At 57.3% G+C, this 57,097-nt stretch carries 57 protein-coding genes (2 of these 57 only partly in view); 22 read left to right on the top strand and 35 right to left on the bottom strand.

Annotated features, from left to right (window positions below; genetic code table 11):
- Positions 1-265: the 5' portion of a GntR family transcriptional regulator gene (locus L0664_RS12885; RefSeq protein WP_235226295.1), read on the bottom strand. The gene continues 389 nt to the left of window position 1, outside the view; only the first 265 of its 654 coding nucleotides appear in the window; its start codon is at positions 263-265; its stop codon lies beyond the left edge, outside the window.
- 91 nt (positions 266-356) lie between these two features.
- Between L0664_RS12885 and L0664_RS12880 the strand changes: the two genes are divergently transcribed.
- The 4 genes from L0664_RS12880 to L0664_RS12865 all read left to right on the top strand — a co-directional run bounded on the left by L0664_RS12880 (position 357) and on the right by L0664_RS12865 (position 5,171).
- Positions 357-1,001, top strand: a complete 645-nt coding sequence (locus L0664_RS12880; protein ID WP_235226627.1) for a pyrimidine 5'-nucleotidase — start codon at positions 357-359, stop codon at positions 999-1,001.
- Positions 1,002-1,041: 40 nt separating this feature from the next.
- The gene (locus L0664_RS12875) at positions 1,042-2,238 is read left to right on the top strand and encodes a UbiH/UbiF family hydroxylase (RefSeq protein WP_235226294.1); all 1,197 of its coding nucleotides are present in this window, start codon (positions 1,042-1,044) and stop codon (positions 2,236-2,238) included.
- Between the two features lie 102 nt (positions 2,239-2,340).
- Positions 2,341-4,299 (top strand): DNA gyrase/topoisomerase IV subunit B, encoded by a 1,959-nt coding sequence (locus tag L0664_RS12870; RefSeq protein ID WP_235226293.1) that lies wholly within the window; start codon positions 2,341-2,343, stop codon positions 4,297-4,299.
- Between the two features lie 77 nt (positions 4,300-4,376).
- Complete coding sequence (locus L0664_RS12865; protein ID WP_235226292.1) at positions 4,377-5,171, top strand: hypothetical protein; 795 nt, start codon at positions 4,377-4,379, stop codon at positions 5,169-5,171.
- A gap of 238 nt (positions 5,172-5,409) precedes the next feature.
- Here L0664_RS12865 and L0664_RS12860 read toward each other — a convergent pair whose 3' ends face one another.
- Positions 5,410-5,820, bottom strand: a complete 411-nt coding sequence (locus L0664_RS12860; RefSeq protein ID WP_235226291.1) for a c-type cytochrome — start codon at positions 5,818-5,820, stop codon at positions 5,410-5,412.
- A gap of 111 nt (positions 5,821-5,931) precedes the next feature.
- Between L0664_RS12860 and L0664_RS12855 the strand changes: the two genes are divergently transcribed.
- Complete coding sequence (locus L0664_RS12855) at positions 5,932-6,609, top strand: hypothetical protein (protein ID WP_235226290.1); 678 nt, start codon at positions 5,932-5,934, stop codon at positions 6,607-6,609.
- 1 nt (position 6,610) lies between these two features.
- Here L0664_RS12855 and L0664_RS12850 read toward each other — a convergent pair whose 3' ends face one another.
- From L0664_RS12850 to proS, 6 genes are all read right to left on the bottom strand, one after another.
- Positions 6,611-7,267, bottom strand: a complete 657-nt coding sequence (locus L0664_RS12850) for a DUF3047 domain-containing protein (RefSeq protein ID WP_336247107.1) — start codon at positions 7,265-7,267, stop codon at positions 6,611-6,613.
- Between the two features lie 69 nt (positions 7,268-7,336).
- Positions 7,337-8,296 (bottom strand): Ldh family oxidoreductase, encoded by a 960-nt coding sequence (locus tag L0664_RS12845; RefSeq protein WP_235226289.1) that lies wholly within the window; start codon positions 8,294-8,296, stop codon positions 7,337-7,339.
- Positions 8,293-8,970, bottom strand: coding sequence for an ABC transporter ATP-binding protein (locus L0664_RS12840; RefSeq protein WP_235226288.1), 678 nt, complete (start codon positions 8,968-8,970; stop codon positions 8,293-8,295). Before L0664_RS12840 ends, L0664_RS12845 begins: the two co-directional genes overlap by 4 nt.
- Positions 8,963-10,279, bottom strand: coding sequence for an ABC transporter permease (locus tag L0664_RS12835; protein ID WP_235226287.1), 1,317 nt, complete (start codon positions 10,277-10,279; stop codon positions 8,963-8,965). The genes L0664_RS12840 and L0664_RS12835 overlap by 8 nt, the downstream gene beginning before the upstream one ends.
- Positions 10,280-10,306: 27 nt before the next feature.
- Positions 10,307-10,810: a hypothetical protein gene (locus L0664_RS12830; protein WP_235226286.1), complete on the bottom strand. Its 504-nt coding sequence runs from the start codon at positions 10,808-10,810 to the stop codon at positions 10,307-10,309.
- Between the two features lie 30 nt (positions 10,811-10,840).
- Positions 10,841-12,190: a proline--tRNA ligase gene (proS, locus tag L0664_RS12825; protein ID WP_235226285.1), complete on the bottom strand. Its 1,350-nt coding sequence runs from the start codon at positions 12,188-12,190 to the stop codon at positions 10,841-10,843.
- 184 nt (positions 12,191-12,374) lie between these two features.
- On the opposite strand from proS, the gene L0664_RS12820 reads away from it, so the two are divergent.
- The 5 genes from L0664_RS12820 to L0664_RS12800 all read left to right on the top strand — a co-directional run bounded on the left by L0664_RS12820 (position 12,375) and on the right by L0664_RS12800 (position 18,686).
- Complete coding sequence (locus L0664_RS12820) at positions 12,375-12,887, top strand: fasciclin domain-containing protein (protein ID WP_235226284.1); 513 nt, start codon at positions 12,375-12,377, stop codon at positions 12,885-12,887.
- A gap of 134 nt (positions 12,888-13,021) precedes the next feature.
- Positions 13,022-14,149, top strand: coding sequence for an AI-2E family transporter (locus L0664_RS12815; RefSeq protein WP_235226283.1), 1,128 nt, complete (start codon positions 13,022-13,024; stop codon positions 14,147-14,149).
- Between the two features lies 1 nt (position 14,150).
- Positions 14,151-14,831 (top strand): HdaA/DnaA family protein, encoded by a 681-nt coding sequence (locus tag L0664_RS12810; protein ID WP_235226282.1) that lies wholly within the window; start codon positions 14,151-14,153, stop codon positions 14,829-14,831.
- Positions 14,832-14,873: 42 nt separating this feature from the next.
- Complete coding sequence (locus L0664_RS12805) at positions 14,874-17,042, top strand: RNA degradosome polyphosphate kinase (RefSeq protein WP_235226281.1); 2,169 nt, start codon at positions 14,874-14,876, stop codon at positions 17,040-17,042.
- A gap of 63 nt (positions 17,043-17,105) precedes the next feature.
- Complete coding sequence (locus L0664_RS12800) at positions 17,106-18,686, top strand: Ppx/GppA family phosphatase (RefSeq protein WP_235226280.1); 1,581 nt, start codon at positions 17,106-17,108, stop codon at positions 18,684-18,686.
- On the opposite strand, the gene L0664_RS12795 is transcribed toward L0664_RS12800, so the two are convergent.
- The 7 genes from L0664_RS12795 to L0664_RS12765 are packed head-to-tail and all read right to left on the bottom strand — an operon-like array spanning position 18,683 to position 25,031.
- On the bottom strand, positions 18,683-19,048 hold the full coding sequence (locus L0664_RS12795; RefSeq protein ID WP_235226279.1) for a hypothetical protein: 366 nt from the start codon (positions 19,046-19,048) through the stop codon (positions 18,683-18,685). The genes L0664_RS12800 and L0664_RS12795 overlap by 4 nt on opposite strands.
- Positions 19,049-19,084: 36 nt before the next feature.
- The gene (locus L0664_RS12790) at positions 19,085-20,086 is read right to left on the bottom strand and encodes an endonuclease/exonuclease/phosphatase family protein (protein ID WP_235226278.1); all 1,002 of its coding nucleotides are present in this window, start codon (positions 20,084-20,086) and stop codon (positions 19,085-19,087) included.
- Entirely contained in the window at positions 20,083-20,766 is a 684-nt protein-coding gene (locus tag L0664_RS12785) for a TerB family tellurite resistance protein (RefSeq protein ID WP_235226277.1), read from the bottom strand. The genes L0664_RS12790 and L0664_RS12785 overlap by 4 nt, the downstream gene beginning before the upstream one ends.
- Before the next feature lie 31 nt (positions 20,767-20,797).
- The gene (locus L0664_RS12780) at positions 20,798-21,271 is read right to left on the bottom strand and encodes a GNAT family N-acetyltransferase (RefSeq protein ID WP_235226625.1); all 474 of its coding nucleotides are present in this window, start codon (positions 21,269-21,271) and stop codon (positions 20,798-20,800) included.
- Positions 21,271-21,864 (bottom strand): VOC family protein, encoded by a 594-nt coding sequence (locus tag L0664_RS12775; protein ID WP_235226276.1) that lies wholly within the window; start codon positions 21,862-21,864, stop codon positions 21,271-21,273. Before L0664_RS12775 ends, L0664_RS12780 begins: the two co-directional genes overlap by 1 nt.
- Before the next feature lie 4 nt (positions 21,865-21,868).
- Complete coding sequence (gene scpA / locus L0664_RS12770) at positions 21,869-24,010, bottom strand: methylmalonyl-CoA mutase (protein ID WP_235226275.1); 2,142 nt, start codon at positions 24,008-24,010, stop codon at positions 21,869-21,871.
- Positions 23,982-25,031 carry a hypothetical protein gene (locus tag L0664_RS12765; protein WP_235226274.1) on the bottom strand — a complete coding sequence of 350 codons (1,050 nt, stop codon included), beginning with the start codon at positions 25,029-25,031 and terminating at the stop codon, positions 23,982-23,984. Before L0664_RS12765 ends, scpA begins: the two co-directional genes overlap by 29 nt.
- Positions 25,032-25,209: 178 nt before the next feature.
- On the opposite strand from L0664_RS12765, the gene L0664_RS12760 reads away from it, so the two are divergent.
- The gene (locus L0664_RS12760; RefSeq protein WP_235226273.1) at positions 25,210-25,677 is read left to right on the top strand and encodes a DUF4174 domain-containing protein; all 468 of its coding nucleotides are present in this window, start codon (positions 25,210-25,212) and stop codon (positions 25,675-25,677) included.
- 4 nt (positions 25,678-25,681) lie between these two features.
- Here L0664_RS12760 and L0664_RS12755 read toward each other — a convergent pair whose 3' ends face one another.
- The 7 genes from L0664_RS12755 to L0664_RS12725 all read right to left on the bottom strand — a co-directional run bounded on the left by L0664_RS12755 (position 25,682) and on the right by L0664_RS12725 (position 31,934).
- Positions 25,682-26,443 (bottom strand): hypothetical protein, encoded by a 762-nt coding sequence (locus tag L0664_RS12755; RefSeq protein WP_235226272.1) that lies wholly within the window; start codon positions 26,441-26,443, stop codon positions 25,682-25,684.
- Positions 26,444-26,491: 48 nt separating this feature from the next.
- Positions 26,492-28,534: an acetyl-CoA carboxylase biotin carboxylase subunit gene (locus tag L0664_RS12750; protein WP_235226271.1), complete on the bottom strand. Its 2,043-nt coding sequence runs from the start codon at positions 28,532-28,534 to the stop codon at positions 26,492-26,494.
- A 10-nt stretch (positions 28,535-28,544) separates the two neighbouring features.
- Positions 28,545-28,952 (bottom strand): hypothetical protein, encoded by a 408-nt coding sequence (locus L0664_RS12745; protein ID WP_235226270.1) that lies wholly within the window; start codon positions 28,950-28,952, stop codon positions 28,545-28,547.
- A 235-nt stretch (positions 28,953-29,187) separates the two neighbouring features.
- Complete coding sequence (locus tag L0664_RS12740) at positions 29,188-29,559, bottom strand: hypothetical protein (protein ID WP_235226624.1); 372 nt, start codon at positions 29,557-29,559, stop codon at positions 29,188-29,190.
- A gap of 75 nt (positions 29,560-29,634) precedes the next feature.
- Entirely contained in the window at positions 29,635-29,784 is a 150-nt protein-coding gene (locus L0664_RS12735; protein WP_235226269.1) for a hypothetical protein, read from the bottom strand.
- A 217-nt stretch (positions 29,785-30,001) separates the two neighbouring features.
- Positions 30,002-30,343: a DUF6497 family protein gene (locus L0664_RS12730; RefSeq protein WP_235226268.1), complete on the bottom strand. Its 342-nt coding sequence runs from the start codon at positions 30,341-30,343 to the stop codon at positions 30,002-30,004.
- A gap of 58 nt (positions 30,344-30,401) precedes the next feature.
- Positions 30,402-31,934 (bottom strand): acyl-CoA carboxylase subunit beta, encoded by a 1,533-nt coding sequence (locus L0664_RS12725; protein ID WP_235226267.1) that lies wholly within the window; start codon positions 31,932-31,934, stop codon positions 30,402-30,404.
- A gap of 168 nt (positions 31,935-32,102) precedes the next feature.
- Here L0664_RS12725 and L0664_RS12720 point away from each other — a divergent pair, with 168 nt between their 5' ends.
- From L0664_RS12720 to L0664_RS12710, 3 genes are read left to right on the top strand one after another with little or no spacing between them, the layout of a single operon-like run.
- Positions 32,103-33,317, top strand: coding sequence for a multidrug effflux MFS transporter (locus L0664_RS12720; RefSeq protein WP_235226266.1), 1,215 nt, complete (start codon positions 32,103-32,105; stop codon positions 33,315-33,317).
- Positions 33,318-33,371: 54 nt separating this feature from the next.
- A complete protein-coding gene (locus L0664_RS12715) occupies positions 33,372-34,766 on the top strand; it encodes a helix-turn-helix domain-containing protein (RefSeq protein ID WP_235226265.1) in 1,395 nt (464 codons plus the stop codon).
- Between the two features lie 12 nt (positions 34,767-34,778).
- A complete protein-coding gene (locus tag L0664_RS12710) occupies positions 34,779-35,234 on the top strand; it encodes a CoxG family protein (RefSeq protein WP_235226264.1) in 456 nt (151 codons plus the stop codon).
- Here the strand turns inward: L0664_RS12710 and L0664_RS12705 are convergent.
- From L0664_RS12705 to betI, 6 genes are all read right to left on the bottom strand, one after another.
- Entirely contained in the window at positions 35,231-35,467 is a 237-nt protein-coding gene (locus tag L0664_RS12705) for a YdcH family protein (protein WP_235226263.1), read from the bottom strand. The genes L0664_RS12710 and L0664_RS12705 overlap by 4 nt on opposite strands.
- A 74-nt stretch (positions 35,468-35,541) precedes the next feature.
- Positions 35,542-36,195 (bottom strand): thermonuclease family protein, encoded by a 654-nt coding sequence (locus L0664_RS12700; protein ID WP_235226262.1) that lies wholly within the window; start codon positions 36,193-36,195, stop codon positions 35,542-35,544.
- Positions 36,196-36,249: 54 nt separating this feature from the next.
- Positions 36,250-37,893 carry a choline dehydrogenase gene (gene betA / locus L0664_RS12695; RefSeq protein WP_235226261.1) on the bottom strand — a complete coding sequence of 548 codons (1,644 nt, stop codon included), beginning with the start codon at positions 37,891-37,893 and terminating at the stop codon, positions 36,250-36,252.
- A complete protein-coding gene (gene betB / locus L0664_RS12690) occupies positions 37,894-39,351 on the bottom strand; it encodes a betaine-aldehyde dehydrogenase (RefSeq protein ID WP_235226260.1) in 1,458 nt (485 codons plus the stop codon).
- Between the two features lies 1 nt (position 39,352).
- Positions 39,353-40,861, bottom strand: coding sequence for a choline-sulfatase (gene betC, locus L0664_RS12685; protein ID WP_235226259.1), 1,509 nt, complete (start codon positions 40,859-40,861; stop codon positions 39,353-39,355).
- Positions 40,858-41,433: a choline-binding transcriptional repressor BetI gene (gene betI / locus L0664_RS12680; protein WP_235226623.1), complete on the bottom strand. Its 576-nt coding sequence runs from the start codon at positions 41,431-41,433 to the stop codon at positions 40,858-40,860. Before betI ends, betC begins: the two co-directional genes overlap by 4 nt.
- An 84-nt stretch (positions 41,434-41,517) precedes the next feature.
- Between betI and choX the strand changes: the two genes are divergently transcribed.
- The 4 genes from choX (at position 41,518) to L0664_RS12660 (ending at position 45,199) form a co-directional block, all read left to right on the top strand.
- Positions 41,518-42,453, top strand: coding sequence for a choline ABC transporter substrate-binding protein (choX, locus tag L0664_RS12675; RefSeq protein WP_235226258.1), 936 nt, complete (start codon positions 41,518-41,520; stop codon positions 42,451-42,453).
- Positions 42,454-42,521: 68 nt separating this feature from the next.
- A complete protein-coding gene (choW, locus tag L0664_RS12670) occupies positions 42,522-43,355 on the top strand; it encodes a choline ABC transporter permease subunit (protein ID WP_235226257.1) in 834 nt (277 codons plus the stop codon).
- Positions 43,355-44,404, top strand: a complete 1,050-nt coding sequence (choV, locus tag L0664_RS12665; RefSeq protein ID WP_235226256.1) for a choline ABC transporter ATP-binding protein — start codon at positions 43,355-43,357, stop codon at positions 44,402-44,404. Before choW ends, choV begins: the two co-directional genes overlap by 1 nt.
- A 66-nt stretch (positions 44,405-44,470) precedes the next feature.
- Positions 44,471-45,199 (top strand): leucine-rich repeat domain-containing protein, encoded by a 729-nt coding sequence (locus L0664_RS12660; RefSeq protein ID WP_235226255.1) that lies wholly within the window; start codon positions 44,471-44,473, stop codon positions 45,197-45,199.
- On the opposite strand, the gene L0664_RS12655 is transcribed toward L0664_RS12660, so the two are convergent.
- The 4 genes from L0664_RS12655 to L0664_RS12640 are packed head-to-tail and all read right to left on the bottom strand — an operon-like array spanning position 45,196 to position 50,196.
- Positions 45,196-45,741: a sarcosine oxidase subunit gamma gene (locus tag L0664_RS12655; RefSeq protein ID WP_235226254.1), complete on the bottom strand. Its 546-nt coding sequence runs from the start codon at positions 45,739-45,741 to the stop codon at positions 45,196-45,198. The genes L0664_RS12660 and L0664_RS12655 overlap by 4 nt on opposite strands.
- The gene (locus tag L0664_RS12650) at positions 45,734-48,673 is read right to left on the bottom strand and encodes a sarcosine oxidase subunit alpha family protein (RefSeq protein WP_235226253.1); all 2,940 of its coding nucleotides are present in this window, start codon (positions 48,671-48,673) and stop codon (positions 45,734-45,736) included. The genes L0664_RS12655 and L0664_RS12650 overlap by 8 nt, the downstream gene beginning before the upstream one ends.
- The gene (locus L0664_RS12645) at positions 48,670-48,933 is read right to left on the bottom strand and encodes a sarcosine oxidase subunit delta (RefSeq protein ID WP_235226252.1); all 264 of its coding nucleotides are present in this window, start codon (positions 48,931-48,933) and stop codon (positions 48,670-48,672) included. The genes L0664_RS12650 and L0664_RS12645 overlap by 4 nt, the downstream gene beginning before the upstream one ends.
- 9 nt (positions 48,934-48,942) lie before the next feature.
- Positions 48,943-50,196, bottom strand: a complete 1,254-nt coding sequence (locus tag L0664_RS12640; RefSeq protein WP_235226251.1) for a sarcosine oxidase subunit beta family protein — start codon at positions 50,194-50,196, stop codon at positions 48,943-48,945.
- A gap of 167 nt (positions 50,197-50,363) precedes the next feature.
- Here L0664_RS12640 and L0664_RS12635 point away from each other — a divergent pair, with 167 nt between their 5' ends.
- Positions 50,364-51,149 carry a C13 family peptidase gene (locus tag L0664_RS12635; RefSeq protein ID WP_235226250.1) on the top strand — a complete coding sequence of 262 codons (786 nt, stop codon included), beginning with the start codon at positions 50,364-50,366 and terminating at the stop codon, positions 51,147-51,149.
- 93 nt (positions 51,150-51,242) lie between these two features.
- On the opposite strand, the gene L0664_RS12630 is transcribed toward L0664_RS12635, so the two are convergent.
- A complete protein-coding gene (locus L0664_RS12630) occupies positions 51,243-52,685 on the bottom strand; it encodes a Glu/Leu/Phe/Val family dehydrogenase (protein ID WP_235226249.1) in 1,443 nt (480 codons plus the stop codon).
- A gap of 350 nt (positions 52,686-53,035) precedes the next feature.
- Here L0664_RS12630 and L0664_RS12625 point away from each other — a divergent pair, with 350 nt between their 5' ends.
- From L0664_RS12625 to L0664_RS12615, 3 genes are read left to right on the top strand one after another with little or no spacing between them, the layout of a single operon-like run.
- Complete coding sequence (locus L0664_RS12625) at positions 53,036-54,877, top strand: TadE/TadG family type IV pilus assembly protein (protein WP_235226248.1); 1,842 nt, start codon at positions 53,036-53,038, stop codon at positions 54,875-54,877.
- 11 nt (positions 54,878-54,888) lie between these two features.
- On the top strand, positions 54,889-55,455 hold the full coding sequence (locus tag L0664_RS12620; RefSeq protein WP_235226247.1) for a TadE/TadG family type IV pilus assembly protein: 567 nt from the start codon (positions 54,889-54,891) through the stop codon (positions 55,453-55,455).
- A 1-nt stretch (position 55,456) separates the two neighbouring features.
- Positions 55,457-56,053, top strand: a complete 597-nt coding sequence (locus L0664_RS12615; RefSeq protein ID WP_235226246.1) for a TadE/TadG family type IV pilus assembly protein — start codon at positions 55,457-55,459, stop codon at positions 56,051-56,053.
- Position 56,054: 1 nt separating this feature from the next.
- Here L0664_RS12615 and L0664_RS12610 read toward each other — a convergent pair whose 3' ends face one another.
- Positions 56,055-56,537, bottom strand: a complete 483-nt coding sequence (locus tag L0664_RS12610) for a hypothetical protein (protein ID WP_235226245.1) — start codon at positions 56,535-56,537, stop codon at positions 56,055-56,057.
- A gap of 57 nt (positions 56,538-56,594) precedes the next feature.
- Positions 56,595-57,097, bottom strand: partial view of an NAD(P)-dependent oxidoreductase gene (locus L0664_RS12605; RefSeq protein ID WP_235226244.1) — the 3' portion only. 442 nt of this gene lie beyond the right edge of the window; 503 of the gene's 945 nt are visible here — the last part of the coding sequence; the start codon falls outside the window, past its right edge — the gene reads right to left on this strand; the stop codon is at positions 56,595-56,597.

Raw genomic sequence — 57,097 nt, 5'->3', positions numbered from 1 at the left:
GACCCTCCAGCGCCCCGCGCACCACGTATAATTCGCTCAGCTGGCTGTGATCCAGTGACGCAACAATCAAAGACCGCCCATCACGCGTCAGCAGGCTTTGGGTTTCAAGCCGTTGTAATGCTTCACGAATTGGGGTGCGTGACACGCCAAACCTGTCCGCCAACTCACTTTCAACCAATCGGCTTCCGGGTTTGTAGGTTCCGGTATCGATGGCCTCAAGGATCATCTCGTAGGCGTCTTTATTCGGGGTTTTGGCGTCGGTCATATCGCTATCCTTTGAACACCGACTGCATACCATGGCATCCAACGGTATCAACCCTCTCGCATCTGCAACCAAACAGAACTACAACGCCGCCATGGTTAAATCATCTTTTTCTCACGTGCGCGCTTGGGTCTTTGACCTCGACAATACGTTGTATCCGCCCGCCGTGGCCTTGTTCGACCAAATCGAAATCCTGATGACAGATTATGTGTCCGAAACGCTGTCCGTCGACCGGGTTGAGGCAAACCGCCTGCGCGATCATTACTGGCGCGGCTATGGCACGACACTGGCAGGATTGATGGCCGAACATAACATCGAACCGGACCCGTTCCTGCTCGCGGTGCACGACATCGATTTTACCGTTTTGCCCCCCGCGCCCGACCTCGCCGATATGATCCGCGCGCTGCCTGGGCGCAAAATTGTCTACACAAACGGCACCGAACCTTATGCGCGCAACGTGCTGGCCGCGCGCGCCCTCGATGGGGTGTTTGATGCGGTTTACGGCGTGGAACACGCCAATTACCGCCCCAAACCAGAACAATCCGCATTCGAAGCGGTCTTTGCGCTTGATGGTTTGCCGCCCACCCAAGGCGCGATGTTCGAAGACGATATTCGCAACCTGCAAGCGCCCCACGCCATGGGGATGCGCACCGTTCACGTGGCCCCGACGGGCGAACATCACGACCATATTCACCACCACACCGACGATCTGACGGCCTTCTTGTCGCAGCTGGTCTAACGCCCTTTCCCAACCGCGCGCGCAGGCCTATGTCTAGGATATGACACAGACAGACATCTTCATTTCTGGCGGCGGCGTCGCGGGGCTGACCGCAGCGGCCGCCTTCGGAACGGCTGGTTTTTCCGTCATCATCGCCGATCCGATGCCCCCGATCACCGACAGCGCGACCGACGGCGCAGACCTGCGCACCACCGCATTCCTGCAACCCGCCCGTGATTTTCTGGACACCGCAGGACTGTGGGACAAGCTGGGCCCGCACGCGACGCCGCTCCAGATCATGCGCATCGTGGACGCTGGCGGGCCGGACGCAACCCCGCGCATGACCCGCGATTTTGATGCCGCCGATATTTCAGACCTGCCCTTTGGCTGGAACCTTCCCAATTGGGTGTTGCGCCGCGAAATGGTCGCGCGTCTGGCCGAATTGCCCAATGTCGATTTCCGCCCCGGCGTCGGGTTCGCATCAATGCTGACCCGCACATCGCAGGCCCGCGTCACCCTGACGGACGGCAGCCGCATCACCGCAAAACTGGTCATCGGCGCAGACGGGCGCAACAGCCCCGTGCGCCACGCCACAGGAATTGATGCAAAAACAACGCGCTACGGGCAAAAGGCCGTGACCTTTGCCGTCACCCACGACGCGCCCCATGACAGTGTTTCAACCGAAATTCACCGCACTGGCGGCCCGTTTACGCTGGTGCCCCTGCCCGATCATGACGGCAAACCATGTTCCGCCGTGGTCTGGATGGAAGACGGCGCAGAGGCCGTGCGCCTCGCCGCCCTCCCGCCCGAAGACTTCAACGCCGCCGCGACAACACGCTCGGCCAACACCTACGGCCCGCTGACCCTGTCCAACCGCCGCATGGTCTGGCCCATCATCAGCCAGATCGCAGATCGAATGGCAGGTGAACGCGTCGCCCTCGTGGCCGAAGCCGCCCACGTTGTGCCCCCCATCGGCGCACAGGGCTTGAACATGTCACTGGCAGATTTGTCCTGCCTCCTCGATCTCGCGCAGGCCCGCCCCGACACCTTGGGCGACGCCGACATGCTGGCCCGTTACCACACCACCCGCCACCGCGACATCACCGTGCGCGTTAAAGGCGTTGATTTGCTGAACCGCGCGTCACAGGCTGAAAACCCGCTGCTGCGCGATCTGCGCGCAAAAGGGGTTGAGGCGCTGTATGGTCTGGCGCCCGTGCGCAAGACACTGATGCGGCTGGGGCTGGGCGCAAAGGGTTAACACAAAGGTATTGCGCGAAACGGGCCGCAACCGCACTTTCCCCGCCCCATCCCCCATGGCATACTGTGCAAAACCAAAACCAAAAACAGGCGCGGTAGCACAATGGCAAACGATCTTCTTAGCGGGCAAACGCCGTCCGAATATGATGCGTCCTCGATCGAAGTCCTCGAGGATATGGAACACGTCCGCCTGCGCCCCGGCATGTATATCGGCGGCAAAGACGACCGCGCGCTGCACCACATGGTCGCCGAAATCGTCGACAACTCCATGGACGAAGCCGTCGCAGGCCACGCCACTTGGATCGAGGTCGAACTGCACGCAAACGGCCACGTCACCGTGCGTGACAACGGGCGCGGCATTCCCGTCGGCATGCACCCCAAAGTCCCCAACAAATCCGCGCTCGAGGTAATCTTTTGCACCCTGAACGCCGGCGGCAAATTCAGCGGCGACAGCTACCAGACCTCGGGCGGCTTGCACGGCGTCGGATCATCCGTGGTCAACGCCCTGTCCGATCACCTGCGGGTCGAAGTGGCGATCAACAAAGAACTCCACATGATGGAATTTTCGCGCGGCGTGCCTCAGGCCCCCCTCGCCAAAATCGGCGCGGCCCCCAACCGGCGCGGCACCGCCGTCACCTTCCACCCCGACCCTGACATCTTCGGCAGCCTTGAGCTCAAACCCGCCCGCCTGTTCAAAATGGCCCGCTCTAAGGCCTACCTGTTCAGCGGCGTCGAAATCCGCTGGAAAACCGAGATTAACGACGGCGAAACACCGCAAGACGCCACATTCAAATTCCCCGGTGGCCTTGCCGATTACCTGAATGAAACACTGGCGGGCGCCACAACCTACAGCGAAAAACCCTTCGCCGGCACCGTTGATTTCACGGACAAATTCAACGTCCCCGGCAAGGTCGAATGGGCCATCAACTGGACGCCCACCCGCGACGGTTTCATCCAGTCGTACTGTAACACCGTCCCCACGCCCGAAGGCGGAACCCACGAACAAGGCTTCTGGAATGCGGTCCTCAAGGGCATCAAATCCTACGGCGAACGCGTCAACAATAAGAAGGCCACGACAATCACCCGCGAGGATCTGACAACAGGCGCAGGCGCGCTCGTGTCCTGCTTCATCCGCGATCCTGAATTCGTCGGCCAGACCAAAGACCGCCTTGCGACGACGGACGCGCAGCGCATGGTCAACCTCGCCGTGGCCGACCACTTCGACAACTGGCTGGCCTCTGACACCAAATCCGCGGGCGCGATCCTCGATTTCCTGGTGCTACGGGCCGAAGAACGCCTGCGCCGCAAACAGGAAAAAGAAACCTCGCGCAAAACCGCCACCGCCAAACTGCGCCTGCCCGGTAAGCTCGTCGATTGCTCCTCCAAGGTGCGCGACGGGACCGAATTGTTCATCGTTGAGGGCGACTCTGCGGGCGGATCGGCCAAAATGGCGCGCAACCGCAAAACCCAAGCCCTGCTGCCCCTGCGCGGTAAAATCCTCAACGTGCTCGGCGCGGCAAGCTCGAAACTCGGCACGAACGCCGAAATCAGTGACCTCACACAAGCGCTCGGCGTGCAACTGGGCGCAAAATTCAGCGTTGACGATCTGCGCTATGACAAGGTCATCATCATGACCGACGCGGACGTGGACGGCGCGCACATCGCGGCCCTGTTGATGACATTCTTCTTCAGCCAGATGCGCCCGATGATCGATCACGGCCACCTCTACCTCGCCTGCCCGCCCCTGTTCCGCGTCACCCAAGGCGCGCGGCGCGAATATTGTCTGGACGAAGCCGAAAAGAACGCCGTGCTTGAACGCGGCCTAGGGGGCAGCGGCAAAATGGACGTCAGCCGCTTCAAGGGTCTGGGCGAAATGGACGCAAAAGACCTCAAAGAAACGACGATGGACCCAACGTCGCGCAAACTCATCCGCGTCAGCATCGACGAAGACGAACCCGGCGAAACCGGCGATCTGGTCGAGCGTTTGATGGGCAAAAAGCCGGAAATGCGGTTCCAATATATTCAGGAAAACGCGCGGTTCGTTGAGGAGTTGGATGTGTGAATGGGAATTGTTGGCTATGTGGGACAAAAACAAAACTCTGCGAAAGTCACATCATTCCAAAATTCGTTTTTGACTGGTTGATTAAGACTGGAGGCACACCTTACCTCAGACATGCTGCTGCCCCAAACAGACGAGTTCAAGGTGGTGACAAACATCATCTTTATTGCAAGCCATGTGAAGACATCATCTCAGTATTCGAAAAGAAATTTAAGTCGAGAGTCTTTGATATTGCTACGTCTGGCGAAAAGTTGCCGTCAAAATATGGTCCTTGGCTTTCAAAGTTTTCAGCCTCTTTATCACTGAGAAACCTACACTCACTTAAATTTCGTAAAATCTCAAATGATTTCCCGCCTTCCGCCGCTCACTTTTTATGCAATGCGACGGAAGCACTAAAGCGCTATGTCAAAGGGGAACAACCAAGCCTTGGAAATTTCAAACAGTACATCTTCTACCCTGGTTATTTCAACAGTATGGATGCACCAGGACTGCCACAGAATTGGAATTCATACTACAAGAGAGCGGTTGAGCGTGATCTTATTTTTCTAGAAGATAATAGCTTTATTTCCACTTTTACAAAGATTGGTCCCTTATTCTTCGTAGGCGTCGTAAAGGATGAGACCCGGTTATTAGGAAACGATTTCATTCGAGGTAATGAAGGGTTGTTCAAACGTAGTCCTTTTGATCCGCCGAGCGTTATTTGGTCCCATCTCAAGGACAGAGCCAAGGCAAGTCTAGAAATTTTTGATGAACTCTCTGAAAAGCAGCATAAGAAATCAGAACTCGAAGTCCTGAAACATGCAGATAAGTTTTCTACCTCAGAAGCGGCGAAAGTTATTCTTGAAGACATAGAACAGTTTGGTCGGAAGAATTGACTGTAGCGCCAGAACCGAGGGGAGAAAGCGAAGGGCCCTCTCCGTCAAACCAGAGGTTTGCCTTCGGCAAAACGGGGGAGGATCGGGCGCTGCCAAATCTTCGATTTGGCATAGAAACGGCGGTCACACATTTACCTCCGCACAAAATCCAACAAAATCAATGCCCCGCCCAAAAACCCACATCCGGCCCATACCAGACCCATACCGGAACCATACCAGACCCATATCGCCAAATCGGCTATTCCTGCACGCTCTCCAGCCATTGCGACAGCGCCAGCAATCGTGCCGGAATGGGGGTGCCCAGACCGTTCTCCTCCACGATAACCGTCGGCCCCATGTCGCCCGCGCCGAACTCCGGCATGGCGGTGCTAAAGGCGGGGTCGCGGTGGAATCCGTCAATGACTCCAAGCACATAGTCGCGCGGGAACACGCCGCCGTATTGTTCTGACAGACGGGTCAGATCGGGCGGAATGTTGAACAATTGCACGCCAAATTCGCCCGCGCCCTTCGCATCCGCCCCGTGGCAACCCGCGCAATTGTCCGCAAACAACACCGCCCCCGCCTCCGCGCTCACATCAAGCTCCTGCTCCACACACCCCGCCACCAACCCGACGGCCAGCAGCGGCGCGCCCCATTTAAGATTTGTCATGATGTCCTCCGTTGTTTTGAACCATGCTAGTGCGCCCCGCGCAGCGCGGCATTGATCCACATCAACCACCACCCCCCTTGGCACCAGCGCGCCGTGGGCGTAGTTAGAGGCATGCGTATTATCCTTATTCTTCTGGTGTTGGCGGGGTGTGGGCGCGGCCTGACAAATGCGGAACGCGCCCTGATCAATCCCATTATGGGCCCCACGTTCAACGCCAATAATGCCCGCCTTGTTGAGGCCGGATTCATCGGCATGACCACACGCACCTACGCCGCGCGCCCGCAAGTGACCTGCCGCGAAAGGATCAACCCGCCCCCGGATGGCCCGACGATCCAAACCCGCACCGCCGGCGCCGTCGCATGGACCCACGTGTTGACCAACCCCGACTGGACCTTACCGGATTATGCGGATGGGTTTCCCAATGAATTCAACCTCGTGGCGGCAATGTATTTCGCCCATGAGATGGTGCACATCTGGCAATGGCAGAACCGCGGCATCACCGGATATTCCCCGTTTCGCGGTCTGGCTGAACACAAACGGGGCGTTGATCCCTATCTTTTCGATCCGCAAGAACAGATCAATTTTCTGGATCTGGGCTACGAACAACAGGCCGCCGTGGTTGAGGAATTTATCTGCTGCCGCACCATCGCACCCGAGGGCGCGCGCACCGAACGATTGTGGCAAACCCTAAGCGCCGTCATGCCCGTGCAGCACCCAACGCAAACGCCGAAAGCCACGAGGGTTTTCGGCGTCTATGAAAATGCTGATCTGGACGGAGTGTGCGACTAGATCATCGCACCGCAAGGTTCGAAATAGACGCACGGATCATGGACCCTGTGTCGTCACTGTCACCCGACACCGCGATGCCGACTAGCGCACCGGGCGCGCCCCCAAAGGCAGACGCGAAATCACTGGCGAGGTTCACGTTTTCGGAATTACTGCCCGTCCCTGCGGCGCGCAAAATGACGTTGGCCCCTTGGCCCGGCGCGTAGGGGGATTGCTGGATCGATCCGCGGGCATGATTGCCACCCCAGACATATTGCAGGATGCGCACGTTGGGATTGTTGTTCAATTGCCGTATGTTAGCGCCTTCCATCTGGTTCGCGTCGGCCTCTGGCAGGAACACAAAATAGATCGAGATGTTGCGATCATCCCCGCCTTTACGGCGCAAATCTGTGGCAGGAACGGATTGATCAACCGCCCAGTTCCAAGACGCCGATGTCGCGCCCCAATCACCACGCCCCGTGCGCGTCCACGCAAGGGACACGCCACCGTCCGACGCGATGCTCATGGAGCCTCCATTGAACGAATAATCGTTGGAATTGAAAATCTGAAGGCGCTGTTCATTCCAGCCGCCCCCAAAAGAAATCGGGCCAGCGGTGACAGCAGACGCCGCAAGGGCCAGCGGTAAAGCGAGGGACAGGATACGCATAAGAAAACCTTTCATTTTGTTGGGTCATACCTGCCAGACAGGCACGGGCACACTCAACACAAGGTTTTCAATCTCACGCGTTTGTCAGCGTTGCGACAACTGGCGTGATGCGGCCCATAGTGCGTCAGGCACGTCGATTTCGACCATGGGCTGGCGGTTCTGGCCGGGAATGCGCGCGCCGTCTTGCTGCGCCACAGCATGTGCAACGCGGGCCAAACGGTCTGCGAAATCGGCACCCGGTTCCATCAGCATATAGAACTGGCCAAGGTCGTGGGGCTTACCATCGGGCAGCTTTAACCCGCTGACATCCAAGGAATTAACCGACCCTGTCATCCCTGCGGCCAACACCTCGGCCATCAGGCCAAAGCCCCAGCCTTTGTATCCGCCCGCAGACACCAGCGCCCCCTTGAGCGCGGCCTCTGGATTCGTTGTCGGTTTGCCGTTCGCGTCCACAGCCCAACCCAGCGGAATGGTTTCACCGGCGGCCTTGGCCATTGTAATCTTGCCCAGCGCCACGGCAGAGGTTGAAAAATCCCAATGCATGCCGCCGTCTGGCAGGGACATGGAAATCGGGTTCGTGCCAATCACCGCTGCGTTGCCGTTTGGTGGCGCGACGACAGGGGATGCATTGGTAAACCCGATCCCGACAAGACCCGCTGCTGCAATCTGTTCTGTGAAAAACCCAAGCGACGTGCAGGTATGAGCATGGGCCACCGCCAATGTCGCGACACCGTTTTCGCGTGCCGCTTCAATCGCTTGGGTCAATCCACGGCTGAACGCAGGTTGGGCAAACCCAAACCGCGCATCGGCAATCACCTGACCTGCCTTGGGGCGTGTCACCACGGGTTCAACCTGCCCGTCCACGCGGCCCGATTTCAACTGGGTGCAGTAGCTTTCAAGGTAGTACAATCCGCAAATGACGTTTCCAAAAGCCTCAGCGCGGGAAACGGCGCGCGCTACTTCGCCCGCCTGCCACGCGCCAGCGCCATGCGCGATCAACGCCGATTTTGCGACGTCTTCAATTTCACTGACAAATACTTTCATGCGATCAATCCTGCTTCTAGACGCACCGTGCGGTCCATACGCGCCGCAAGGTCGAGGTTATGTGTAGCGATCAACGCAGACAGCCCGGATGCGCGCACCAGTTCCATCAAGGCGTCAAAAACGCGGTCGGATGTGGCGGGATCAAGGTTGCCCGTCGGTTCATCCGCCAGCAGCAATTTCGGCTTGTTCGCCAAGGCACGGCAAAACGCCACGCGCTGCTGTTCGCCGCCCGATAGCGCGGCGGGGCGGTGCTGTGCGCGGCTGTCTACACCAACGCGGGCCAGCAATTCCATGGCATGGGTCTCGGCCACGCCTTGCGCGATCCCGTTGGCCAGTTGCGGCAGCATGATGTTTTCAAGCGCGCTGAATTCCGGCAACAGGTGGTGGAACTGATAGATAAACCCCACATCATTGCGCCGCACAGCCGTGCGTTTGCGATCCCCCAGCGTGGTGAGGTCTTCGCCTCCAATCGCAACGGTTCCCGTGTCAGGCGTATCAAGAAGCCCCGCAATGTGCAGCAGCGTCGATTTACCCGCACCGGACGGCGCCACCAACGCAACGACCTCGCCCTTGCCAACGTCAAGCGATACGCCATGAAGCACTTGTACTTCGTTGGGTTTGCCGTGGTTGTAGGCCTTTTTCAGATTGGACAGGCTCAGCGTGACATCATTCATAGCGCAGGGCCTCAACAGGGTTCATACGGGCGGCGCGTCGGGCTGGAAAGATCGTCACGATCCAGGACAGGGACAGCGACAGGCCCACGGCCAAAAGAACGTCCTCAAGCTCAAGCTTGGAGGGGATCGTGTAAATGCCGCGAATGGAAGGATCCCACACGCCGCCGCCGGCAACATAATTCACCAGCGCGAATATCTGGTCGATGTAGATCGCGAACAGACAGCCGAGGATCACCCCCAAAAGCGTGCCAATCGTGCCCAGACCCGCCCCGCAAATAAAGAAAATGCGCAACACGGACCCTTCGGACAGGCCCATCGTGCGCAGTATCCCGATATCGCGGCCCTTGTTTTTCACCAACATAATCAAACCACTGATAATGTTCATGGACGCGATCAGCACAAGGATCGCCATAATGACGAACATCACGTTGTCTTCCACCGTGAGCGCGCGAAGATAGGCGCCTTCGTTGTCTTTCCAGGAATACAAAAACGCTTCTGGCCCGAGTTCGCGGTAAAGCGGCTGTATCCATTCCTCAACGCGGTCGGGATCGGCGACATAAATTTCAATCTCGTCGTGCACGCCGTCGCGGCCAAAGAAACTCTGCGCATCCTCAAGCGGCAGATAAACGCGGCTGATGTCGGTGATGTAGCGGCCCGTTTGAAAGATATAGACAACATCAAACGACACCCGGCGCGGCGATCTGCCAGCGGCCGTTTGAACACCCGTCGCAGACAGCAGATTCACGCGATCCCCGACCTGCACATTAAGGCTGCGCGCAACGCCTGACCCGAGCGCAATGCCACGTTCGAAATCATCAATGGAACCGGAGCTGGATTGCGGATTCAGAACCAGCGGAATGTCGGCCAGATCGGCTGGCGTGATCCCATAGACCTGCACAAAACTGCTGTTGTCGGCCTGCGCGGCCAACCCTTCGCCGCGCACGATGGGCGCGGCACGTGTCACGCCGTCAACCGCGCGCAATTGTGCGGCCAGCGCATCCCCGTCCGCAATCGTGTCTATCCGCCGCGTCACATCTACAGATTGATCGCCCTGCGTGACGGTCACGGTTTCCATAAAGTTCTGGCGGACGGTCAGGTGGGCATTGGCCCCCACAATCGTGTCCACAAAATCAGCGCGAAACCCGGACCGCACCGCCAGAACAGCGATCAGGGCGAACACAGCCAACGTCACACCGATCAGCGAAATCCACGTCATGATCGACACGCCGCCCGTTTCGCGTTTGGCGCGCATGTAACGCCACGCGATCATCCATTCGAACCGTGAAAAAGGGGCGGTTTTGCCTGCCATGTTGCACTGCCTTATTGTTTTGCTCACCTAACGGGCGAATGATAAAGACGTCAACTCCCCCGAGAGGGTCAACCTGCCCCCCAGAGAGCGGATAAGCGATGTCGCGCGCACGTCATTGGCATCATCAAACGAAAGGAGTGCGGTCACAATGACAACCTTTGTACCCGTGGACGGAAAGCTGCGGCTGGTTTGATGTATCGAACGTCCATCGCTCAGCACGCCGCCCTTGGAATACCAATCATCCTTGAATTGGGTGTAGAAAATATCAGCACCGCTTTCTCGCAGTTTTGTGCGCGCATCATTTCGGTGAATGTCCAGCCTATCGTTGTCATGCTCAGTGATGATGCGCAGGTTGACTGCTCCGTCTGCCGTTTCAAACTCAGACACGATCGCGGGCTGATACATTGACTTTTCAGGCTCAGGCTTTGGGTTGCGCACTGAAATGAAATCTGGTGGCAGATCAAGGACGATCCCAACAACGGCGCTGTCTTCGGGCTGGTCTGGCTTTTGGGTCGGGAGGCCGAAAATCACCTTTCGGAGAATTTCGCCCCCCCGGTTTGATCATTTACCGATGCCGTGTTTCGCGTAAATTTCAGCGACCTTCGCAATCGCCGCCTCTGGTGCCAGTTCTTCGCTTTCACCCGTTCTGCGCGATGTCAGTTCCACGACACCGTTTTTCAACCCGCGCGGGCCGACCGTGATGCGCCATGGCAGACCGATCAAATCCATGGTGCTGAATTTGGCCCCTGCCCGTTCATCGCGGTCGTCATAAAGCGCCTCAAGCCCGTGTGCCGCAAGCTGGTCATAAAGCGACTGACACGCCGCATCGGCCTCATCGTCGCCCTGTTTCAGGTTCACGATTCCTACGTGGAACGGCGTGACGCCTTCGGGCCAGATGATGCCTTTGTCGTCGTGCGACGCCTCAATGATCGCGCCCAGAAGGCGTGACACACCGATGCCGTGGCTGCCCATATGTACAGGCGTTGGTTTCCCGTCTGGCCCTTGCACCTTCGCGCCCATGGCTTCTGAATACTTGGTGCCAAAATAGAAGATCTGGCCCACTTCGATGCCGCGCGCGGTGCGCTGACGGTCCGCCGGGACATCCGCAAACAGCGATTCATCGTGGGTTTCATCTGTGCGCGCGTATTTGGTGGTGAATTCTTCCAACACCGCCTCGCATTGCGCCACGTCGTCATAATCAATCGCGCGGTCGCCAAATGTCAGGTCCGTCACTGCGCTGTCGTAGAACACCTCGGATTCGCCCGTTTCGGCCAACACCAGAAATTCGTGCGTGTAATCGCCGCCAATCGGGCCACCATCCGCACGCATCGGGATCGCCTGAAGGCCCATACGTTCATACGTGCGCAGGTAGGACACAAGATGGCGGTTATACGCGTGCAGCGCGTCTTCTTTGGTCAGATCAAAGTTGTAGCCGTCTTTCATATAAAATTCGCGGCCCCGCATAACCCCGAACCGGGGGCGGCGTTCATCGCGGAATTTCCACTGAATATGATAAAGCGTCAGCGGCAGCGATTTATAGCTTGCCACGTGGCTGCGGAAAATATCGGTGATCAGTTCTTCGTTTGTGGGGCCATACAGCAAATCGTTCTTGTTGCGATCCGTGATGCGCAGCATTTCGTCGCCGTAGTCATCATAGCGCCCGCTTTCACGCCACAGGTCCGCCGATTGAATGGTCGGCATCAACATCGCCACGTGCCCTGCGCGTTCCTGTTCTTCATGCACGATCTGTTCGATCCGCTTCAGAACTTTGAACCCCAGCGGCAACCACGAATAGATGCCCGCGCTGGATTGTTTGATCATCCCGGCGCGCAGCATGTACTGGTGGCTGACGATTGTCGCGTCGCGGGGGCTCTCTTTGAGGACGGGCAGGAAATAGCGGCTAAGGCGCATGGGATCACTTTCAAATAGGGTTGGTGGAGGTTTATCAGACGCCCACGCATCCGCAAGACGCACGCGCAACGAAGCCTTTTGGATCAATCATTACCATCAATCACAGGGTCGTTAGACAAGTGACCCAAAGGCAATGTCGCCCCGTATCCCTTATCACAAACCAACAACATTAGGGATTAAGACAATGAAGAACCTTCGCACTTTCGCCGCTGCTGCCACACTTGCCGTTGCAGGCTCTGCCGCATCTGCCGCGTCCATCACCGAAATCGCCGCTGGCGATGAGCGTTTCACGACCCTTGTGGCCGCCGTCACTGCAGCGGGCCTTGCAGATACGCTTGCGGGTCCGGGTAACTTCACTGTCTACGCCCCCTTGAACGATGCCTTCGCGGCCCTGCCAGAAGGCACCGTTGAAACGCTTCTTCAGGAAGAAAACAAAGGCCAGCTGACAGACATTCTGTTGTACCACGTGGATGACCGCGTACTGATGGCAGGCGATTTTCCGGCCGGGTCCAACTATTTCAAGCCGATCAATGAATCCGAGCGCCTGTGCATCACATCCGCAAACGGTGGCGTAACAATCGCTGACGGTACAGGCGAAATGGCGACAGTCGTCGTGGCCAACATCGAAGCAGACAACGGCGTGATCCACGTGATCGACAAAGTTCTGCTGCCAGGCACACGCCCAGCGTGCCACTAATAAAGACCACCACTCACGCCGCTTCCGTTCAGTTGCAGCGTAATTCAGGCCCCGTGCACCACGTGCGCGGGGCCTTCTTGTTGCAAACTGCGGGGCGCTGCGCCAAATAAGTAGGGAACAACCGGAAAGCAGCCATGGCCCTCCCTTCACAAAAGCAATTCCAGTACTGGGGCATCGCCACAGCCGTCTTCGTTTTCTTGCTGTGGGCGCTTGGCAATGTTCTGACCCCGTTTATCTTGGGCGGCGCGGTGGCCTATTGCCTTGATCCTGTCGCGGACCGGCTTGAAAAATGGGGCCTCAGCCGGATCATGTCCACGGTCCTGATCACCCTGTCGGGGGTGTTCATTTTCATTTTGATGTTTCTGCTCGTTGTCCCGACGCTGATCGGGCAATTGGGCGATTTGATCAGCCAGATCGGGCAGATTTTTCAGGATCTACCAAGCACGTGGGAAAGCCTGAAAGGATGGCTTCAGGGCCGTTTCCCTGCTCTCGATCTAGAAGGATCTTTCCTCAAGGAACAGCTCACGAGTATGGGTCAGGCCATTCAGGCGCGCGGCGGGGATCTGGTTTCTGCACTGCTAAGTTCGGCGCAAGGCGTTGTAAACGTGGTGGTTCTGGTCGTGATTGTGCCTGTTGTTACCTTTTATATGCTGATGGATTGGGATCGCATGGTCGCCCAAATCGACGATCTTTTGCCCCGCGACCATCAGGAAACCGTCCGCAGTTTAGGCCGCCAAATCGACAACACGCTGGCGTCGTTTATCCGCGGGCAAGGCACGGTGTGTTTGATCCTTGGCACCTATTACGGCGTCGCGTTGATGCTGGCGGGGTTGAATTTCGGTCTGATTGTCGGGCTGATCGCCGGGCTGATTTCGTTTATTCCATACGTCGGCGCGCTGGTTGGCGGTGTCCTTGCGATTGGGCTTGCCTTGTTCCAGTGGTGGGGCAGTGACGTGATGGTAGATGGTGAAACTGTAAGCCAAGGCATCAATTGGCTGCGCATCGGCATTGTCGCCGCGATCTTTGCCTTCGGCCAGTTTTTTGAGGGCAATATCCTAACGCCGAACCTTGTCGGTAATTCCGTCGGCTTGCATCCGGTCTGGCTCATTTTTGCGCTGTCCGTTTTTGGCAGCCTGTTTGGTTTTGTGGGGATGTTGGTGGCCGTGCCTGTGGCCGCGATCATTGGCGTCGTCGCGCGGTTCTTGATCTCAGAATATAAATCCGGCCAGCTTTATAAGGGCCATATCGGAAAAGACAGCTAGGATGTCACGCCAACTGGCCTTTGATCTGCCCGCAAATGTGCGCCTTGGCCCCGAAGATTTCTTTGTCTCGCAGGCCAATGAACAGGCCTATGCCATGGTCAGCGCGCCCGCTGCGTGGCCCGATGGGAAACTTGCATTGGTCGGTCCCGCAGGGTCTGGCAAAACCCATTTGGCACGGCTGTTTGTCACGGCCAACACCGCACGCGTTCTTGCGGCGAAAACATTGGTCACAAACGCGCCGATGCCTGACACCGCCATCGTTATCGAAGACGGCGAAGACATGCCGGTGGTCGCACAAGAATGGCTGTTTCATGCGCACAACCACCTGCGCACCAATGGATTGCCGTTGTTGCTGACCGGGCAAACACCGCCCGCCCGCTGGAATATCACCCTGCCCGATCTGGCCAGTCGTTTGGCCGCCGCAACAACTGTGACAATCGAAAACCCGGACGATCCATTGCTGATGGCAGTGCTGCTAAAACACTTCGCAGATCGACAGCTGGCCCCCACACCGGACGCCATCACCTATTTGCAACGCCACCTGCCCCGCACGTTTGATGCCATTCGCAAGGCCGTCGAAACGCTCGATCGCGAAGCGCTGGCGCAATCCAAACCCCTCACCCGTCCGTTTGTGCGCGCGGTTCTTGACAGCCTGCTGGACTCAGCCCCCCCGAATGGGTGATAGTGACACCTTCCTGTTACACAGCAATGGCACAACGCACTGATGACATTCGCAGATTTTCTGTCCGCCGACTTTCCCGAGGCCCAAGAACCCGACGGGGATATGTCAGGCCCATCGCGGTTCTTTAACCGTGAACTCAGCTGGCTGGGCTTCAATTGGCGCGTGCTGGAAGAGGCGGAAAATCCGCGCGTGCCCCTGCTTGAACGCCTGCGGTTCCTTTCTATTTCGGCCACGAACCTTGATGAATTCTACACCGTTCGCGTGGCCGGATTGCGCGAATTGGCCCGCGAAGGCAACGGCGGGCCTTCCATTGACGGGTTAACCCCGACCGAACAGCTCGCGCTGATCGACATGGATGCGCGCAACCTTTTGGCCAGCCAACAGCGCGTGTTTACCAGCCTGCGCACAGAGATGGAGGAGGCGGACATCACGCTTTTGACGCGCGATGATCTGTCCAAATCTGATCGTACCTATCTTAAGAACGTGTTTTTCAATCAGGTCTTTCCGGTGCTGTCCCCGCTGGCGATTGACCCCGCGCACCCTTTCCCGTTTTTGCCCAACGAAGGCTTCGCTCTCGCGCTTGAACTGGAACGCACCAAAGACAAACGCGCCCTGCGCGCCCTGCTGCCCGTGCCCGCCCAGATTGACCGCTACATCCCCTGCCCGACCGAAAATGGGCATCGGTTCCTCCCCCTCGAAGAACTGCTGATGGACAACCTTGATGGATTGTTCCCGGGCTACAAAGTCAAAGGGTCCTGCGCCTTCCGCCTTCTGCGCGACAGCGATCTTGAGGTTGAGGACGAGGCAGAAGACCTCGTGCGTGAATTTGAAACCGCCCTGAAACGCCGCCGCCGCGGTGAGGTCGTTTCAATGCGCATTTCATCAGACGCCCCTAAAGGCCTGCGTAAATTGATCATGAACGAACTTCACGTGACCGACGCTGAAGTTGTTGAAATCAATGGCGTTATTGGTATGGCCGACGTCAAGGAACTGGTCCTTGATGCGCGTGCAGATTTATTGTGGCCCACGTTCGCGCCGCGCGTTCCCGAACGGGTGCAAGACCACGAAGGCGATATGTTCGCGGCCATCCGTCAAAAAGACATGCTGTTGCACCACCCCTATGAGACGTTTGATATGGTCGTGCGGTTCTTGAAACAGGCCGCATTGGACCCGGACGTGGTGGCGATCAAACAGACACTTTATCGCACGTCCAAACGATCCCCCATCGTCGAGGCGCTATGTGAGGCAGCCGAGGACGGCAAATCCGTCACCGCCTTGGTTGAACTCAAGGCGCGCTTTGATGAGGCCGCCAACATCCGCCAATCGCGCCGCTTGGAACGTGCAGGCGCACACGTGGTTTACGGGTTTCTTGATCTAAAAACCCACGCCAAAATCAGCACTGTGGTGCGGCGCGAAGGCGACCAATTGGTGACCTATACGCACTACGGCACGGGTAATTATCACCCGATCACAGCGCGCATCTACACCGATCTGTCGTTCTTCACATGCGATGCCGCACTTGGGCGGGATGCGACCAAAGTGTTCAATTATCTGTCTGGCTACGTGCAACCCGACAACCTTGAAAACCTTTCAATTTCCCCGATTTCGTTGAAATCCAAACTGCTTGAGATGATCGCGGCTGAGGCAGAACACGCACGCAACGGCAAGCCCGCAGAAATCTGGGCCAAAATGAACAGCCTCGTTGAGGCCGATGTGATTGATGCACTGTACGTCGCGTCGCAGGCGGGTGTGAAAATCAGCCTTATCATTCGTGGTATTTGCGGACTGCGCCCCGGCGTGAAGGGGCTCAGCGACAATATCCGTGTGAAATCAATCGTTGGGCGGTTCTTGGAACATTCACGAATTGTATGTTTCGGCAATGGTCACGGGCTTCCGGCCAAAAAATCGCGTGTGTTTTTCTCAAGCGCGGATTGGATGGGGCGCAACCTGAACCGGCGGGTCGAAACACTGGTCGAAGTGAACAACAACACCGTCAAAGCCCAGATTGTCAGCCAGATCATGGCGGCAAATCTTGCGGACGTCGCGCAAAGCTGGATCATGGGGCCTGACGGCGGTTTCACCCGCGCCGACGTCCAAGAAGGCACCTTCGCGTTCAATTGCCACCGCTTTTTCATGGAAAACCCATCGCTGTCCGGGCGCGGATCGGCGGGCGCCAGCGATGTACCCCAACTGACCCACACCGAAGATTAATCGCCAATTCATTGACTCGAATCTGAGCGTTGATCATGGTCCAAACAACCGATGGGGGATGCCATGGACGGACAAAAGACCACCGATAACGCACCCGATTGGGGGCCCTTTGGACGCCCGCTGTTTGAAGACGCAAAAGCGCGTGGGCTGTCGCGTGTGGGCGTTATCGATGTCGGATCAAACTCTGTCCGTTTGGTGATTTTTGACGGCGCGGCGCGATCCCCCGCCTACTTTTACAATGAAAAAATCATGGCGGGGCTGGGCGCAGGCATGGCCGAAACCGGCATGTTGAACCCACAGGGCCGCGTGCGCGCATTGTCCGCGATCCGCCGCTTCGTCGCCCTTGCAAAGGGTCTCGGCATCGGGCCGCTGACAGCCGTTGCCACAGCCGCCGTGCGCGAAGCCGAGGACGGGGCAGATTTTCGCGCCGATGTGTTGCGCGAAACCGGCCTGAAAATCTGGGTGATCGACGGGCAAGAAGAGGCCCGCCTCTCTGCACAAGGTGTCCTATTGGGCTGGCCCGGCAGCTACGGTTTGGTCTGTGATATTGGTGGTTCATCCTTAGAATTGGCCGACCTGTTTGAGGGCCGCGTGGGCCGGCGCGTGACCTCTGCGTTGGGGCCGCTCAAACTGCGCGAAATCAAAAGTAAAAAGAAACGCCGCGCGTTTATCAAAGAAACCGTCGCAGATTTATTTGGCCAGATGGGCAAGGAAACCGGCAAGCGCTTGTTTCTGGTCGGCGGGTCATGGCGCGCCATCGCACGCATCGATATGGAACGGCGCGGTTATCCCCTAACCGTTCTTCACGAATATCGGATGACGCCACGCCGCGTTGCCAAGACACTGAAATACATCGAAGAAAATGACCTTCAGGAGTTGCGCGGCCGATGCGGCATTTCGGACAGCCGCATGGCGCTGGTGCCCTACGCCGTCCATGTCCTGCGTGAAGTCGTGGCGCGGTTCAAACCAAAGGATATCACTATTTCCAGTTACGGTATTCGCGAAGGAATGCTGTATGAACAAATGCCGACCGAACTGCGCGAACGTGATCCATTGATCGAAGCCTGTCGTTTCGCCGAAGTCAAAGATGCCCGACTGCCCGGTTTCGGGCGTACTTTGTATGATTTTGTGATGCCCCTTTTTGGCCGTGCGACAGCCCAGCGAAAACGCATCATCAAGGCGGCCTGCCTTTTGCATGACGTCAGCTGGCGCGCCCACCCCGATTACCGCCACGAGGTTGTTTTTGATAATGCGACCCGTGCAAATTTGGGCGGGCTAAAACACTCCGAGCGCGTGTTCCTCGGCATTGCGCTGCTGCACCGCTATTCCAACAAACGCGAAGGATCACGGTTTGAACCCGTGTTCGGACTGGCCGCACCGCAAGATCAACGCAGTGCCGAAGTCCTTGGTAAAGCCATGCGATTGGGCGCCATGTTGTGGATCAAGGCGGATGAACAGCCCGGATCTCTTAAGTATTCGGCCAAGTCCGGCACGCTTGAACTGATCTTAAAAGAAGCCGCATCCCCCCTGTTCGGCGAAGTCGCACAAGCCAGATTTGATGCGCTGGCCGCGGCCTTGGGCGTCGAAGGGATCGTGCGTGTCAAAGGCGCGCGGCGCACAAAACCGGATGCCGAAACAGACTAAAGGTCGATGACGCCCGGTGCTTCGCGCGGGGCGTACTCTGGCGCGTCAGGGCTGCGCCGGATGATAATATCGCCATTCGGCAAGATTTCCGGGCGCTCGTAATAGCGAATTGAATCAAGTGTTTGCATCAATTCCATCAAGGCGGGGCCCATTTCAGTGGCCAAAAGATCAAGCGCGGGTTCCAAGTCTTGCGCAAGCCCGGCAAAATCGTCAATCGCGGGTTCCATTCCGGTTATGATCCCACGAAACAACAGCTTTGCGCCTTCCTCAATCAGCGAAAAACCCTCTTCGACATCGCCCTCATCTTGGGCAACGGCGGGCAGCGGAAGGGCAAGGCAAGCAATCAAAATAAGATGTTTCATACCCCCAATATAGGGCCGATGGCGACCAATCCCAAGTCAAAGCGCGAGATCAAGCACCACAGGGAAATGATCTGACGCCGCAAGAAGCGCCGCGCGCAGGTCTTTGTCGTCAAAACATTCGGCGTGATCAAAGGGATGCAAAATCGTCCAATCCGCCCCCATGCCCCGCACATCCTGCGACACCATGATATAGTCGAGCAACGCTGAAAGATATCGCCCCTCACCCCGTAACTTAAACCGTGCCGTCACAGGCCGCGCCCCAATCCGCTGCGCCAAAGCCATCCGCGCATGGGGGTCAAACAGCTGTGCCCCCTCGCCTTCGCCAAGCACAATTTCAACACCGGACCGCCCGAACAGTTTTTCGTATTCATCCAAACCCGGACCGTCGTTAAAATCACCCATGACGATCACGCTTTCGCCAATCTTCAAATGCGCTTCCACGCGGCGGCGCAGCCAAATGCACTGGGCCAATTGTTTGCGGCGGTTGGCGATTGAAATGCGCATGACCTCGGCGTCGTTGCGTGCACCGTGTGGCGCCTTGGATTTGGCATGCACCCCGATCAGGCGAAACACCGCGCCGGATGTGTGCGTGACCTCAAGTTCAAGCGGGGGTTTTGACCAGCGGATCGCCTCGGGCTTGGCATCGACATCCAGATCCATGTCCATCGTTTGATCAAACCGCGGTGCGCCGATGTCGTTTGGATCATGGCGCACGCTCAGCACATCCGGATCATACAGGAACAGAATTTCCTGTTGTGTTTCATTGACATAGCCGATGATGGCTTCGCGTGCACGAAGACCAAACCGCGCGGCGAACACCTCAAGCGCGCTGGTCCCGTCGCGCTTTGCATGGCTGTCCGGTCCCTCAACCACCATGATCCCGTCCGCATCCATGGCCTGAAACACAGCCCCCAAGGCCGCCGTTTGCTGCGCGCGGGTGACGTTCCAACGCCCTGACCAGCTGTCATCGTCGATTAGATCACCGTCATTGTTGAACAGATTTGAAAACCATTCGACATTGTAGGTCGCGATTTTCACGCGGCTTTCTCGTTGATGTCTTCCCAAGCGCGGTTGATGGCGATCATGCGCTTTTCAGCCATTTTCACGGCCTCTTCGGGCACGCCACGGGCGATCATCTGATCAGGATGGGTGTCGCGTACCAATTGCCGCCATGCCTTGCGCACCTCGGCCATCGGCGCGCCAGCGGCAACGCCCAAAACATCATAAGGATCACGTTCGGCATCCGGCACAAACTGCGCCCGCAACCGTTTGAAACGCAGATCGCCAAGGCCAAAAATATCCGCGACACGGCGCAAAAACGCATCCTCATTGGGGTGATAATGCCCGTCGGCCAGCGCGATATGAAACAGCCCTTCCATCAAATCGCATAGGGGTGCCGCCGTATCATCACCGTACATCGCCTTGATTTTATGGGCGTAATCCTCAAACCCGGCGACGTCCTTGCGGGCAAGATTAAACAGGCGGCCCGCGTTTTTTTCTTCACCCGCGGGGATTGTGAACACCTCGCGGAAGGCCGCAACTTCGTCTTTGGTTACTTGTCCGTCCGCCTTCGCCATCTTCGCCCCAAGCGCAATCACCGCAATGGCAAAGGCAACCGACCTTTCGGGCGGCGTGCGCAAGTTTGCAAAAACATCAGACAGGCTTTCGCCGGATGTGAGGGACGACAATGCGTCAGTGATACGGGTCCAAATCGACATGCGGCGATCTTACCCAAACTTCGCGCCGATGTCAGAGCCGTTTTTGCATCAACACAAGATCCATCCAACGACCGAATTTGCGCCCGACCTCGGGCAGCACCGCAACATGTTCAAACCCGAGCTTTTCATGAAACGCGACACCGCCCGCGTTTTCCGCGCTGACGCCCGCCCAAAGCGAATGCACATCCGCCGCGCGGGCATGCGCCATCACAGCCTGCATCAATTCCTGACCCGCGCCCTGCCCTTGTGATGCAGGCGCAAGGATAATGGTGTGCTCCATCGTGTGTTGGTAGCCTATGCCTCCGCGAAATTGATCGTAGGTGGCAAATCCAACGACAGCGCCATCAATCTCGACCACCAAGAAACAAGGCCGTGCAGCGATTATTGCAGCGACGTCAGCTGCGGTTTTGACGATCGAGTTGAATGTCACGACCGATCCCAGAATTTGTGGGTTCCAAAATGCGGCGATGTCCGCTGCGTCTGCCAATACCGCGTCCCGGATGATCAAAGCGTTACCCTCCCTTTCGGGGTGTCAAAAGTTGCCTGCAATGTCACGTTTGATGCGGTTTCGAACTGAATGCGTGGATCGGACAGATCTGGCAATTCATCCCTGATTTCTTCGGCCTGCGGGTGCGCAATTGTAAGTGATCGCAACGCAACGCCGGATGTCGGCAAACTGCGCCCGGGCGGGGTGTCGGTATGCCATCGCAAGACCGTCGGATACGCGCCGCCCAAGGGCAGGCTCCCGTCTGCCGGCGCGCCCATATCCCAGCGTAAATCATTGCGCTGCATCGCAACGCTTTGCATGCCGTGGCGCAATGTCGGTTCAAAATCGACAGGCTCACAAATCCAGTTCACCAATCGCGGCGGGCCTGAAAACGTATCCAGCCCGAACCACCGTGGCCCCTCGCTTTTCGCGTCAGGGTCAACGGCAATGACCTCCAGATACAATTCATCCGCAAGGCCCAGCAACCGATTGTGCGTTCCAAACCGCGCATGTTTCCCGCCGCCAAGGAAAGTCACGCCCAGTTTTTCCTGCGCCCATGCCACTCCATCTTCAAGCGTTTCAGCACCGATCGCCAAATGATCCAACCGCATTGCGCTACCCCTTGGTTGCCCGGATCAACCGCAAGATATCCCGCGCCGCGTCGGGAATGTTGGTCCCGGGACCAAAAATTGCCTTCACGCCAGATTTCTTCAAGAAATCATAGTCTTGCTGTGGAATAACGCCGCCGCAAATCACCAAAATATCGTCCGCATCTGCAGCACGAAGCGCCTCGATCAACTTCGGTGCCAGTGTCTTGTGCCCCGCGGCCTGCGATGAAATTCCGATCACATGAACGTCGTTATCCACCGCATCTTGCGCCGCTTCTTCGGGTGTTTGAAACAACGGGCCGACGTCGACATCAAACCCGATATCGGCAAAGGCCGTCGCGATCACCTTTGCGCCACGGTCATGCCCGTCCTGGCCCATTTTAACAACCAGCATACGGGGTCGTCGGCCTTCGGCTTCTGCGAAATCTTCTACATCTTTCTGGATTGCAGCGAAGCCTTCGTCGCCTTCATAGGCCGCGCCATACACCCCAGCGAGGGTTTTGACCTCGGCGCGGTGGCGACCAAATACGTTTTCCATTGCCATGCTGATTTCCCCCACAGATGCACGGTGACGCGCGGCTTCGACAGCCGCTTCCAATAGGTTACCGCCTTCATTGGCGCGCCGTTCCACTTCGGTCAACGCCGCATCACAGGCCGCCTGATCCCGCGTTTCGCGGATTTTCTTGAGGCCTGCCACCTGCCCGATCCGCACTTTGTCATTGTCGATATTCAGGATGTCGATCGGGTCTTCTTTGTCCAAACGGTACTTGTTCACGCCAACTATGACCTCGCTCCCGCGGTCAATCATCGCTTGGCGTTTGGCTGCGGATTCCTCAATCCGCAGTTTCGGCATGCCGGACGCGACGGCCTTGGTCATGCCGCCCATTTCTTCGACCTCTTGGATAATTTTCCAAGCCTCATCCGCCAGATCCGCGGTGAGTTTTTCAACGTAATATGACCCCGCCAACGGATCGACGACATTAGTTACGCCGGTTTCTTCTTGCAAAATCAATTGGGTATTGCGCGCGATGCGGGCTGCAAATTCGGTGGGCAAAGCAATCGCTTCGTCCAGCGCGTTGGTGTGCAGGGATTGCGTGCCGCCCAGCACAGCCGCCATCGCTTCATACGCCGTGCGCACGACATTGTTGTAGGGGTCTTGTTCTTGCAAAGACACGCCCGAAGTCTGGCAATGGGTGCGCAGCATGCTGGATTTTTCAGACTTGGGTTCAAACTCCGCCATAATGCGCGACCACAACAGACGCGCGGCGCGCAATTTTGCGGCCTCCATGAAAAAGTTCATGCCAATGGCAAAGAAAAAGGAAAGGCGCGGCGCAAACGCATCAACGTCCATGCCACGTGCAATTGCGGTGCGTACATATTCGCGCCCATCCGCCAGCGTAAACGCCAGTTCCTGCACCAAATTCGCGCCCGCTTCTTGCATGTGATAGCCGGAAATCGAAATGGAATTGAACTTCGGCATGTGATCGGCGGTGTATTCAATGATGTCCGCAATGATCTGCATCGACGGTTCCGGCGGATAGATATAGGTGTTGCGCACCATAAATTCCTTGAGAATATCGTTCTGGATCGTGCCAGACAGAACCGCCCGGTCATGGCCCTGTTCTTCGCCAGCCACGATAAAATTCGCAAGAATCGGAATGACAGCGCCGTTCATCGTCATGGAAACACTGACTTTATCGAGCGGAATACCGTCGAACAGAACCTTCATGTCCTCGACACTGTCAATCGCGACGCCCGCTTTGCCGACATCGCCAACAACACGGGGATGGTCGCTGTCATAGCCGCGGTGCGTCGCCAGATCGAAAGCGACCGACACGCCCTGCTGCCCTGCAGCAAGTGCTTTGCGATAAAACGCGTTGGATTCCTCAGCGGTTGAGAATCCTGCATACTGGCGGATCGTCCACGGCCGGCCCGCATACATCGTTGATTTCACACCACGCGTAAATGGTGCTTCACCCGGCATCGTGCCAAGATGATCAACACCTTCGAGGTCATCCGCGCCATAAACGGGTTGGACATCGATGCCTTCGATTGTCTTCCACGTCAAATCCGCAAGAGGCCTGCCGCGCAGTTCAGCCTGCGCCCGTTCGGACCACGCGCTATGTGGCCCCGCCTTTTTGTCTACCATCGTTATGTCCTCCGAAAAGCACCGCCGCGTGTTGCGCGGTGCGTGTCACATCAGCCCTGTCAGGGTGCGGCGCAGACGTTGATCGCCCACTGCCAATCTCGTTCTTAATTCCGTGCGCCAACATGTGGACGCCACTTGTATCATCTGGCGTCGGGCCGTGGCGACCATCGACATACCGCGCCAGCCCTTCTGCACCCGATGCCAGCCACGTTAAATCACGGCGGTATTCGGCGCGCAGGACGTTACGCTGGTCTTCATCAAACGGCATCCACCGCGTTCCCGCTTCTATCGGGCCGTCTTTGACCGGACGTTCACCGCGCATGGCCAAAATTGTGTTCAATCGCATCAGATCAGCACCGCGATTGCGCCAGAGATCGCCGTTTTCAAGGCCCTTGAAATCCTGTGGCCACATCGCCCGCAGTTGGGCCTCGGGATGGTCTGCCATACGTTCAAACGGCCAAACGACAATATCCGCTTGGGGGAACGCCGCTGCAATATCACGGATCATCGCGCGCCATCGTCGTGGTTGGGTCGTCAAAAAATCGAGTAAATCTACGCTGGGCAAAACACCACCCCGCGCCACGAGATTAACAAGGCAGGACGCCCAATAATCCTCGTAGCTGCGGATCGACAACGCCACCGTCAGCTTTTGCCCCTCAAACGCGGGCTGAAACCGCATCAGGCGTTCGCGCAGCAACGAATAGAGCCGTGTATCGAGGATGTTGTTGCGCATCGAGCCAAGGATATTTTCCTCAGAGATCAGCAACGCCTTTTGCCCGCCGTTGCGCAGACGCGCCATTTCCACCCGCATCCGCCCGATGGACCTGATCGCGTTGCGTTCATCCTTGATCGAAATCAGCGCGGGATGGCGCACAAGGCCGCACAGCAATCCATCGCGGGTCCGTTTGGGTGTCCAACACGTCAGACCTTGCTTGGCTAATTTGGTGCGGTTGTTCCACAGATAAGATTGAAACGTCGTCGACGCGCAGCGATGTGCACCCAAATGTAGTAAAATATCCAACGGACCATGCCCCCTTCGATCAATGCCCGCTGGCGCATTCACGCTTCGCTGGCTTTGATCAGGGCAATGGCGCGTTAAACTAACGATAGGGTTAACGGTAAAAATGTTGTGGTTAGTGAAACGTAAGGCCTTAGCCTTTTCGACAAGACCCCCTATATCAGGGGAGAAGGGGACAGACATGATCCGTATTTTAGCTTTAGTTTCTTGGGGTTTGGCCGCCACAGTTGCCACCGCCCAAGACGTAGAAACCCTTAGCCCCGTTGAGGCATGGGAAGTCGACAGATCCGTCGCATTTGATGCAACTTCGCTAGATATAGATGATTTTATCTGGCTCGCGCGCCCCGTTGTCGTGTTTGCAGACACTCCAAACGATCCGCGATTCCGCCAACAAATGGAGCTTTTGGCCGCCCGCCCGGATGATCTGGCGGACCGCGATGTCGTCATTTTGACAGACACCGATCCCGATGCGCGCAGTGATCTGCGGCTGCGGTTGCGCCCGCGCGGGTTTATGATGGTGCTGATCGGCAAAGACGGGCAGATCGAATTGCGCAAACCCGCGCCTTGGGACGTGCGTGAAATCACCCGTTCCATCGACAAAATGCCGCTGCGCGAACAAGAAGTCGAAGACAGGCGCGCGCTCCCGTAGGTCATCACGTCACCGCCCAGCGCACGCTCGGCACGTCGCTCAGGCGGCGCATGTGGCGTTTGTAGCGTTGGCTCAGGTGTTTTTTCTCATCGTCCGAAAATACTGTCGGGCGGGGCGTGTCGTCTTTGCGGGCGTTGATTTTGCCGTCAGGCACGACGATCATATCATCGTCGAGGCCCGACAGCGCCGCACAAATCTCGCGTGTGTTGGTGCCAAGATCTTCCTGACGCCACATGAGAATATCTGCGTCCGCCCAAACGGCGCCCACGTCCTCAACCACGTCCGGCCAGCCGCGTTTATCATCAAGCAACACTGGGCGGATGGTATCAACCGGTGGGGCCGCCTGCCCTGCCTGTGGCAAGTAATGAAAGGCGGATGTCCACACCGCGCCGTAGTCCCGCACACCCAAGGCCACCGTTTTCGGTGACGTCGGCAAAATGCTGTCGAACGCGGCGAGCCTGCGCACCACCTGCGGGTAAAACCGTTTCGTGCGAAAATTGTTGCGCATCCCGCCCATCAGGTTTTCTTCGGACATGATCAGGGTTTTGACGCCGCGCGCGCGTTCCTGCGCCACGTCGTGCGCAATCTCGGACGCAAGGCGATCCAGCGCCACCGCCGCCTTTTTGTCGACAGGCACAAGATCATCGTCAAGGCGCTGCGCGGTCATCTGGAACCCCGACATATCGCGCAGCCGACGCGGAGCCCACATCGCGACACCACAGTCAGGATGCGCCGCAATCGTTGCCGTGATTGTGCGTTCGACCATGGTCGATCCCGTGCGATGAGCGCCGATATGTAGGACGAGGTCCAAAGGTTACTCGAACTCCATAATCACATCATCCACCGACAGGCTGTCACCCGCCGCTGCATTGATCTTTGTCACGACGGCCTTCTTCTCAGCCCGCAGGATGTTTTCCATCTTCATAGCTTCCACCGTGCACAACGCTTGGCCGTCCTGCACTTCGTCGCCCACCTTTACATCCAGTTTCACGATCAAACCGGGCATCGGGCACAGCAGCATCTTGGACGTATCGGGCGGAAGTTTCACAGGCATTAACTTGGCCAGCTCCGCCTGACGCGGCGTGCGCACGCGCACCTTCATTTCCGCCCCGCGATAACGGACGTTAAAGCCCGCCGAAATCTGCGCGACCTTCATCACCAGCGGCGCGCCGTTTACAGTCAACTTTGCCAAAGGCTGGCCCGGGGTCCATTCGCTTTCAACGCGGTACTCAGCGCCATCAATGGCCACGGTGGCACCCTGTTTGTCGGCGGACACATGGGCGTTCAACGCGTGATCATCCAGCGTCACAACCCAGTCTTCGCCCACTTTGCGTTCATGGTTGTCCATCCGGCCGGAAATCTTTGCACGGCGAATTTCGCACACGCGGTACATGGCAACCGCCGCGGCACCGATCACGTTCAATGTCTCTGTCGGGAGATCAACACCGTCAAACCCGTCCGGGAATTCTTCTTCGATGAAGGCCGTTGTCATGTTGCCGGATGTGAATTTTTCGTGGTCATAGACCGCAGACAGGAACGGGATGTTATGGCCGATCCCCTCGACCTCGAAACTGTCCAAGGCAACGCGCATTTCTTCGATCGCCTCGCTGCGGGTCGGGGCCCATGTGCACAGCTTGGCGATCATCGGGTCGTAATACATCGAAATTTCGCCCCCGTCATACACGCCCGTATCATTGCGCACCGCATGCGTGCCTGTCGCAGCGTCGCCCTGCCATTTACCGTTGGTCACCAACGGACCTGCAGCGACCTCCATCGGGGGGCGGTAAGTTGTCAGGCGGCCAATTGACGGAAGGAAGCCGCGATAGGGGTCTTCTGCATACAGGCGGCTTTCCATGGCCCAGCCCGTCAGGGTCACATCATCCTGCGCCATCGACAGCTTTTCGCCGTAGGCCACGCGGATCATCTGTTCGACCAGATCAACACCTGTGATCAGCTCTGTCACAGGGTGTTCCACCTGCAAACGGGTGTTCATCTCAAGGAAATAGAAATTCCGGTCCCCGTCGACGATAAATTCCACCGTGCCCGCAGACGCATAATCAACTGCTTTTGCCAATGCGACCGACTGCTCCCCCATGGCTTTGCGGGTGGCCTCATCCAGAAACGGGCTTGGCGCTTCTTCGATCACCTTTTGCTGGCGGCGCTGAATGCTACATTCCCGCTCACCCAGATAAATGCCGTTGCCGTGGGTGTCGCACAGCACCTGAATTTCGATGTGACGCGGCTGGGTGACGAATTTTTCAATGAAAATCCGGTCATCGCCAAACGAATTGGCCGCTTCGTTCTTCGAGGATTGGAACCCTTCGCGCGCGCCGTCGTCGTCCCACGCAATCCGCATCCCTTTACCGCCGCCACCAGCAGATGCTTTGATCATCACCGGATAGCCGATCTCGTTGGAAATCTTCACCGCTTCTTCGGCGTCTTCAATCAGCCCCATATGCCCGGGGACGGTAGACACATTGGCGTCTTGGGCGATTTTCTTGGACGTGATTTTATCGCCCATCTTTTCAATCGCACCCTTTGGCGGCCCAATAAACGCAACGCCCGCGGCGGCCAAGGCCTCTGCAAATTTGGCGTTCTCTGACAAGAACCCGTAGCCGGGGTGCACCGCCTCTGCGCCGGTTGCTTTGATGGCTTCCATGATCTTGTCGATCACGATGTAGGACTGGTTCGCGGGGGGCGGGCCGATGTGATACGCTTCATCCGCCATAGACACATGTAGCGCGTTGCGGTCCGCGTCTGAATACACAGCCACCGTCTTGATCCCCATCTTGCGGGCTGTCTTAATAACGCGGCAGGCAATCTCACCACGGTTGGCGATCAGGATTTTGTTGAACATAGTCAGCCCTTCAGAATGCAAAACCGCCGCTCAGGAGGAATCCTGAACGGCGGTCAAATTGAAATCGTGCCCCGAAAAAGGGCGTGTTTGCCTTAGCGGCAGATGGTTGTGACTTCGTCGCAAAGCGCGCCGGCCGCGCCACCAACAATGGCACCCGTGACAGCGTCGCCACCTGTGGAAGTTGCGATAACTGCGCCAACGCCAGCACCGGCAAGGCCGCGCTCAAGATCGTTGTCCAGACATGCGGAAAGCGAAGCAATGGCGCCAACAGCGAGAAGAAGACGGAATTTAAACATAGTTTACTGCCCTTATTTTGCATTAAGATTTGCGTGGTTTTATCAGACGCAGATTCCGCGCTTTGCCCACGCAATACAAGCATTTTTTGCGCCTTGCGCGAAACATGGCTCAAATCCACCATCGCCCTTGCAAATAAGGGTGTCGGCCTGGACCCAAAGGGACCAGACCGACGAGGGGAAGGGTAACGGTATTGACAATGTAGAGCGGCCCGATTGCTGGACGGCCCGTCCACAATCAAAGGTTTGCACACGGGGTTGCAGCTGTCATCGCCATTGATCACGGCGCCACCAAAATGAGCCATTTCCCGCCAAAGTTGTATTTTGATAGGCCGAAAGCCGCGCATGTTCCTCGCCCTCTCAGTTCTGGCCAGGCGCCCAATCAGGGCGAAAAATATCGGGGAAAGACTGCTCAACACGTTTTAGATCAAGCTTAAGCAGGGCTTCGTACCCTTGGGGATCAAAGGGATCTTCGGCGGGTATGACTTCGCGGCCGAACAGGAAATTCAAACGCCCCGCGTCAAGGTTACCACGTTCAAACGGCTCCTCGCCGAAGTGTTCCTTCAGCGCCCACATGAATCCTTCATCCGCACGACGGTCCGCAGGACGACGATCCGCATAGCGTTCCCGTTGGAACAGCTTGGGCGGCAAACCCTTTTTGACGGGTTGGCGAATGGTAAATTGGAAATCGGTGCTCGGAAGGCGGCTCGGAAAGCCGCGGTGCTTTGGCATGTAAAGCATTACGCACACCCTCCGGCTGGGGTGGCGGGGTGTGGGACAGGCGTTGCCGCCTGCCCCATGCAATTATCAGAGCTTACCGGAGTAGGTTGGCTCGATTGTGACTGGAACCGGGTCAACGACCACGAATTCTTCAACGTCACCTGCGTTGTTGGCACCGCATGCTGCCATAACGGCCAGCAGGGAAACGGCAAAAAGGCTTTTGATGCTCTTAGACATGTTAGTCTCCTGTCTCTGTTTTTCACACGGGAACAGCCGGCACTGCGCCGGTTGTCACCCGCCTCTCGAGGGTAGGTCACTTGGGTGTAACCTTGTGGAAAACTACCGTTAATCTTGTTGAAAAGATACGAGCCGGAAACCGCGGCATCCGCCTGTGACTCAGCCGCTACAATACACGTCTTGGATGAGCTTCGCAGCGCAACATATTGTGGATACATCAGAATTCCTCCCAGATGCAGAGGTCATTTTCAGGTCGAAAAATCTCGAAGAATTGCAAAACGTCCGGATTGTCTTCTCCGAACGGGATATCCACAGCCGACATCGACAACACGATCTGGCTCGGGCTCAGGGCGTTCGCGGCCAGCACGGGCATAACCTGCTGATCACAGACAACCTGAAAATCATCAAAGACATCGGCGTAGGTCAAGCGTGTCCCGATGTCGGGCGCAAGAAACCGGAACCGGACCCGATCGCCGTCATTCTCCGAGATAAACTCAAGAAACGTGAGCGGTTGCCCAGACGGCACGGGGATGTCCTGCGCAGCAACAGAACCGCCCAATGCGGTCAAGGTTGCAATAAGACAAATGGGGGCCAGCACCCCCCCCTGCATCATTGGATTAAAGTGGGATATTGTCATGCTTTTTCCACGGCATCTGCGCCTGTTTTCCGCGCAAACCCGCAAAGGCGCGGCACAAACGTTTACGCGTTGAGCCAGGCATGATGACCTCATCCACGAAACCGCGTTCAGCGGCCACAAACGGGTTGGCGAACCGATCTTCGTAGTCCTTTGTATGGGCCGCCGTCTTTTCTGCGTCGCCCAGATCGGCGCGATGGATAATCTCTGTTGCACCCTTGGCGCCCATCACGGCGATTTCCGCTGTTGGCCATGCATAATTGATGTCCCCGCGCAGGTGCTTGGACGACATGACCACATAGGCACCACCGTAAGCTTTGCGCGTGATCACCGTGACTTTGGGCACCGTTGCTTCGCCATAGGCAAACAACAATTTTGCACCGTGTTTGATCACGCCGTTATATTCCTGCGTCACACCGGGCAGAAAGCCGGGAACGTCGACCAGTGACAGGATCGGGATTTCGAACGCATCACAGAACCGCACAAAACGCGCGGCCTTGCGCGCGCTGTCAATGTCCAACACCCCTGCCAAAACCATCGGCTGATTGGCGACAACACCCACGGTCTGCCCTTCGAGGCGGATAAATCCGGTCAGCATATTACCAGCAAAGTCAGCCTGAATTTCGTAAAAATCGCCTTCATCGGCAATCTTATGGATCAGCTCTTTCATATCGTAGGGCTGGTTGGGATTGTCGGGGATCAATGTATCCAGGCTCGGTTCAACCCGCGCGACATCGTCGAAAAACGGACGCACTGGGGCCTTCTGGCGATTGTTCAGCGGAAGGAAATCAATCAAACGGCGGACTTCTGCGATGGCCTGAACGTCATCTTCAAACGCACCATCCGCAACGGATGATTTGCGCGTGTGGGTCGTGGCACCGCCCAATTCTTCTGCCGTGACGACTTCGTTGGTGACGGTCTTGACCACGTCGGGGCCTGTCACAAACATGTAAGAAGAATCTTTTACCATAAAGATGAAGTCGGTCATGGCCGGCGAATACACCGCACCACCCGCGCACGGACCCATGATCAGGCTGATTTGCGGCACCACACCGGACGCCATGATGTTGCGCTGAAAAATGTCGCCATAGCCACCAAGGCTATCGACACCTTCCTGGATGCGTGCGCCACCACTGTCGTTGATGCCGATAATTGGCGCACCGTTCTGCATCGCCATATCCATGATCTTGACGATCTTGGCCGCATGCGTCGCAGAAACAGACCCACCCAGAACCGTGAAGTCTTGTGCGTAAACATACACTTGTCGGCCATTGACCGTGCCCCACCCAGTTACAACACCGTCACCTGCGGGTCGGGTTTTTTCCATGCCGAAATCCGCGCTACGGTGCGTGACAAAGGTGTCGTATTCTTCAAAACTTCCTTCATCCAACAACAGCTCAATCCGCTCGCGGGCGGTCAGCTTGCCCTTGGCATGCTGCGAGTCGATGCGTTTTTGCCCGCCACCAAGACGCGCGTCCTCGCGTCGACGTTCAAGCTCTTTCAGGATTTCGGTCATGATCTGCCCCCTAAGTTTGGAATAAGCTAACCCAATTCAACGGATGATCCCATGGGCTTCTCGCAAATTTGCAAAGTAGTTCATTAACAACCATCAAGCTTTGCAAACTTGCGAATGTCTGGTTCGATTTCGTTGGACGCCCCCGCCCGACAGGGATAGCTGTTGACCATGTCCAAAGCCCCGACCATCCGGTTCTTAGACCGCACAACACCACCACATATCGCCACGCTGATCTTGATGGCCGGGATCGGCGCGCTGTCGCTGAACGTGTTCCTCCCGTCCCTGCCATCGATGGCTGAACATTTCGGCGTTGAATACAGCCTGATGCAGCTGTCGGTGTCGCTTTACCTTGCAACGACGGCCTTTGTTCAAATCGCAATAGGCCCGATTTCAGACCGGTACGGACGCCGCCCGATCGTGCTCGTGACCGTTGCCATATTCATTGCGACAAGCATAGGCGCCGTCTATGCCCCTAATTTTACAACCTTTTTAATATGCCGTTTGCTGCAAACATCAATCGCGACCGCATTTGTCATCAGCCGCGCAATCGTGCGCGATATGGTGCCACAAGCCCAAGCCGCATCCATGATCGGCTACGTCACGATGGGGATGTCCGTCGTTCCGATGTTGGGCCCCGCAGTTGGCGGTGTGCTGGACGAAGCGTTCGGTTGGCAGGCCTCATTCTGGCTGCTTGCGGGCGGCGGGGCGATCCTTTGGTTGATGACGTATTTCGACCAAGGCGAAACCTTTGAAAAACGCGAAGGCGGCTTTTCCGCGCAGTTCAAAGAATACCCCAAGCTGCTGACATCACAGCGTTTTTGGGGGTACTGCCTTGCTGCGGCCTTTGCCTCGGGCGCGTTCTTTGCCTACCTCGGCGGCGCGCCTTTTGTCGGATCAGACGTGTTCGGCATGGAACCTGCCGAACTGGGCCTGTATTTCGGCGCACCAGCCATCGGGTACATGGTCGGGAATGGTCTGTCGGGCCGCTATTCTGTGCGCATCGGCGTCAATCGCATGGTTCTGTATGGCGCTCTGCTGACGGTCTTGGGAATGGTCCTGCTCTTGGTGTTCGACATCGCGGGGCTTCACTATCCAATTGTTTTCTTTGGATTTATGATCTTCATCGGCCTCGGGAATGGTATTCTTTTGCCAAATGCCAACGCCGGAATGCTGTCTGTCCGTCCCGACCTTGCCGGATCGGCGGCTGGGCTTGGTGGCGCGTTCATGATCGGTGGCGGATCTGCTTTGTCGGTCATTGCGGGGTTCATCCTTGGGCCCGGAACTGGTGCACGCCCACTGATTATCTTGATGCTTTTGACGACCCTGTGCGCCGTGGCCTGCGCCCTATGGGTGATCCGCCGCGCCAACCAGATCAAGGACTAGTCCTCGACTCAACACTTTGCAAAGCCTATTAACTGATTTGCAAAGGGGAAACAGATGGCACCGCACAAACTCTATGCAGGGGCGAAGCTGCGCGAATTGCGCGGGCGCGTTGGCTGCACGCAAAAGGCATTCGCCGAAAAATTGGGGGTGTCCCTGCCCTACCTCAACCAGATGGAAAACAACAATCGCCCCGTGTCGACGACGGTCGTGTTGTCCTTGGCCCAGGAATTTGGCTTTGACGTGACCGAACTTCAATCCGGCGACGAGGCACGGCTGGTCGGCGATATGCGCGAAGCACTGGCGGACCCGATTTTCGCAGGGCCTACTCCACCGCTTGCCGATATCCGGCTCGCCGCATCAAACGCCCCTGCCCTCGCCCGCGCGTTTTTAGACCTCCACACTGCCTATCGCCAGACCCATGAAAGGCTCGCGTCGTTGGACGAAGCATTGGGGCGCGAAGACAGCCGATTGCAGGCGTCCCCCTGGGAAGAGGTCCGCGATTTCTTTCACTATTGCGACAATTACATTGATGCTGTGGATCGTGCGGCGGAAAGATTTGCACAAAACGCCCAAAATGACGTTGATGCTGCCGCACGGCGGGTATTGGGCGAAAATGGTGTGCGCGTTGTGTTGTCCAATGACGGGTCAATTCGCCACTACGACCCCGAAACCCGAATTCTGACCCTGTCCGCAAAAGCCGCCCCCGCGACGCAAAGATTCCAATTACTGTTGCAGGTCGCGCTCATCAAACAGGCAAAACTACTAGACGCAACGCTGGATCTGGCGCGGTTCCAATCAGATCAGGCCCGCGCGATCGCACAGGTCGGTTTGGCCAATTATTTCGCGGGTGCGGCGTTAATGCCCTACGGCGAATTCCTGTCTGCCGCCCAAGACACGCGCCATGACCTTGAACGGCTGGCCGACAAATTCGGCGCATCAATCGAACAGGTCGCGCACCGATTATCGACCCTGCAAAGACCCGGCGCAAAGGGAATTCCGTTCTTTTTCGTGCGCGTTGATCCCGCCGGAACAATCACAAAGCGTCACTCTGCGACGACCTTGCAGTTTGCGCGCTTTGGCGGTGCCTGCCCGCTGTGGAACGTCCATGGCGCGTTTGAAACACCGGGCCGTTGGTTGCGCCAATTGGCGGAAACCCCTGATGGCGTTCGATATTTCTGCCTTGCCCGCGATGTCAGCAAACCGGGTGGTGCCTGGGGCACACCGACACGGCGCTACGCAATCGGGTTGGGCTGTGAGGTGAAACACGCCTCGGCCGTCGTCTACGCAGACCACCTCATGACAGGCGATGCGGCCGCATTCGAACCCATCGGAATATCGTGCCGCATCTGTGAACGCAGCGCGTGCCCGCACCGATCCGTTCCACCATTGGAACGGCAACTTCGCGTGGACCCGAACGAACGCGGCATGCTACCGTATCAAATAGAATGAGGGGGATCAGTCATGGAATTAGAAGGCACACGCATCATCGCAGCGGATCGCGCCACGGTTTGGGCACATCTGAACAGCGCCGAAACCCTTAAGGCCTGCATTCCGGGCTGCGAGGAACTGACAGGATCACCCGAAGACGGGTTCGAAGCGGTCGTGAAACAAAAAGTCGGCCCCGTTAAGGCGACGTTCAAAGGGGCTGTGACCCTCCAAGACGTCGACGCACCCAACAGCTATCGTATCATCGGCGAAGGCAAAGGCGGCGTCGCTGGTTTTGCCAAAGGCGCGGCCAACGTCGCCCTCGCCGATGTCGAAGACGGCACCGAGCTTACATATCACGTGGACGCGAAGGTTGGCGGTAAACTGGCCCAACTTGGCAGCCGCATCGTGGGCGGGTTCGCCAAAAAGATGGCGGACCAGTTTTTTGAGAATTTTCAAGGCGTTGTCGAAGGCAAAGACGAAACCGCCTAAGCGCGCAGCGCCGCCCAAATCTGATCTTTCAGGCCAATGCGCTCTTTGCGCATCTGCTGCAAATGCGCATCGTCCGTGGGTTCCACATCCGTTTCTGCACGGTGAATGGCGCGGTTCACGTCGTGGTACTGATCCGCGAGTTTTGCAAAATGCGCGTCGGTGGTGCGAAGCGCTGACATGGCGTCCAGGTGTTCAGGAAATTCTTCGGCCAGTTCATGGGGCGTGTGCGACATATAATCCTCCGTTTGCTACGATACGAATATAGCAACCTTGCGGACCCGACCGCTTTGATCTTGATCAAAGCCTATCAATTTCGTGCCGCACGCCACCCTGCCGCACGGGCCTCGGCTTCGGAACAAAACCAGCGTTCTCCGTTGGCTTCGTTGATGCGGGTGTTGTCGTAATCGCGATTGTGCGGCATGTGATAAATCTGGCCTGAACCGGAAATATTACCTTTTATGAAACAGTTAGCGGACGGCGCTGCGCTGTCTGGGCTGGATGTGCGTTGCTGTGCACGAAACGCGGCCGGGGCTTGCATCTCGCTCGCCCATAGGCCAGCGCCCGTAACTTGCGCGGCCTTTTCAGCCAAATCGTAGTCCATTGAATAGCGACGATAGGCTTCGGCCAATCCATCGTTCACGATCGCTTCGCCGACGTCCTGCCCGTTTACAAAACACTTACCGATGATGCGTCCATAGCGATCCACATCCATCTGTTGGCAGGTTGCGGTGGTCCCTTGATACCGGCGACGGACCTCATCACGCACGAACGCCCCGCACGCCCATTCGCCCCGCTGATCGGACGTGCACGTCTGATCGACTTCGGGGGCATCGATGCCATGTATGCGCACACGGGCATCCCCCACATCAAACGTATCGCCGTCAATGACGCGCACAACGCCCGCTACATCGGCCATGACAGGCGACGCGAGGCACAAAATAAGGGATATCAAACGGAACATTCCGCTAACTAATTGTTAACAGCCCTTCGGATCAAGCATTAGTTTCCCGAGCAGTTAACGCTGCGCGGTTTCCCACTGCGGATGTATCCACGGCGCGTCATTGCTGGGCGCCAACGGGGCCTTCCCCAGCACGCAATCCGCGATCTTTTCACCCACCATAATCGACGGCGCGTTAAGGTTACCGTTGGTGATGCGTGGAAAAATCGAACTGTCCGCAACCCGCAAACCATCAACACCAATTACGCGCCCCATGGGGTCAACCACGGCATCGGGATCATCGGCGCGGCCCATTTTGCAGGTGCCACAGGGATGGTACGCGCTTTCGGTGTGCTCGCGGATGGTTTCATCCAACTCGGCATCTGTCTGCGCGCCAGCCCCGGGGATCAGCTCATCTCCGCGGTATCGCGCAAAGGCATCTTGGGCAAAAATCTCACGGGTGAGGCGGATGCAGGTGCGAAATTCGTCCCAGTCATCAGGGTGCGACATGTAGTTGAAAAAGATACGCGGTGCAGCGTTCGGATCGGCCGACGTCAACGTCACCGCGCCGCGCGATTTGGACCGCATCGGGCCAACATGCGCCTGAAACCCTTCGCGCGCACCTTTGCCGTCGTAACGCACTGCAATCGGCAGGAAATGGAACTGGATATCGGGATAATCCAATCCGGCCTTGGAGCGGATAAACCCCGCCGCCTCAAACTGGTTGGACGCCCCGATCCCGGATTTTGTGAACAGCCACCGCGCGCCCACCCACGCCTTCGCCAGTAAATGCCAATATTTATAAAGCGAATGGCGCCCCTTGCCCGCCATCTGGACGTACAATTCAAGATGATCCTGAAGGTTTTGTCCAACGCCAGCACGATCGGCAATCACCTCAATCCCATGTTCCGCAAGATGCGGGGCAGGGCCGATCCCCGACAACATCAACAGCTTGGGCGAATTGATTGCGGATGCGGCAATGATCACTTCGGACGTGGCGCGGATCACTTGACCATCTGTCAGTTCAACCCCGACAGCGCGCCCATTTTCGATCACAACTTTCGCAGCTGTGCCCTGCACCACCTCGCAATTGCCCGTCGCCTGTGCCGGGCGCAAATAGGCCGACGCCGCAGACCAGCGTTTGCCCTGCCAGATCGTAGCGTCAAACGGGCCGAACCCTTCTTGTTGCTCGCCGTTATAATCGGGCGTCAGTTGGTACCCCGCCTGCCCGCCTGCCTTGATAAATGCGCGTGTCAGCGGGTTGGTCCCCGGCCCGCGCGTAACGTGCAGTGGCCCGCCTTTGCCGCGCCAATCCGCATCACCGCCGCGCCCGCCATCGTGCCAGTCTTCCATCCGCTTGTAGTAGGGCAGCACGTCGGCGTAGGCCCACCCGTCCGCGCCTTGTTCGGCCCAATGATCGAAATCACGCGCATGGCCGCGCACGTAGATCATCCCGTTGATCGACGACGATCCACCAAGGACCTTGCCGCGCGGCACGGCCAGATTGCGCCCGCCCAAATGCGGCTCGGGTTCGGTTTTATAACCCCAGTCATACCGGGCCATCGACATCGGATAGGACAGCGCGGCAGGCATGTTGATCAGTGGGCCAATATCTGTCCCGCCGGTTTCGATCACGATCACGGATTTGCCGGCTTCGGCCAAACGATACGCCATGGCACAACCACCACTGCCCGCACCGACAATTACGTACTCTGACTGCATCTAGAACGGCGCCTCAACCGGGGCCATGCCCACATAAACGGATTTCAACTGGCTATAATGCTCAATCGCCGCCTTTGAATTTTCGCGCCCCACACCGGACAATTTTGATCCGCCGAACGGGGCCTCAACCGGGGCAAGGTTGTAAGTGTTGATGTAACATGTCCCCGCCTCAAACCCCGCGACCATACGATGCGCGCGGTTCAGGTCATTGGTAAACACGCCCGCCGCAAGGCCAAAGTCCGTGGCATTGGCACGCGCCAAAACGTCCGCCTCATCGTCAAAATCAAGAACACTTAAGACAGGGCCAAAAATCTCATCCGTGGCGATGGTCATGTCATCAGTTACATCCGCAAAAACAGTAGGTTGCAGGTAATATCCTGTGTCACCCTCACGCTGCCCACCGGCCACCAGACGCGCACCGTCTTTGATGCCTTTCGCGATGAAGCCCTGAACGATCTCTAGTTGGCGCTGCGACACAAGTGGCCCAAAATTAACCGCTTCATCCAGAGGATCGCCCATTTTGACGTCTTTCAAACGCTCGCTCAGCCGGGTCAAAAATGCGTCTTTGATGCCCGATTGCACGAACACCCGCGTCCCGTTCGAACACACCTGACCCGAGCTGTAGAAGTTGCCCAAAATGGCACCCCCAACAGCGTCTTCAAGGTCCGCATCATCGAAAATCACAATCGGGGATTTGCCGCCCAACTCCATGGTCACATGGCGAATTCCTTCGGCGGCCGCCGCATAAACCTTGCGCCCCGTCGGCACCGACCCCGTCAGCGAAACCTTGTCCACACGCGGATCCGTGATCAGCGCGTGGCCAACCTCGCCCATGCCTTGGATCACGTTGTAAATGCCCGCAGGTGCGCCCGCTTCGTGCAAGATTTCCGCAACCTTCAACGCACACAGCGGTGTGGTTTCGGACGGTTTGAACACCATCGCATTGCCACACGCCAGCGCAGGCGCACCCTTCCACGCAGCGATCTGGGTCGGGTAATTCCACGCACCAATACCAACGCAAACACCCAGCGCTTCGCGGCGGGTATACACGAAATCCTCGCCCAATTGGATATGCTCTCCGGTCAAGCTGCCCGCCAGACCGCCAAAATATTCCAACGCATCTGCCGCCGAAGTGGCATCAGCCACCAGCGTTTCTTGCAGCGGCTTGCCCGTGTCATTGGTCTCTAGCACGCTCAGGTCATAATTGCGGTCGCGGATCAGGTCAGCGGCGCGGCGCAGCACACGGCCACGTTCGGTTCCCGTCATCGCCGCCCACGCACCTTGCGCGCGTTTGGCCGCCGCCAGCGCTTGATCAATGATCGCGGGCGTTGCGCCATAAACAACCGCGATCTGTTCCTCGGACACAGGGCAAATCACAGGGATCGGCGTGCCGTTTTTGTCTTCGACGTACTGGCCATCAATAAAATGGCTGGCGGTAGGCTGAATGTCGTAGGGCATGTTATTCACCTCTCGGAAAGCGTTGATTTTCCTCAAGAACATTGAGGTCCATGTGATTGCGCATATAGCGTTCTGATGCTTTTTGAAGGGGCTGGTGATCCCAAGGGAAGTAGTCCCCGTTGCGCAAAGCCTCATACACCACCCAGCGGCGGGCCTGACTTTCGCGAACAGCCGCATCATAGGCCGCCAAATCCCAGCGCGCTTCGGATTTGGCGCGCAATTGGTCCAAAGTGCCTTGATGTTTTGCAACATTTGCAAGGTTGTTTTGCTCGTGCGGGTCGGCGTCCATATCAAATAACTGATCTGGATCGATCAAGCAGCGCGTGTATTTCCATTTGCCATACCGAAGGCATACCAACGGGCTGTAAGACCCTTCGGCGGCGTATTCCATCGCCACCGGTTCGGTGCGCTTTACGCCATTGCCAAGCGGCTTGAGGGACATGCCTTCGGTCCATGGCATCACCTCGTCCATGGACACGCCAGCCAGATCACACAGCGTCGGCGTCACGTCGATGTTGGATACGGGCGTTTCGATCAATCCCGGCTCCATATCAGGCGAACACACCATAAACGGCACCCGCGCGGACCCTTCGTAAAACGACATTTTGAACCACAGTCCGCGATCCCCCAGCATATCGCCGTGATCGGACACAAACAGGATTGTGGCGTCTTGTCGGGTGTCTTCCAGGGTCTGCAACACCTCCCCTACTTTATCATCAAGGTAGGAAATATTCGCGAAATAGGCACGGCGCGCACGGCGCACCTGATCTTCGGTGATGTCGAAATTCTCGTGATCATTCGCGTCAAGAATCCGCTGGGAATGCGCATCATGTTCAGCGTAGGTCATCGGGCCGACCTCGGGCATCGAATGTTCGCAATCCTCATACAAATCCCAGTATTTCTGGCGCGCAACGTACGGATCATGGGGGTGCGTGAACGATACCGTCAAACACCAAGGGCGCGCATCGTGCCCGCGCGACAGATCATACAATTTACGGGTCGCGTTGTAGCAAACCTCGTCGTCGTACTCCATTTGATTGGTGATTTCAGCCACACCCGCGCCCGTCACCGACCCCATATTGTGATACCACCAATCAATCCGCTCACCCGGTTTGCGATAATCGGGCGTCCAGCCAAAATCGGGTGGGTAGATGTCGGTCGTCAGGCGTTCCTCGAACCCGTGAAGCTGGTCGGGGCCTACAAAATGCATCTTGCCCGACAGGCACGTCTGATACCCCGCACGGCGCAAATGGTGCGCGTAGGTCGGGATAGAAGACGCAAATTCTGCTGCGTTATCATAGACCTGCGTGCGACTGGGCAATTGACCGGACATAAATGACGCACGGCCCGGCGCGCACAGTGGCGACGCCGTGTAGGCATTTTTGAAACGCGTCGATTTCGCCGCCAGCTTTTTCAAATTCGGCGCATGCAGCCAATCGGCAGGACCATCGGGAAACAGCGTTCCGTTCAACTGATCAACCATAATAATCAGGATGTTTGGCTTGGTCATGTGTTTGCTCCGGTCAAGCGGTCCAGCGCGCGCATTGCCGTTGCGTGGGCCGTTGCAGGGTCGGTGTTGCGCGCCAATGCTGCGCGCAAATATAATCCGTCAATCAAGGCGCCCAAGGTCGCCGCATCCTCAATCGGGGACAGTGACAAGGGCCGCAGCGCGTGGGTCAGATTTGATTGCAAACGGCGCTGATACAGCAACAACAGACGGTGCATGTCGGGCTGGGTCGTGGCCTGTGCGTACAACGTCATCCAAGCGGAAACCGTGGCTGGGTCAAAACACGACGGCGCAAAAGACGCTGAAATCAACGCTTCAGCGCGGGCACGCGGCGTGCGCGCCGCCCGCAATGCGGATCTCACCTCTGCGCCGAAATCGCGCAAGATCTGATGCATCGCCGCCAGAAAAATCTGGTCTTTGCCGCCAAAATAATGGTGCGCCAAGGCCGATGACATGCCCGCCTGTTTGGCGATTTGGCTGACAGTCACATCCAAAGATCCTTGGGCCCCGATCACGTCAATGGTGGCTTTAACCAAAGCCGCGCGGCGTATAGGCTCCATTCCAAGCTTTGGCATCATTTCCTCGCAGCTGTTGCCAAGCGAAGATAATTTGTTCTTTATTGACTCGTCAATCAACAAAAGCCAACCGGGAGACTATTCATGAAATCCACGATCTCAATCCTCGCCATTTGTGCGGCATCTGCGGCCGCCGCCGACGGTCACGCAAACTGCGGCACAGTCACATTTTCTGACGTAGGCTGGACAGACATCACCGCGACAACCGCCGCCACAACAGTGGTTCTACAGGCACTCGGTTATGAAACAGACATCAAAGTTCTTTCCGTTCCAGTGACGTATTCGTCCATGGCGGAAGGCGACATCGATGTGTTCTTGGGCAACTGGATGCCAACAATGGAAGGCGACATTGCCGCCTACCGCGAAGCAGGCACCGTCGACACCGTGCGCGCAAACCTTGAAGGCGCGAAATATACGCTGGCCACAAACGCAGCCGGTGCGGCCCTTGGCATCACCAGCTTTGATGCGATCGCAGCCAACGCCGACGCCCTTGAAGGCAAAATCTACGGCATTGAGGCTGGCAATGACGGCAACCGTTTGATCATCGACATGATTGAATCCGGCGCATTCGGGCTGGACGCGGACGCCATCGAAGTTGTCGAATCGTCCGAAGCAGGCATGTTGGCCCAAGTCGGCCGCGCGTCCGAACGCGACGAACCTGTTGTTTTCCTCGGTTGGGAACCCCACCCGATGAACGCCAACTACGACATGACCTATCTTGAAGGTGGCGATGATTGGTTTGGCCCCGATCTTGGCGGTGCGACAGTGTTCACAAACACATCCGCCGGCTACGTTGACGCCTGCCCGAACGTGGGCGCGCTGCTTACCAACCTTGAATTTTCCCTCGCGATGGAAAATGAAATCATGGGCGCAATCCTGAACGACGGTATGGACCCGGACGAGGCCGCAACCGCATGGATGGCCGCCAACACCGATTTTGTCGTCAGCTGGCTGGACGGCGTCACAACGATGGATGGCGGCGACGCTGAACAGGCCGTAAGAACAGCCTTGGGCATGTAAACCCGCAATGGACTTGAAAGGGCCGCCGGATGGGGCGGCCCTTTTTACTTGGGCGACAGGAGAGACACGTGAACTGGCTGACAGACAACAAAATCCCCGTAGGTGATGTGGCCGAGGCCGGATTTGACTGGCTCGAAAAGAAAGGCCGCGTGTTTTTCGACGGCATGGCCGACGCCATGGAAGCCCTGATCGACGGCATCTTATGGCTGCTTCAAACACCGCACCCTTTGTTCGTCATCGCGGCCTTCGTCGCCCTCACTTGGGTGCTGCAACGCAGCTGGAAAACCTGCCTGTTCATCGCAGCCGGATTTTTGTTCATCCTCAATCAGGACTACTGGGAAGAAACCACCGAAAGCCTGACACTTGTTTTGTCGGCCTGCGTGGTTTGCATGGGGGTCGGCGTTCCCATTGGCATCGCCGCCGCCCACCGGCCGCGATTATACGCATGGATGCGCCCCGTTCTGGACCTAATGCAAACCCTGCCCACATTCGTTTATCTCATTCCGGCCATTGTGTTTTTTGGCATCGGCATGGTGCCCGGATTGGTCGCGACGGTTATCTTCGTGCTGCCCGCACCGATCCGCCTGACACAGCTCGGCGTGTCCTCGACCCCCACAGAACTTCTAGAGGCCGCGGACGCATTCGGCGCAACAAAACGGCAAAAACTTCTCAAGGTTGAACTGCCCTCGGCCCTGCCCCAGATCATGGCGGGCCTGAACCAGACGATCATGTTATCACTGTCGATGGTGGTCATCGCCGCGCTGGTCGGTGCGGACGGATTGGGCGTGCCGGTGGTGCGCGCGTTGAACACAGTGAACGCCGCCAAGGGGTTTGAATCCGGGCTGGTCATCGTCGTTGTCGCGATCATGTTGGATCGTATGCTGCGCGTGGGGTCAAAATAATGAAAGCTGTTGAATTCAAAAACGTATCCATCGTCTTTGGTAACAAACCCGAAACCGCCTTGCCGATGATGGACGCGGGCAAGGATCGCACCGAAATCCAGAAAGCCACGGGGCAGGTTTTGGGCGTTCACAACTGCTCTCTTGATGTGGAAGCGGGCGAAATTCTTGTGCTGATGGGTCTGTCGGGCTCTGGCAAATCAACCCTGCTGCGGGCCGTCAACGGATTGAACCCCGTCGTGCGCGGCGGCGTCACGGTGCACGATGGCGATTGGTCGTGCGATGTCGGCGCGGCCCCCGCACCCGATTTACGCCGCTTGCGCCGTGAATGTGTGTCGATGGTGTTTCAACAATTCGGTCTGCTGCCGTGGCGCACCGTGCGCGACAACGTCGGGCTGGGCCTTGAACTCGGCGGCATGTCCAAGGTTGAACGCACACAGAAAGTCGATGAACAGCTTGAACTCGTCGGCCTGTCAGATCGCGCAACGGCCCTTGTCGGGGAATTGTCGGGCGGGATGCAACAGCGCGTCGGGCTTGCCCGTGCCTTTGTGACCGATGCGCCGATCCTGCTGATGGATGAACCGTTCAGCGCCCTTGATCCGCTGATCCGAACCCGCCTGCAGGACGAACTGCTTGATCTGCAAAAACGGCTGAACCGCACGATTATCTTTGTGTCCCACGACCTTGATGAAGCGTTCAAAATCGGCAACCGCATCGCGATTATGGAAGGCGGGCGCATCGTGCAATGCGGCACGCCCCGCGATATTTTCAGCAACCCGTCCAACGGCTATGTCGCTGATTTCGTGGCCAATATGAACCCGCTTGGTGTTCTGCGCGCGCGTGATGTGATGACAGATGACGCCCCCGAAAACCCCGCAGGATGGAGGGCGAAACCCAGTTCGGAACCCGTCGATGCGGAAACCCCCGTGGCGGATGTGATTGATCGATTGGACGAATTCGGCACACTGTCGGTCGTGCACAACGGCAAATCGTTGGGACACATCACGCAGAAATCCGTTCTCGCTAAGATTAGTCCGAAATCGGAAGGATAAGCGCGCCGCACCTACGCAAACGCGCACGCAGCGGCGGTCTTTTGAATGTTCGATAGGAAATTGTTTATGTCATTTCGGTTTTTGCTGCCAACCACCGCCATCGCGTTTCTGATCGGCTGTCAGCCTGCGATCAATGCGGCCTCACCCGCTGAACAACGCATCCTGGCCACCGAAGCCAAATTGACGGACTGCATCATGGAAAGGTGCAAACTGCTCAATATTGATCGCGGCGATCTTGACGATTTTTCGATGTTGGCGGACCTCGACCATGTCCAAGCCCTACGCATGAGCTGGACAGACTTTTTAGACCTGAATGACATCGCGCCAATGACCCAATTGCGAGAACTGCACATCTCCTCAACCCAGGTTTCGGACTTGTCGGGTTTGGCGGCTTTTGAAAACCTCGACATCTTGCACCTGCAATGGAGCACAGAGGCCAGCGACCTTTCACCCATTGGCAATCTGACCCCGCTGACAGAATTGGCCTTGGGCGGAAATTCTGTTGGCGATATGGATTTTGTCGCGTCTTTGATCAATCTTGACGGCCTCAGCCTGACAAGTTCAAAAATTTCCAGCATGGCCGCCCTGATCGGCCATCCGTCCCTATCCCGGCTCGATCTGGAAATGGCGCAATTGCCCGAAGATATTTCCGCACTGCTGACCATTCCCAATCTGCGGGTGGTGTCCATCACTCCGACACGTTTGACGGATCGTCAGATGGTCGTGGTTGACGCACTGCGCGCAAAGGGCGTGCAGGTTGATGAAATACCCGAAGTGGTTGTCGTCATCTGCTAGGCAGACAACCCAGCCCGCGCATCCATATTCTCTGCGGCTTGCACCAGTTCATGCACCAGTGTCGCCGCCATGGATCGCATCACCATAACCTCAAACGACTGCGCCCCAAGCCGCGTGATGCCGCCCGTCATATGCCCGATCAACGTGCGGGCGGTGTGGCCTTTCTTGAACACACTCGCGCGCAGATCAATCGGCGTCAGGCGGGCAAGAACGGCATCCGCCCCCGCCCCGTCAATGCGCACAATCGCCCAAGCATCTGAATGATCGACACATTGCGCGGGCAAATCAGGGCAATCGACGCCCATAACCAACGCCTGCCCCATGCCGCACCACATCACCCTTGGCGATGTTCCAACGCACCGGTTGGGCGCCACAAATCCGACCCCAATCGCAGATTTCAACGCATCAGACACGGCCTTTTGCTGCCCGTTAAATGGCGCAACCAATGTCACAACTCCGGCGTCTACTTCGGACAAGGACACGCTGCCGATTGTTTTTGGCAGCAACCCCGCGCAGGGGGTGTTTGCGATCAACCTAGCCATTGGACGTCTCCTTTGCGCGGGTGTTGTCGGGGTCAAAGAACACCGGATGGCACACCTCACACAGGGTTTTCACGCCGCGCAAATGATCAACCATCATGACGGTTTCGCCATGACGGTTCGCCCCGTCGCGCAAGAACCCCAACGCCAGATCATGGCCCAAGGTGGGCGAATGGCACACGGACGTCACATAGCCCTGATCGTTCAGGCGCACCGCATCCGCACCCTCAACAAACAAATGCGCACCAGCGGTTAATTTTTCAGCCTTATCAACAGGTTTGAACCCCACAAGCTGCTCGCGCTCTGCCTCTAACAGGCCCGGCCTTTGGGACGCCGCATTGCCGATGCAATCTTTTTTCTGGCTCACCATCCGGCCAAAACCGATGTCGAATGCGCTCACCCGCCCGTGGATTTCCGAATGGGTGATGAACCCCTTTTCGATCCGCAGCACGTTCAGCGCTTCCATCCCGTAAACGCCACCGCCCATGGCCTCCGCCTGCGCGCAAAGTTGGCGAAACAGCGATGCACCAAACCGCGCAGGCACCGAGACCTCATAGGCATGTTCCCCCGAAAACGAAATGCGGAACAAACGGCCCACAATGCCCCCGATAGACACATCGCCACAGGCCATGAACGGCCAGCTTTCGCCGTCAATGTCAGCGTCCAGCACGGTGTTCAAAAGATCGCGCGACTTGGGCCCCGCCACAGCAAACTGCGCCCATTGTTCGGTGACGGACGCAAACCGCACATCCAGATCGGGGCGCAATGCCTGTGACACCCAATCAAGATGCTTCATCACCTGGCCTGCCGCAGCCGTCGTGGTGGTCATCACATAATGATTGGCCCCCAACCGTGCGGTCGTGCCGTCATCCATCACATGCCCGTCTTCGCGCAACATCAAACCGTACCGCACGCGGTATTCCTTAAGCGTGGAAAACGTGTTGCAATAGACAAAATCAAGAAACGCCGCCGCATCCGGCCCCTGAATATCAATCTTGCCCAGCGTGCTGACGTCACAAATGCCAACCGTATTGCGCACCATGCCCACTTCGCGATTACAGCTTTCCAACCACGTTGTTTCACCCTGTTTGGGGAAATAGCTGGGGCGATACCAAAGGCCTGCTTCGATCATCGGCGCGCCGCGATCCAACGTGGCTTGATGCGATGTCATGTGGCGTTCGGGCGCAAATCCGTGGCCCTGCGCCCCGGCCCCCATGGCGGCAATCGACACTGGCGCATACGGTGGCCGGAAGGTCGTCGTGCCCGTTTCAGGGATGCCGCGCCCCGTCGCATCGGCCAACACGGCAAGCGCAGCAACATTGGAATTCTTGCCCTGATCCGTCGCCATGCCTTGCGTGGTATAGCGTTTCATATGCTCAACGCTGCGGAAATTCTCTTGTGCGGCCAGCTTGATGTCTTTCACATGCACATCGTTCTGAAAGTCGAGCCATTTGCGCCCCTTTCCTTCAACCTGCCACAGCGGTTCAATCCGGTACGCGCTGTCATCCGCGGATGGCGTATCAACCGCCACAGCATCCAGCCCCAACGTATCAACAACCGCCCGCGCGGCTGCGATCCCGTCTTCAAGACAGCCGTGGGTCGAAAACACACCCCGCGCCGCACCTGCAACCGTCATGTCTGGTATGGCACCGTCCGTGGGCACAAAGCTCAGGATGTCGTCGTTCCACGTTGGCCGCCCGTTCATATGGCACGTCAGGTGTACCGTCGGATTCCAGCCCCCCGACATTGCCAGACAATCCGTGCGGATGTCGCGTGTGCCGCCACTGTGCTGCACCGTGATGCTTTCAAGGCCAAGCCGCCCCTTCGTGCCCACGACTTTACCGTTCGTAAAGATCGGATAATCGCCCAGCGCCTGCACATCCGCGCGGCTGTCGATAACACCGGCAACCTTCACCCCCGCCTCAACCAGATCAACGGCCGTGCGGTGCGCATCGTCGTTGTTGGCAAAAATCGTAACGGATTTACCCGGCGCGACGCCCCAGCGGTTCAGATAGGCGCGCACCGCCCCCGCTGTCATGATGCCCGGGCGGTCGTTGTTGGGAAACGCAATCGGGCGTTCCAACGCACCAGCACACAGGATCGATCGTTTCGCCACGATCCGCCAGAAACATTCACGCGGGGCCTGCGTCGCCGCGGTGTGGTGGGTTACCCGTTCCAACGCGCCAAACGTGCCTTGATCATAGGCCCCTGTTATGGTCGTGCGGGTCATCAAACGCACATTGTCCATCGCCATCAGGCGCGCAACAATATCAGCGGCCCAATCCGCACCTTCGCGTCCGTCAACGCTGTAAGTTTCGGCCAACAATCGCCCGCCCATGCGGCTGTCTTCGTCGGCCAAAATCACATCCGCGCCCGCCTGCGCCGCAACCAACGCCGCCATCAAACCCGCAGGCCCCGCACCAATCACCAGCACGTCACAATGGGCAAACGCCTTTTCGTACGTGTCCTCGTTGGTCACCCCCGAAATCGCGCCAAGGCCCGCCGCGCGGCGAATGATAGGCTCATACACCTTTTCCCAGAACGATTTGGGCCACATGAAGGTTTTGTAATAAAATCCGGCACTTAGAAACGGCGACATCAGGTCGTTCACCGCCATGGCGTCACGTTTCAGCGACGGCCACGCATTCTGGGACCGCGCGGCCAACCCGTCATATAATTCCTGCGTCGTGGCGCGAATGTTGGGGTCTTGCGCCGCATGCGTGCCCAGCGTCACCAATGCATTGGGTTCCTCGGATCCGGCGGTCAAAATCCCGCGCGGGCGGTGATATTTGAAAGACCGCCCCACAAGGCGCACGTCATTGGCGAGCAACGCGGCGGCCAAAGTATCCCCCTCGCGCCCTTCATAGATCGTCCCGTCAAACGAAAACGAAACAGGCGCGCCGCCTGCATTCAGCCCCTTACCCGCGATCCTCATTTCGCCGTCCCCCGAACAAGTCTGGCGCCCGAAACCACATGGGTCACCGTGTTGCGCGTCACTTCAATCCACGCGCCGCAGCCAGCCTCGTGATGCCACAGGTCACGCACCTCACCGGCGATGTTGTCGCGGTTGTGCAGATAATCATCCCACGCGCCATCACCCGCATCACGCGCCGGACGATCCAGCGCCACAGCATGGCCTTGATAATAAAATTCGCGGCGGTCCCGATCACCGCAAAGGGGGCATGGCAAACGCATTTCCAGATCCTAGTGTAGATTGTGTTGAGAGCCCGTGCCCTCTTCATCCATAAGGCCACGGCCCGTCCGGAAACGATCAAGGCGGAATTGACTGGCCGGTTCGTGATGCATGTCTTTGGCAATCAAATGTGCATAGGAAAACCCGGACCCCGGCACAGCCTTGAACCCGCCGTAACACCAGCCGCAATTCAGATAGAGGCCCTCTGTCTCGGTCTTATCGATAATGGGTGATCCATCCGATGACATATCCATAATACCGCCCCAACTGCGCAAAACCCTTGCCTTGGCGATGGACGGCATCAACGTCATGCCCGCCTCCATGACATGTTCCATCATCGGCAAATTGCCCCGCGCCGCGTAGGATGCATAGAAATCCAGATCGCCGCCAAACACCAAACCGCCCTTGTCGGACTGGCTGATATAAAAATGGCCCATCCCAAAGCTGATGACCTGATCAAGGATCGGTTTGATCCCCTCGGTGACGAACGCCTGTAAAATATGGCTTTCGATCGGCAGGCGCATGCCCGCCATTTCGGCGACTTGGCTGGATCGCCCAGCGACGACAATCGCGACCTTCTTGGCGCGGATCGCACCGCGGCTGGTTTGCACGCCTTTGACAACGCCACCTTCGATGTCGATGCCTGTCACTTCACAGTTCTGGATCAGATCGACACCGCGCTGATCGGCCCCGCGCGCATATCCCCACGCCACCGCATCATGGCGCGCCGTGCCACCGCGTGGATGATACAGCCCGCCGTAAATCGGAAAGCGCACATTGTCGAAATCAATCAGCGGCACGAGGTCACGCACCCCATCGCGATCCAGCAGGATCGCATCATCGCCCTGATTGATCATCGCATTGCCACGGCGCGCAAAGGCGTCGCGTTGCCCGTCTGAATGAAACAGATTGATGACGCCACGCTGCGACATCATCGTGTTGTAATTCAGGTCCTGCTCCATCCCTTCCCACAATTTCAACGAATGGGAATAGAATTCCGAATTTCCCGGAAGGGCGTAATTGGCCCGCACGATTGTGGTGTTACGGCCTACATTTCCGCCCCCCAAATACCCTTTTTCCAGCACGGCGACATTGGTGATCCCGTGTTCCTTGGCAAGGTAATAAGCGGTCGACAATCCATGCCCGCCCCCGCCGATAATGATCACGTCATATTCGGCTTTCGGTTCGGGGTTTCGCCAGACGGGCTTCCACCCTTTTTGGCCAAACAAACCTTCTTTGAAAATTTTTAATGCGGAGTAACCCATCGGATGTCCCTTTGCTTGGCGCCAGCCTATCCAAGCCGCGGCTGACCGCAATGCCGCATTTCGACAATAGCAGGGCTGGCAGCGACCGGCGGCGCGGTCGCGATGTTGCCTATTTACCTGACGCGCACATGCCGTAGGTTTGCACCAAAGTGTATGAAGGAATGTCCATGACCCGTTTTCGTCTGATCACCGCCGCCCTGTGTGGCGCCTTGCTGCAAGCCTGCATGACAGTCCCGACCGCCGATCAGGGGGGAACAGACACCTCTGCATCCACGGCCCTGCCGCAGGCACGCAATTTCGTCTTCAGTTGGGGCATGTTTGCCGATCCTGTCTTTGATCGCGACGTGGTGACATTCAACCGCACCTTCGCCAATGTCTACGGCGCCCCGGCCGATATAGACGCCTTCGGCTTCACCTCATCGCGCCTGTCCACGCCCGATCCGGCCGTGATGCAATCTGAACTCGTCGAGATGGCCGCACAGGCTGTCGATGGGCGCGACACGGTCGTGGTCATGCTGACATCACACGGATCGCCCGACCTCATGGCCGTCAAAACACAGCCAAACGGCCCCGTATCTGCCGTTTCAGCAGATACATTGGCCGAATTTCTCGCGCCGTTGGCCAACGACCGCCAAATCCTGATCCTTCAGGCCTGTTTTTCCGGATCATTGATTGATGAATTACGTTCGCCCAACCGTATCATCATGACAGCGGCATCCGCCGACAGATCGTCCTTTGGCTGCAACCCCGAAAGCGACAACACGTGGTTCATCAGATCGCTGAACCGCGCCATGCTCGAGGTCGGCGCGCAAGGTGGGTCATGGGAACAGATCTTTGCGCGAACCCGCGCGCTGGTCGCTGCAGATGAAGCCGCGAACGGATATCCAGCGTCAAACCCGCAGCGGTTTGTCGGCGCGAATATGCGCAGCACCTGGACCACAAGCGCAATGTAGCACGGACGCAAAGCCCGCTGCGGGCCTCTTTCGCCTGCGGCGGGCGGGGGGCCAAAATCCTGACGGATTTTGGCCGACCCAACCGCCAGTCCGTTAAAGCCCTTTGGCTTTGTAGCTGCTTGCCACGCGACCGATCGAGACCAGATAGGCCGCCGTGCGCAGATCATGGACGTCATCACGGCTGTGCCAAACCTCGCGCATCGCCTGATAGGCCGTACGCATCGTGTCATCGAGGCCTGAGCGCACCAGTTCCAGCTCACCCGCTCCGCGCAGATATTTCTGTTTGAAGTTCGGCGTCATCGACCATTGATCACCCAAATGTTCGGACAAGCGCTGCAATTCGCCGACAATCAATTCATGGCGTGCTTCTTCTTGGCGGCGCTGCATCCGGCCAAACCGGATGTGGCTCAGGTTTTTGACCCATTCGAAATAGGACACGGTCACACCACCGGCATTGGCATACATATCCGGGATGATGACGCAGCCCTTTTCACGCAGAACCTCGTCCGCGCCAGCCGTGACAGGCCCGTTCGCCGCCTCGATGATCAACGGCGCTTTTACGTTTGCCGCATTGCTCATGTTGATGACCCCTTCCAGCGCGGCAGGGATCAGGATGTCGCAATCTTTTTCAAGAATTTCGGCACCGTTTTCAACATATGTGGCACCGGGAAATCCTTTGACGCCGCCATGTTTGGATATCCATTTGTGCACCGCTTCAACGTCAACGCCGCCATCATCAACCAACGCACCATCGCGTTCGATGATACCGGTGATCAAGCTGCCGTCTTCTTCGCTCAGGAACTTGGCCGCGTGATAACCCACATTACCAAGGCCCTGCACAATAACCCGTTTGCCATCCAGCGTGCCCTTCAGACCAGCGGCTTTCATATCTTCGGGGTGGCGGAAAAATTCGTGCAGCGCATATTGAACGCCGCGGCCCGTCGCCTCAACACGGCCCTGAATACCGCCCGCATTGATCGGTTTGCCCGTCACACAGGCCGCGCCATTGATGTCGGTTGTGTTCATGCGTTTGTACTGATCAGCCATCCACGCCATCTCGCGCTCGCCGGTGCCCATGTCCGGCGCAGGTACGTTCTGGGACGGATTGATCAGGTCGCGTTTGATCAGCTCATACGCAAAACGGCGGGTGATCCGCTCCATCTCGTCTTCGTCCCATTCGCGCGGATCAATGCACAAACCGCCCTTTGATCCCCCGAACGGCGTTTCCACCAAGGCACATTTATAGCTCATCAGCGCGGCCAGTGCTTCAACCTCGTTTTGGTTAACGCCAAGGGAAAAACGAATACCGCCTTTTACAGGTTCCATATGTTCGGAATGGACAGACCGGTATCCCGTGAACGTTTCAATCTTACCACGCAAACGCACGCCGAACCGCACAGTATAAGTCGCATTACAAACGCGTATCTTTTCTTCCAGACCGGGCGGCAGATCCATCAGGGCCACAGCACGGTTGAACATGATATCAACGCTTTCACGAAACGACGGTTCAGAAGCGGTTGCGTTTGAATTGCTCATAGGAAGTCCTTTCTAGACACCAATTCCGCCGCGCAAACACGGCGATCATGGGCCAGCTAAACACGATTCGTGGCTCAGGTATCGAAATGATGAAAAAATGTGCAGATTTCGTTAAGGACTATGGTTACCCCGCCGCGCCTCGTTTTGTGGGTAACTCTGTCCATTGTCGCAAGCCGCCGCACAATCCCCCCCGATTGCCCGATATCGTTGCCAAAATGGCATCACGTTAACGAACTCTCGCCTCATTTCGCCCTAATTCTGCCATCCACGGATGGTCTAAGCATCGTCGATTGAAGCGATAGGTCCGTCTTGCGCCATCCGTGCTCCGCGACTTGTCTGGGAAGGTTAAAATGAAACGATTGCTGACGAAAACATTGGCCGATACGAAAACAACCTGCGCCCACATCCGGCGGTTTCGGCGGGACGAAGAAGGTGGCATGATCATCTTCTCGTTGTTCATGTTGGTGCTTATTCTGGCGTTGGCCGGAATGGCCGTCGACCTCATGCGTTTTGAAACGACCCGCGCAAAGTTGCAGGGCACATTGGACCGCGCCACTTTGGCCGCGGCTGACCTTGATCAAACAATTTCGCCAGCTGCAGTTGTTCTCGACTACTTTGAAAAAACTGACATGACCCGGTTCTTGCAAGGCACCCCGATTGTTGACGAAGGCATCAACTACCGCATCGTCACCGCAAACGCCTCTGCCGAAATTCCGACGTTCTTCTTTGATTTGCCAAACTTCCTGCTCCCTGATCGGGGACCGGGTGCGACCGCGCTTACCGTCAGCGGCACATCTACTGCCGAAGAACGCGTGTCCGACGTTGAAATCTCTCTGGTTCTTGACGTGTCGAGCTCGATGCTCAGCAACAGCCGGATCACAAACCTGCGCCCTGCGGCCCGCGACTTTGTCACCACTGTGTTGGCAAACAATACTGACGCGCCCCAAGGCCTGATCACAATTTCCATGATTCCATATAGTGCCGTTGTGAATCCGGGTTCAGACATCACGCCATTCCTCAACATCAACCGCACGCATTCTTATTCCACGTGCCCGTTGTTTGATGACACTGAATTCTCGGCGACCGACCTGAATTTGTCGGCAACCTATGACCACGTGTCGCACTTCTCTTACGGTGGCAGCAGCAGCACACCGTTCAGCGATGATTATGCTTGGTGTTACACCGGGGATCGCAACTCGATCATTGTGGCATCCACAGATGAAGTCGCCTTGCACACCGCGATCAATGATCTTGAACCTTACGGTAACACGGCCATTGATATGGGGATGAAGTGGGCTGTCGGCCTGCTCGACCCCAGCACGCAAGAAATCATCACAAGCCTTGCCGGGAAATCCGGCACAGGTGTCCCTGCCCTCGCTGCGGGTCGTCCGTACCCGAATACACAGCCGGATGTGCTGAAGGTCGTCGTTTTGATGACAGATGGTCAGAACACGCAACAATGGGATCTTGTCGAACCGTTCAAATCCGGTTTGTCGACCGTATGGTTCAACCGTGAATATGAAATGCAGCCGCTGCACGAAGTGCCATCAAACCGCACGTCGATCCAATACAGCGGTGAATCCACACCTGATTACCGTTGGGATGACTGGTTCTACTGGACAGGCTACGGCTCCTCTTCGCGGGCCCAGCGCTTTCCAAACGGATTCTCCAGCCAGTCCGATTATGTCTACGCCGACTCCATCACCGCAACGTACACGGCTGATGCCAGCGACACAGATGACGAAGCCGAAGACAAAGAAATCGAAAACGGCCGTCTTGGTGTGCGTTTTGAAAACGACGTCTACAATGCGACGTGGCAGGATTTGTATGCGGATCGCACGTACAACAAGATCAACAACACGTACCTCAACAAACCGTACAACCACTACTACATCCCATGGAGCGACAACAGCTGGGCCGAGACCGATTTCTCGTCCCCTGATAGCGCCATTGATTTCAGTGTCGTGGCCGGTTCAGAGGCGGACACACGACTGTCCAGCATCTGCCAGGCGGCGCGCGATTATGGCATCATTATCTACACCGTTGCCTTCGAAGCGCCATCAGGTGGCCGCACGGCCCTGCAAGACTGCGCAAGTTCGCCCAGCCACTACTTCGACGTGGACGGAACGGACATCTCTGACGCCTTCTCTGCGATTGCCACTGACATTCGCGCCCTGAAGCTAACACAATAAGGATCACTGATATGATGTTCGGGATCAAAACGATTGGAAAGTTCCTGCGGCTGTTTCGCCGCAAGGAGGACGGCGGCCCATCGATCGAGTTCGTGTTGGTGTTCATGCCCTTTATGGTCATCACCGTCTCGGGGTTCGAACTGGGCCTGTTGATGACGCGCCATGTGATGATGGAACGCGGCGTTGATATTGCGGTGCGTGATGTGCGTCTGAACACAGGCGTCCCCATCGACGAGACGGAATTCAAACGCATGGTCTGCAACGGTGCAGGTTTGTTGGGTGACGACTGCATGACGAAAGTACGCCTTGAAATGGTGTCCGTGAACATGTGGGACCAGTCCAGCGTCGGCGCGTCGGCAATGCCCCGCGAAGCCTCGTGCACCGATGTGGCCCAACCCTTTTTGCCTGCGCGTAATTTCGTCAACGGTACACCAAACGAAATGATGATCGTGCGGGCCTGCGGATTGTTTACACCGATGCTGCCGGAATTTGCCTTGGGGTATTTCCTGTCAAGGATGCGCACCGATGGCTTCTACCCGCTCGTGTCCACAACCGCCTTCGTGATGGAGCCTGTCTGATATGCTGACTTATCTCAAAACAAAACTGCGTCGTTTCCGACGCGAGGAAGACGGCAGTATCATCGCAGAAGCGGTGATCATGCTCCCCACCTTGTTTGCGGCTGTTCTGGCGACGTTCGTGTTCTTTGACGCCTACAGAAACCAGGCGATCAATCTGAAGGCCAACTATACAATCTCTGACGCCTTCAGCCGTGAATCCGACATGATCAACAACACCTACATGATCAATTCCTGGACCTTGCACCGCTTTTTGACAAGTTCCCCGAACCTGACCCGCCTACGGGTCAGCGTTATCCAGTACACCACGGAGGATGATACATACCGTGTGGTCTGGTCACGCGCCAAAGGGGGCGGCTCTGATGTGGATTGGGGCGAACTCAGCGAAATCGGCATCGACCGCGATGAAATCCCCGTCATGCCGGATCTGGAACGTCTGATCGTGGTGCAAACGTCGGTCGATTATGTGCCGAAGTTTACAATCGGTCTGGGCGATTTCACATTCGAAGACATGATCTTCACCCGCCCCCGTATCGGGCAAGGTCTCTGTTATAGCCACAACAGCACCTATGCGGGCCGTATCTGCCCGATTGGCAGCTAATTCAGCCGCCCATCCGGCGTTCGGTGATGCGCAATGCAATTTGTTCGGCCATGTATTTGGCCGGACCCGCCGGGGTCACACCGCCAACACCGATCCGCGTGGCAAACCGCCACCACAGCCCCGGTGCCCACACTCTCGGGGCTCTTTCATGCAGCCGCAGCACAAATCCGTTTGATGGCTTGAACGCGAACGCGCCCCGATCAACGGACCGGATATTGTCCAGCGTGGTCAAAACTTGCCCCGCCGTATCGCGCACTTCGGTTTCCGTCAGAACAATGCCCAGCAATGTTGCACGGCGCAGCCGTTCCGCCACAACCAGCGTCCCCGCCCCCAAAGCAATCAAAAACAACTGCCAGCCCTGCGCGGGCGGCTGCACAAACGCGAGCAATATCAACAAAGCCCCAAGGGCAAAGACCGCCCCATAAGCGAACAAGCGACGCATTACAGACGCCTGTAGTGTCGCAATCACATCATCATCTTGCATCAAATCCGCCCTTTGGTTGCGCCCCCTCTAGCCAATCAACCGCCCCTTGAAAAGCGCCTAGCGCGGCGGCGTGACCTCGTAACCGGGTTCTTCGGGTTCATCATCGATCATCTCGGGCGGGAAACCGGGCGCTGTAATACTCAGCCCTGTGGGCTCCTCAAGGCGTTTGATGATGTCGTCAGATTGCGCATCAAACCCGTACCGCGCGATCCCCTCTTCAAAGATTTTCACCATCATCGGGCTGATTTCAAGCGGCACATCATGATCTTCGGCTATCTGCTGAAACAACCCAATATCCTTTTTCACAAGCCCCATGGAAAACCCGATGTTGCGGCTGCCGTTCAAAATCACCTGACTTTCGGTTTCATGGACAAACGACGTGCCGCTGGAAATCTTGATCGCCTCATAGGTCGTGGCCATGTCCATGCCCGCCGCCTTCATCGTCACCATCGCCTCGCACACGCTCAGCAGGTTCGCCGTCGCCAGATAATTCGTCATCACCTTTAGCGTGCTGGCCGACCCGATAGGCCCGGTGTGCAAAACGCGCCGCCCCAGTGTCG

The organism is Octadecabacter dasysiphoniae (genome assembly GCF_021532615.1).
GTDB lineage: Bacteria > Pseudomonadota > Alphaproteobacteria > Rhodobacterales > Rhodobacteraceae > Octadecabacter > Octadecabacter dasysiphoniae.
This window is presented reverse-complemented; position numbering and strand designations above follow the sequence as displayed.

Bases quoted from the DNA above. Each gene is read 5' to 3' on its own strand.
- L0664_RS12880 (WP_235226627.1), top strand. From the start codon at position 357: ATGGTTAAATCATCTTTTTCTCACGTGCGCGCTTGGGTCTTTGACCTC.
- L0664_RS12875 (WP_235226294.1), top strand. From the start codon at position 1,042: ATGACACAGACAGACATCTTCATTTCTGGCGGCGGCGTCGCGGGGCTG.
- L0664_RS12870 (WP_235226293.1), top strand. From the start codon at position 2,341: ATGGCAAACGATCTTCTTAGCGGGCAAACGCCGTCCGAATATGATGCG.
- L0664_RS12860 (WP_235226291.1), bottom strand. From the start codon at position 5,820: ATGACAAATCTTAAATGGGGCGCGCCGCTGCTGGCCGTCGGGTTGGTG.
- L0664_RS12855 (WP_235226290.1), top strand. From the start codon at position 5,932: ATGCGTATTATCCTTATTCTTCTGGTGTTGGCGGGGTGTGGGCGCGGC.
- L0664_RS12850 (WP_336247107.1), bottom strand. From the start codon at position 7,267: ATGAAAGGTTTTCTTATGCGTATCCTGTCCCTCGCTTTACCGCTGGCC.
- L0664_RS12845 (WP_235226289.1), bottom strand. From the start codon at position 8,296: ATGAAAGTATTTGTCAGTGAAATTGAAGACGTCGCAAAATCGGCGTTG.
- L0664_RS12840 (WP_235226288.1), bottom strand. From the start codon at position 8,970: ATGAATGATGTCACGCTGAGCCTGTCCAATCTGAAAAAGGCCTACAAC.
- L0664_RS12835 (WP_235226287.1), bottom strand. From the start codon at position 10,279: ATGGCAGGCAAAACCGCCCCTTTTTCACGGTTCGAATGGATGATCGCG.
- proS (WP_235226285.1), bottom strand. From the start codon at position 12,190: ATGCGCCTTAGCCGCTATTTCCTGCCCGTCCTCAAAGAGAGCCCCCGC.
- L0664_RS12820 (WP_235226284.1), top strand. From the start codon at position 12,375: ATGAAGAACCTTCGCACTTTCGCCGCTGCTGCCACACTTGCCGTTGCA.
- L0664_RS12815 (WP_235226283.1), top strand. From the start codon at position 13,022: ATGGCCCTCCCTTCACAAAAGCAATTCCAGTACTGGGGCATCGCCACA.
- L0664_RS12810 (WP_235226282.1), top strand. From the start codon at position 14,151: ATGTCACGCCAACTGGCCTTTGATCTGCCCGCAAATGTGCGCCTTGGC.
- L0664_RS12805 (WP_235226281.1), top strand. From the start codon at position 14,874: ATGACATTCGCAGATTTTCTGTCCGCCGACTTTCCCGAGGCCCAAGAA.
- L0664_RS12800 (WP_235226280.1), top strand. From the start codon at position 17,106: ATGGACGGACAAAAGACCACCGATAACGCACCCGATTGGGGGCCCTTT.
- L0664_RS12795 (WP_235226279.1), bottom strand. From the start codon at position 19,048: ATGAAACATCTTATTTTGATTGCTTGCCTTGCCCTTCCGCTGCCCGCC.
- L0664_RS12785 (WP_235226277.1), bottom strand. From the start codon at position 20,766: ATGTCGATTTGGACCCGTATCACTGACGCATTGTCGTCCCTCACATCC.
- L0664_RS12775 (WP_235226276.1), bottom strand. From the start codon at position 21,864: ATGCGGTTGGATCATTTGGCGATCGGTGCTGAAACGCTTGAAGATGGA.
- scpA (WP_235226275.1), bottom strand. From the start codon at position 24,010: ATGGTAGACAAAAAGGCGGGGCCACATAGCGCGTGGTCCGAACGGGCG.
- L0664_RS12760 (WP_235226273.1), top strand. From the start codon at position 25,210: ATGATCCGTATTTTAGCTTTAGTTTCTTGGGGTTTGGCCGCCACAGTT.
- L0664_RS12755 (WP_235226272.1), bottom strand. From the start codon at position 26,443: ATGGTCGAACGCACAATCACGGCAACGATTGCGGCGCATCCTGACTGT.
- L0664_RS12750 (WP_235226271.1), bottom strand. From the start codon at position 28,534: ATGTTCAACAAAATCCTGATCGCCAACCGTGGTGAGATTGCCTGCCGC.
- L0664_RS12745 (WP_235226270.1), bottom strand. From the start codon at position 28,952: ATGGTGGATTTGAGCCATGTTTCGCGCAAGGCGCAAAAAATGCTTGTA.
- L0664_RS12740 (WP_235226624.1), bottom strand. From the start codon at position 29,559: ATGCCAAAGCACCGCGGCTTTCCGAGCCGCCTTCCGAGCACCGATTTC.
- L0664_RS12735 (WP_235226269.1), bottom strand. From the start codon at position 29,784: ATGTCTAAGAGCATCAAAAGCCTTTTTGCCGTTTCCCTGCTGGCCGTT.
- L0664_RS12725 (WP_235226267.1), bottom strand. From the start codon at position 31,934: ATGACCGAAATCCTGAAAGAGCTTGAACGTCGACGCGAGGACGCGCGT.
- L0664_RS12720 (WP_235226266.1), top strand. From the start codon at position 32,103: ATGTCCAAAGCCCCGACCATCCGGTTCTTAGACCGCACAACACCACCA.
- L0664_RS12715 (WP_235226265.1), top strand. From the start codon at position 33,372: ATGGCACCGCACAAACTCTATGCAGGGGCGAAGCTGCGCGAATTGCGC.
- L0664_RS12710 (WP_235226264.1), top strand. From the start codon at position 34,779: ATGGAATTAGAAGGCACACGCATCATCGCAGCGGATCGCGCCACGGTT.
- L0664_RS12705 (WP_235226263.1), bottom strand. From the start codon at position 35,467: ATGTCGCACACGCCCCATGAACTGGCCGAAGAATTTCCTGAACACCTG.
- L0664_RS12700 (WP_235226262.1), bottom strand. From the start codon at position 36,195: ATGTTCCGTTTGATATCCCTTATTTTGTGCCTCGCGTCGCCTGTCATG.
- betA (WP_235226261.1), bottom strand. From the start codon at position 37,893: ATGCAGTCAGAGTACGTAATTGTCGGTGCGGGCAGTGGTGGTTGTGCC.
- betB (WP_235226260.1), bottom strand. From the start codon at position 39,351: ATGCCCTACGACATTCAGCCTACCGCCAGCCATTTTATTGATGGCCAG.
- betC (WP_235226259.1), bottom strand. From the start codon at position 40,861: ATGACCAAGCCAAACATCCTGATTATTATGGTTGATCAGTTGAACGGA.
- betI (WP_235226623.1), bottom strand. From the start codon at position 41,433: ATGCCAAAGCTTGGAATGGAGCCTATACGCCGCGCGGCTTTGGTTAAA.
- choX (WP_235226258.1), top strand. From the start codon at position 41,518: ATGAAATCCACGATCTCAATCCTCGCCATTTGTGCGGCATCTGCGGCC.
- choV (WP_235226256.1), top strand. From the start codon at position 43,355: ATGAAAGCTGTTGAATTCAAAAACGTATCCATCGTCTTTGGTAACAAA.
- L0664_RS12660 (WP_235226255.1), top strand. From the start codon at position 44,471: ATGTCATTTCGGTTTTTGCTGCCAACCACCGCCATCGCGTTTCTGATC.
- L0664_RS12655 (WP_235226254.1), bottom strand. From the start codon at position 45,741: ATGGCTAGGTTGATCGCAAACACCCCCTGCGCGGGGTTGCTGCCAAAA.
- L0664_RS12650 (WP_235226253.1), bottom strand. From the start codon at position 48,673: ATGAGGATCGCGGGTAAGGGGCTGAATGCAGGCGGCGCGCCTGTTTCG.
- L0664_RS12645 (WP_235226252.1), bottom strand. From the start codon at position 48,933: ATGCGTTTGCCATGCCCCCTTTGCGGTGATCGGGACCGCCGCGAATTT.
- L0664_RS12640 (WP_235226251.1), bottom strand. From the start codon at position 50,196: ATGGGTTACTCCGCATTAAAAATTTTCAAAGAAGGTTTGTTTGGCCAA.
- L0664_RS12635 (WP_235226250.1), top strand. From the start codon at position 50,364: ATGACCCGTTTTCGTCTGATCACCGCCGCCCTGTGTGGCGCCTTGCTG.
- L0664_RS12630 (WP_235226249.1), bottom strand. From the start codon at position 52,685: ATGAGCAATTCAAACGCAACCGCTTCTGAACCGTCGTTTCGTGAAAGC.
- L0664_RS12625 (WP_235226248.1), top strand. From the start codon at position 53,036: ATGAAACGATTGCTGACGAAAACATTGGCCGATACGAAAACAACCTGC.
- L0664_RS12620 (WP_235226247.1), top strand. From the start codon at position 54,889: ATGATGTTCGGGATCAAAACGATTGGAAAGTTCCTGCGGCTGTTTCGC.
- L0664_RS12615 (WP_235226246.1), top strand. From the start codon at position 55,457: ATGCTGACTTATCTCAAAACAAAACTGCGTCGTTTCCGACGCGAGGAA.
- L0664_RS12610 (WP_235226245.1), bottom strand. From the start codon at position 56,537: ATGCAAGATGATGATGTGATTGCGACACTACAGGCGTCTGTAATGCGT.